The organism is Frankia casuarinae (genome assembly GCF_000013345.1).
Lineage (GTDB): Bacteria > Actinomycetota > Actinomycetes > Frankiales > Frankiaceae > Frankia > Frankia casuarinae.
In genome coordinates, this window is sequence record NC_007777.1 from 3496362 (window position 1) to 3554032 (window position 57671).

Here is a 57671-nt window from a genome sequence, read left to right on the forward strand (position 1 = left end):
CGACCCGGGAGGCACTCGTGCACGCGCGGGCGGAGTGGGAGCGGATCCGGGCGGAGATGATCTCGGCGCAGGAGGAGCTGGACTGGGAGGTCTACGGTCTCTACGGGCTGCTCGGCGACGACGCGGACGGGTTGATCGGTTCGAGTGTGACGAAGCCGCCGCTGGCGCTTGGCGAACGGGCGTTCGAGATCGTGCTGGCGCGGCAGCACGATGCCGGCGAGACCGAGACGGAATGGTTCACCCGGCACCGCTCGACGCCGATCATCCAGCTGCCCGCGCACTGGCCGCAGGACTACCGGGCCCTCGTCGAGCGGCGGCTGGCGAAGATCGACGATGATCCGTACCTTCACCTCATCGAGCGGCCGGAATGCAAGCGGCGCTGGGCGAGCCGGCCGTGGGCGGAGATGGAGGCCGAGGCGTTGCGCGCCTGGCTGCTCGACCGGCTGGAGGCCCGCGAACTGTGGCACCGACCGGAACCGACCCCGCGCACCGTCGCCCAGCTCGCCGACGAGCTGCGGACCGACGCCGAGTTCACCGCCGTCGCCAGGCTCTACGCCCGCGACACCGCTCTTGGTGACGTGGTCGCCGATCTCGTGCGCGACGAGCATGTACCGTTCCTCGCCGCCTGGCGGTACACCGACATGGGGCTGCGGGTCCGGGCGCAGTGGGAACGCACCTGGGATCTCCAGCGGGAGCAGGATGCCGAGGACGAGCGGATCCGGGCCGAGGAGGAGCGGCGTAAGGAGTCCGACGAGCCGCTGCCACCGGCCCCACCGCGTAAAATCATCGACATCAAGGTGCCGCCGAAGTACAAACAGACCGACTTCCGCGAGACGTCCTACTGGCGCAGCCGCGGGAAGCTGGACGTGCCCAAGGAGCGGTTCATCTCGTACCCGGATGCTTCCCGGGACGGGACCCTGCTGCTGGGCTGGGCCGGCTGGGATCATCTCCAGCAGGCGCAGGCGCTGGCCACCTATATCGCCGATCGGCGCGAGGTCGACGCCTGGGACGCCGAGAAAACCAAGCCGTTGCTCGCCGGGCTGCTGGAACTCCTGCCGTGGGTCGCGCAATGGCATTCGGAACTGGACCCGGAGTTCGGTATTCGGCCCGCGGACGCCTACACCGGCTTCCTCGACGAGCAGGTGCGCCAGCTCGGGCTGACCCGTGACGATCTCACCGGCTGGCTCCCCGCGGCCAGGAAGACGAGAACCACGGTGAAGAAGCCGGCGAAGAAGCCGGCGAATAAGCCCGCCACGACTCCGGCGAAGGCGGCCCGGTCATGACCCTGATCTCGGAACTCCTCGACATCCCCGAGGCCGTGTACCCGGGGGACTTCGTCCTCGACCTGTCCCGCGGCGTGACCCAGATCGATCGCACCCTGCGCGAGTATGTCGTCACCCCCGAGCTGGCCATCCGGTTCGGGGAGGCGCTGGGTCTGATCAAGAGCGCGCTCACCGACGGCAGTAGCAAGGCCGCCTACCTCGACGGCTCGTTCGGGTCCGGCAAGAGCCACTTCATGGCTGTGCTCGGCGCGCTGGCGCGGAACCACCCCGGGGCCCGGGCGATCGGCGAGCTCGCCCCTGTCATCACCGCATTCGACGGTGACGTCATCGGCAAGCAGTTCCTCGTCGTGCCGTATCACCTCGTCGGCAAGACGTCGCTGGAGGAGGCGGTCCTCGGCGGCTACCTGGCGCACGTCCGCGCGCTGCACCCGGACGCGCCGCTGCCCGCCGTCCTCATCGACAAGCCGCTGCTCGACACCGCGGTGGCGTTGCGCGGCCAACTCGGCGACCAGGCGTTCTTCGGCCTGCTCGGCGGCGGCGACCGGAGCTCGGCTGCCGACCCGCGCTGGGGCACGTTGAACCACGGGGCCTGGGACGCCGACCGGTTCGAGCAGGCACTGACCGCCGCTCCCGCCGCGCAGGAGCGCCGCGACCTGGTCGGCACCCTGGAGAAGGCGCTGGTCGGGTTCGCCGAGCTCGCCCGGGGCGCCGCCACCGGCTACGTCAACATCGACGACGGCCTGGCCGCGATCAGCCAGCATGCCGCCGGCCTCGGCTACGACGGGCTGATCCTCTTCCTCGACGAGCTCATCCTGTGGTTCGCCACCAGGATGGCCGATCACGCCTGGGTGGCGAACGAGGCTCCCAAGGTCGCCAAGCTCGTCGAGGCGGCCAACGCCGACCGACCGGTGCCGATCATCAGTTTCGTCGCCCGCCAGCGGGACCTGCGCGAGCTCGTCGGCACCAACCTGCCCGGCACCGAACATCTTGCCTTCGCCGACAGTCTCAAGTGGTGGGAGGGTCGGTTCGGCTCGATCAAGCTCTCCGACAACAACCTGCCGCTCATCATGTCGAAGCGGGTCCTGCGGCCGCGCAGCGATGCCACCCGGGCACAGATCGACACCTCGTTCGCCGCGATGGACCGGGTCCGAGCGGACATCCGGGCCGCGCTGATGACCGCCCACGCCGACCGGGCCGCGTTCCGGCTGACCTATCCGTTCAGCCCGGCATTCGTCGAGACGCTCGTCGCGCTGTCCGGGTTCCTCCAGCGGGAGCGGACCGCGCTGCGGGTCATGCAGCAGCTACTCGTTGACCAGCGGGACACCCTGCAGCTCGGCCAGCTCGTCCCCGTCTCCGACCTGTTCGACGCGCTCATCACGGATGCGTCGCCGATCAGCGGCGAGCTCGGCGGGCTGTGGCGCAACGCGCAGAAGGTCTACGGCGAGATCCGTCGGCTCATCCTGGAAAGCCACGGGCTGACCGAGGAAACCGTCACCGGGGTGGCCCCGAAACACGCCGTGCACATGGACGACCGGATCGCCAAGACCCTGGTGCTCGCCGCCCTGCTCCCCGAGGTCCCGTCGATGCGGGATCTCACCGCCCGCCGGATCGTGGCCCTCAACCACGGGTACATCCGGTCGATGGTGCCGGGTCAGGAGACGGGCGCGGTCACCCAGGTCGTCCGCAAATGGGCGGCCCGGCTCGGCGCGGTGCAGGTCAGCGGGGACGACGCAAGCCCGCTCCTGTCGGTGCGGCTCGAAGGCGTCGACATCGAGGGCATTCTGGAGAACGCCAAGGGGGCCGACTCGCCCGGCGACCGCCGGCTGACCGTGCGAACGCTGCTGTTCGACGCGCTCGGCGCCACGAAACCGGAGGGTATCGACCGCGCGACGATCGTCACCGCCACCTGGCGCGGCACCAAACGCAACGTCGAGCTCATCTACGGCTATCTTCGCGACCCCGGTGACGTGGGCGACAGCATGTTCACGCCCACCCACAACGGCTGGCGGCTCGCCCTCGACGTCCCCTTCGATCCGGACGACCACTCCCCGGCCGAGGCCCTCGACCGGGTCTCGCGGCTGCGGGACGCGCTCCCAGCGCGCACCCTCTGCTGGGTCCCGCGGCACTTCACCGCACACACCCAATGGAGCCTGGGCCGCTACCTGCGGCTGGAATACGCCGTCGGGCCGAGCTTCGACCAACTCGCCGGGCACCTGTCCGACAATGACCGGGCTATCGCCCACCAGCAGTTGACCGCGCAGCTCGACCAGCTGCGCAGCCAACTGACGAACGCGCTGCTGCAAGCCTATGGCCTCGTCACCCCGGACGAGACGGTCGTCGATCCCGCGCACGGCGGGATCGACATGTTCGTCAGCCTCGAACCGGGATTCACGCCCCGGGTCCCCGCCGGTGCCGCCCTGCGCCCCGCCTTCGAAAACCTGCTCGACCAGGCACTGAGCTGGGAGTTCCCGGCCCACCCCCACTTCGACGGCGAGGTGCGCCCGGGTGACCTGGCAAAAGTGCACGCCCAGGTGCGCCGGGCCATCGAACATCCCGAGCACCGGATCATGGTCGAATCCAGCGAGCGGCCCGTCATGCGGAAGGTGGCCAACCCGCTGGGGCTCGGCGAGCAGAGCGACCAGTACTTCGTCCTCGGCCACCACTGGGAACGGCACCTCGGCCGAAAGATCATCGAGGCCGAGGCGGCGGGCCGGCCGGTCACGGTCGGAGACCTGCGTGCCTGGCTGGACGAGCCGAAGCGGATGGGTCTGCCCCAGGAGATCGCGGACCTTGTTGTGCTGGTCTTCGCCGAGCAGACCAACCGCGGCATCCTCCACGGCCGGCCGCTCGACGTGAGCATCCCGCGCCCGCTGCCCGCGGACGCGCGCGTTGTCGCCGAGCCGCTACCCGATCGGGACACCTGGGAGGAGGCCCGCGGCCGGGCGCACGCCCTCTTCCTGATCACTGACATCACCGAACTGTGTACCGCGCGCAACGTCGCCTTGCTGGCCACTCGGGTACGATCAGCCGTCGCGGACCGGCTTCCGAAGGTTCGCGCGCTGCACGCGGCCCTCATCCGCCGAGGACCGACCGTGCTCCGGGACGGCACCGACCCGGCGACGGAACGAGTCCGGATCGCCCAGGGCGCGCTGCGTCTCTGTGCGGACCTGGCGACCATCACCGACAATCTGGCCCTGGTCGAGCGGCTCGCCGCCTTCGACCTCCCCGCGGTCCCGCTGCACACCGGTCGGAGCCTGACCACCGCCGCCGATCTCGACGCGGCCATCCGGGAGGTGGACTGGAACATCTTCACCACCGTGGCCGACTGGGGACCCGAGCATCCGCGGGGCGCGGAGGCAGCCGCGTTGGTGACCGAGCTCGCCGCGGTCTGGGCGGCCAACGAGTACGTCCAGCACCTCCAGCCGGCGCTCACCAAGGCGGACAGGAAGGCTCGCGGGTTGCTGCTGGAATGGAGCCGACGGGTCTCCCGCCCAGCGAGCAGAACCGGCACCATCAACCCGCCGGGCGTGGCCACACCGGGCGTGGCGACACCGGGCGGCGTGGCAACCAGCGGCGCCCGCGAGGTCGATCAGGACTCGGTTGCCGAGTTCACGTCCACGCTCGCGGCGCTCACCGCCCAGGGCTGGCGGATCAAAGTCACCTGGCAGGCCGTGCGGTGACCGTGGTAGCCGCGCCGGTCCTGGTCCGGGCGAAGGTGGCCGAGGTGCTCCGCCGAGACGAGAAGGCGCGCGTCGTCGCCCTGGCCGCGGCGCCGGTGTGGCCGCACGACGAACGCCTGGAACTGCCCGGTGGCCGCGGCGTGGTGGTCCGGCCATGCGTGTCCACCCTCGCGATCCGCGACGAGCTGCAACAGGTCGACGATCTCCCTGCCGGGGAGGTACTCGTCCTGCTCACCGAGTACGAAACCGGCGAGCTGGGGACGAGCATCACTGCCCGGCTCGCCGGTCAGAAGATCCTGCCGCTTGATCGCTGGCAGCAGCTCACCAGCCTGTTTCGGGCACACGGCATCGATCCGGCCCTCGTCGACGAGCAGTGGGCGGTGAACGCGCTGCTCGCCACCCCCCCGCCGGACGGGTATCCCGCCGCGCGCAACGGCTACCTGGACCGGGCCACGGCATTGGCCACACTCGCCGAGACCCAGGCCGGGCTCACCCCGCTCGACCTCGACCTCGCGGGCCTGCTGCGATGGAGCCTCGACGCCGAACACCTCGCGCGGTGGCGCGCGTTGGACCCGGCGGTGCGTACCGGCATGAGCGGATGGCTTGCCGGCCGCGGCGGTCGAGGCGACGTGGTGGCCGCCGTTCTCCGGTGCTTCGCCGGGCCCTACGGTCCCGACGCCGTCGCCGTCGGACTGGTGCTCGCGGCTCTCAGCCATCCCGAGGTCCGGGACACGGCGCAGGTGCCGCGCACCATGCTGGAGACGCGGGTGGTCGACGGCGCTCTCGCCCCGTCCGTCGCCGCGGAATGGGGACGCGCGGCTGAAGGGCTGGTTCAGCGGCTGCTCGGCCAGGAGGGGCGGGCCGTGGCTGGCGGAATCCTGCGACGCGCCGAGGAGATCCTGGCCGGGCAGGGCGCCGCCGAGCTGTCTTATCCCAGCGCCGTCCTCGAATCCGGTCTCACCCAGCGCCTGCGGCACATTGGCTCGCAGGTCGCCGCGGTGCTGCGCAAGCGGCGGCTACGCGCCGAGGATCTGGGGCCGGTCGAACATGAGGTGGCGCGGCTGAACGCGCACGCGCTGGCCGCCGACCATGCCGAGCGGGTGAGTCGCGCCGAGATGGCCGTTCGGCTGCTGCGCTGGCTGGCCCAGGAGGCCGCGTCCGCCCGACCACCGGCGCCGAGCCTTGCCGAGGCGTCCCGTCGGCAGCAGGACCAGGACGCATGGGTCGACCTGGCCCGGGCGCGGGTGTGGGAGGGCGACGTCGATCAGGTGGTCGCCGCAGCCTACCGGACACTGTGCACGACGGTCGACGCCCGTCGCCGCGAACACGAACGGCGGTTCGCGAATCTGCTCGCCGACCACACCCGCACCGGGTCGACGCTGGGCGAGCTGCTGCCGGTGGAGGACGTGCTCGACCAGATCGTGGTGCCGCTGGCCGGCCGATGCCGGCTGCTGCTGCTCGTACTGGACGGGATGTCCACCGGGGTGGCGCGGGAGCTGCTCGCCGACCTGTCGACCCGGGGCTGGGTAGAACACACCCTCACCCCGGCCCGACCGGTGCTGGCCACCCTGCCGTCGGTCACCCGGACCTCGCGGACGAGCCTGCTGTGCGGGCGGCTCGTGGACGGCACGCAAAGCCAGGAGAAGGCATCCTTCGCCGAGCGGGGCTGGCCGCTGTTCCACAAGGGCGACCTCGCCGCGGCCGGTGCCGGCGAGGTGCTTGAGCCGCGCGTCGCGGACGCGATCAGGGGCGACGCCCCCGTGGTCGGCATCGTTGTGAACACCGTCGACGACACCCTGGACAAGGGTGGGCGCACCCCCTGGACCGCCAGCTCGGTCGATCGGCTGCTCGACCTGCTGGCCACCGCGGACGGATCGGGCCGGGCCGTCCTGCTGGTCAGCGACCACGGCCACGTCCATGAACGCGGCTCCCGGCTGGTTTCCGACGACAGCGGCGGCGCGCGGTGGCGATCATCGGCGCGCCCGCCCGACGAGGACGAGGTCACGCTCATCGGCCCGCGGGTGCTGCTGGGCGGCGGCCGGATCGTCGCCGCCTGGAACGAACGGCTACGTTATACGGCCCTGCGCAACGGCTACCACGGCGGCGCCAGTGCCCAGGAGATCGTGATCCCGTTGGCGCTGCTGCGTCGGGTCGACCTCGACCTGCCCGGTTGGACTCCCTTGCACCATGCCGCGCCTCCCTGGTGGGTGGAGCCGATGGCCACGGGCACCACGCCGGCCACAGGCACCACGCCGGCCACGGGCACCACGCCGGCCACGGGCACCACGCCGGCCACGGGCACCACGCCGGCCGGACATGCCGGCTCGGCCGCACAGCCGGACCTCGGTCTGTTCGACGAGTCCGAGGTGACGCCGCAACCGTGGGTGGATCGCGTGCTCGATACCGAGGTGATGCGGGCTCGGCTCGCCCGGATGCGTCGCGGGGCCATGCCCGCGGACCGGCTCGGGGTGCTCCTGCGGGCGCTCGACGCCCGTGGCGGCGCCGCCACGCGGGCCACGGTCGCCCGCGCGCTCGACGTGCCGGACGCGCGGATCGCCAGCCACCTCGCCGCGGCGCAGCGGGTGCTGAACATCGACGGCTACGAGGTGCTGCGGATCGATGGTGACACCGTGCGGCTGAACGCCGCGTTGCTGGCGACGCAGGCCGGTCTGACGTGACCATCTCCGAACAACGCCGACGGGAGGTGATCGACGCGCTTCGGCGCGGAACCGTGCCGCGGCAGGGCCTGGATGTGCTCGCGGTCGGTCTTGACCGCTTCACCACGGCGATCGAGGAGGATCTCGACCGGCTCGCCGGCGGACAGGCGACGTTCCGGGCGATCCGCGGCGATTACGGCGCGGGAAAGACGTTCTTCACCCGCTGGCTCGCCGAGCGGGCCAAGGCCCGGGGGTTCGCCACCGCCGAGATCGCGATCTCCGAGAACGAGACCCCGCTGCACCGGCTCGAAACGGTCTACCGCCGGCTCGCCGAACGGCTCGCGACCGCCGAATTCGCGCCGAGCGCGCTGCGTCCCATCGTCGATTCCTGGTTCTTCGCGCTGGAGGAGGACGTTCTCGCCGGCGGCGAGGTCGTCGAGAATGAGCTGGCGCGCCGGGTCGACGAGTTGCTGGAACAGCGGCTGGCCGCCGTCGGGCGGGTCGCGCCGTCCTTCTCAGCCGCCCTACGGGCGTACCGGCGGGCGACCGCGGCCGGCGAAACCGCGGCCGCGGAGGGACTGATCGCTTGGCTGGGCGGGCAACCGCACGTGGCGGCGGCGGTGAAACGGGCCGGCGGTGTCCGGGGCGACCTCGATCACGACGGAGCGCTCGGCTTCCTGCAGGGGCTGCTCGCGGTGCTCACCGACAGCGGCCATGCCGGTCTCGTGGTCGTCCTCGACGAGGTCGAGACGCTGCAGCGGGTCCGGGGCGACATGCGTGACAAGGCGCTCAACGCGCTGCGCCAGCTCATCGACGACGTGGACGCTGGGCGATTCCCCGGGCTGATGCTCGTCATCACCGGCACTCCCGCGTTCTTCGACGGACCGCAGGGAGCGCAACGGCTCGCCCCGCTCGCGCAGCGGCTCCACGTCGACTTCCTCCCGGATCAAGCTTTCGATAACCCTCGGGCGGTGCAGCTGCGACTGCCCGGGTTCAACCGGGATTCCCTGCTGGAGCTCGGCGGCCGGATCCGGGAGCTGTACAGCTCCGGCCATGGTGATCCGGAGCGGTTCGCCACGGCAGTGGACGAAGGCTACCTGGCCGAGTTCGCGCAGGCCGTGGTCGGGCAGTTCGGCGGGCGAGTAGGCGTCGCGCCCCGCATCTTCGTGAAGAAACTCGTCGATGTGCTCGACCGCGTCGACCAGCATCCCGCCTTCGATCCCCGGCGTGCGTACGTCCCGCGGCTGTCCGCCACCGAGCTCACCGACACCGAACGTGCGGCGATGCCCAGCCCGCCACAACCGCCCCCGGCGGCATCGGTCGACGACATCGACCTACCGCTGTGATCTCCCGGACGTCCGGGGCCTCGGGGGCTTCCGGGGCCCCGGGGGCTTCCGGGGCTTCCGGGGCCTCGGGCTTCGCCGCCCTCGACCCGGCCGTCCAGTATCACGTCGTCAACAGTCTGCGGTGGCCTGCCCTGCGCCCGTTGCAGGAGGCGGCGATACGTCCGGTCCTCGACGGGCATGACGTGCTGCTGCTGGCACCGACCGCCGGTGGGAAAACCGAGGCGGTGGCGCTGCCCCTGCTGTCCCGGATGGCCGGGGAGAAATGGCGCGGGCTGTCGGTGCTGTATGTGTGTCCGCTGCGGGCGTTGCTGAACAACCTCGAACCGCGGCTGGCCGCGATGTGCGAATGGCTCGGCCGGCGGGCCGCCGTCTGGCATGGAGATGTCGCCGACTCGGTGCGCGGGCGGCTGGCCGTGGATCCGCCGGATCTTCTGCTGACCACCCCGGAGTCGATCGAGGCGATGCTCGTCTCCGCGCGCGTCGATCATCGATGGCTCTTCGCCGGCCTGCGGACGGTTGTCGTCGACGAGGTCCACGCCTTCGCCGGTGACGACCGCGGTTGGCATCTGCTGGGGGTGTTGGCCCGGTTACGCGGGCTCGCCAACCGGGCGGTACAGCGGATTGGTTTGTCCGCAACTGTCGGGAACCCGGACGTACTGCTCGACTGGCTCGCGGACGGATCCGCCCGGCCGCGCGCGGTCGTCCGGCCGAGTGACGTGACGGCCACCACGGACGTGACGGCCACCACGGACGCGACAGCCACCACGGACGCGACAGCCACCACGGACGCGACAGCCACCACGGAGGTCGGGATCGACTACGTGGGCTCCCTGCGCAACGCCGCCCTCGTGGTCGCCCGCCTTCATCAGGGGATGAAGAGGCTGGTCTTCTGCGATTCCCGCAGCCAGGTCGAGGAGTTGACGGTTGCGCTGCGTGACCTCGGGGTACGGACGTATGTATCCCACTCGTCCCTGTCACGGGATGACCGGCGGCAGGCCGAGGCCGCCTTCGCGACATCCACCAACTGCGTCATCGTCGCCACTTCCACCTTGGAGCTGGGGATCGACGTCGGTGACCTGGACCGCGTCATCCAGATCGGTGCCCCCGCCACGGTGATCTCCTTCCTGCAACGCCTCGGGCGGACCGGGCGGCGCCCCGGGACCCGACGCAACACGCTGTTCCTGGCAACGTCGCAGAACTCTCTGTGGCTCGCGGCGGCTATCACGCTGCTGTGGCAACGCGGATACGTCGAGCCGGTCGTCCCGCCCGTGCTTCCCCGTCACATCGTCGCCCAGCAGATCCTCGGACTGGCCCTGCAGGAAGGCCGCCTCGTCGACCGCGACGTCTGGCAGTGGCTCGGCGGGCTTGCCCGGACTCCGGGCGCGGTCGACGTACTGGCGCATCTGGCCCGCTCCGGGTTTGTCGTGCACACCGACGGGCTGGTATCGATCGGCCCGCGGGCGGAGAAGGAATACGGGCGACGCTACTTCCTCGACCTCACGTCAACCTTCGCCGGCGAATCGATGGTGCAGGTCTGGTGGGGACGTAGCCTGCTCGGCCAGCTGCCACCGATCGCGCTCGCGGCTCGACCGGAGCACGGACCGCGGGTGGTTCTTCTCGGCGGTCGTGCCTGGAAGGTGAATCATGTCGACTGGCGGAGAAGACGAGTCCAGGTCGAACCGAGCCGCTACCCAGGCCGGTCCCGGTGGAACGGCGGGGCCCGGGTCATGTCCTATCCGCTCGCCCAGGCTCACCTCGACGTCCTCGCCGGGCAAACGGCCGGCATCGAGATATCCCGGCGGGCCGCCGACGCGTTGGACAAGCTCCGCGCGCAGCATTCCTTTGTCAGTGTCAGTGTCAGTGACGAGCCGGGCGAACGCACCTACCTCACCCGCGACCCCGAGAAGCGGCCGATCTGGTGGACATTTGCCGGGTTCGCGGCCAATTCGGCCCTCGCCTCGGGGCTCGGCGAGCTGGTTGACGCTGACGCGCCGGTCGGCGATCTCAGGCTGCGGCTTCGCCCGCACGTCAACTCCGCCGCGCTACGGACAATGCTCGATGTTCGACGTGACGACCTCGTTGACGCTCTTCCGGCCATCGATGTCGAGGCTGCCGATGGGCTCAAGTTCTCCGCGGCGATTCCCCTCGAACTCGCGATCGAGACGCTAGCCGCACGCCTCACCGATCCATCCGCCGTCCACGCGACGCTGAAGGCAATCATCCGGGAGGAGACTGCGCCTCCGCCTGGGGGATGGTAGCCGTGAACGGATTGATCGCGGCGGCGATGACGTCGGCCGACATCCAAGCCGGACGCCGACGCCGGGCTGGAGCGCATCGAGGAAGTGACCCGCCGCTTGCCCCACCGCTGCTTTCGCCTTCGACCAGTTCGGGCCGTTGCCGTAAGGTCAACGTTCGGGCGTGGCCAAGATCTTGAACAACATGGTGTTGGCGGTGGTGAGCGTCTGGGCGTCGACCCGGCGCAGGCATTCACCCAGGGCGGCCTTGGCCACGAACGTGACCAGGCCCATCACGGCCCACTGCCCCTCCCCCAGGTCGACGCAGAACCCCTCGTCGGTGGCGTGCTCCACGACCAGGGCGACCAGCACGGTCGGCTCGTCGGCGATCTCGTTGTAGACCGTGGAGCTGAGGATCAGCACCGCCTGCGGCGCCGGCCCGATGCCCGCGGTCCAGATCTCACCGCGCCGCGGTGGCCTCACCCGGCGGCGTCGGCGAGATTGGGCAGCCCCGACACCGCGAGAGCCCGCTGGTTGGCCTCCCCGAAGGCGAGGGCCGCGCCGGCCACCGCCGGGTCGGCCCGCACCCAGGCCCCGTGCGCGGCGCAGCGCCGACGCATGTCCTCGGCGTCAAGCACGCCCTCGACCCAGGCGTTCATCGAGGTGTGCTCGGCCTCGGCGTACCGCTTGACCGCCTCGTAGGCCTCGTCCGAGAGCCGGAGCGTGATCGTGCGCGACATGCGCAACATGCTAGCAAGATCTGACAGCGGTATCCGCCGCAGCGTGGAACGCATGGTCGCACCATCCGGCCACCAAAATCGACAGATTATATGCCTATTTATGTGATTCCGTTGCTCTAGCCGGCGGGTCATCTGCCTGGGCGGGACGCGGGCCGTGGAATGTCCGTGGCCCCGACGACGCTGGACTGCGCAGGCATTGTCCTGCCTACCGTGAAGGAGGGTTCACCATGAGCGCCACGCCGTCCTCCCCTGGGTCGTCCACCCCACCGGCCGCGGTCCCACCGGCCGCCACCCTTTCTACCGCGGGCCCGTCTTCCGCCACACCCTCCTCCGCGGGCCCGCGCCCACAGCCCCGGATCGACATTCGCCGGGCGGACGACAGAGCGGCGACGCGCGTCGGCTGGCTCGACTCCCACCACTCCTTCTCGTTCGGCCATCACTACGATCCGTCAAATACCCACCACGGTCTGCTGCTGGTGAACAACGACGACACGGTCGCTGCCGGGACCGGGTTCGAGACCCATCCGCACCGGGACATGGAGATCGTCACCTGGGTCCTGCGCGGATCGCTCGTGCACCAGGACTCCACCGGCCACTCCGGCGTCATCTACCCGGGACTCGCGCAGCGGATGAGCGCCGGTCGCGGGATCCTGCACTCGGAGAAGAACGACTCCTGGCGTCTCGACGGCGGCGGGGAGCCGCATGACGAGCCGGTGCATTTCGTCCAGATGTGGGTCGCGCCGGACCGTCGGGGCATCGACCCCGGCTACGAGCAGCTGGAGATCGACGACGAGCTGCTACGCGGCGGCCTGGTACCGGTAGCGTCCGGGATGGCCAGGCACCGCGGGCAGAGCGCGATCACGATCAGAAACCGGTTCGCGGCCCTGTGCGCCGCCCGGCTCAGCCCTGGTCGGGACGTCACGCTTCCCGAGGCTCCCTACCTGCACCTGTTCGTGACGCAGGGCGAGGTGACGCTGGAGGGGACGGGTGTGCTGCGCGCCGGGGACGCGGTCCGGTTCACCGCAACCGGCGGTCAGCGGGTCAGCGCCTCGGCTCCCGCTGAGATCCTGGTCTGGGAAATGCATAAAGCGATCGAGGATTTTTTGGGATAGCAAACTTATTGCTGGTGAGGGCGTGTCTCCGCTGGTGGGAGGGCATTTTCGCATCCTTTCAAGACGTGCGATCAGCGGCGGTGACCGGCGGCGGTCTGTGTCTGAGACGTGCCCGAAGGATCATGCGCTGTCGGCCGACAGGGCAGCCGCGATACGGGCCCGGCAAATCTCCTCGTCCCCGTCGATGCACTGGGCGTAGATCGTCAGCAGCATCTGAACCGTGTGGCCCGCCCACTGAGCGACCCGCGTCGGCGGGACACCCGCCGCCAGCCAGCCGGACAGGCAGGCGTGACGCAGCGAGTAGGTAGTCTGAGCAACCATCAATGACCTCCGGAGGGGACTGTCGCCTTCAGGCGACAGGGGAATCCGGCACGGACCGCAACGGTTATACCGGCCACGCTGGTATAATCAACGGCATGTCCCGGACGGTGCAGGTCGGCGCGGGTGGCGCCTATGACCTCGGTTACCACGTCGTGTGGTGCCCGAAGTACCGCCGTGCTGTCCTCGTCGGTCCGGTCCGAGACCGGCTTGACGGGCTGATCCGCGAGAAGTGCGCCGAGCATGACTGGCTGATCGTCGCGCTGGAGATCGAGCCCGACCACGTGCACCTGTTCGTGAAAGCTCATCCGAAGCACGCCCCGTCGTACATCGCCAACCAGCTCAAAGGCTTCACGTCCCACGTGCTACGCGGCGAGTTCGCGCACCTGCGCTCCCGGCTGCCCACGCTCTGGTCCCGGTCGTACTTCGTTGCCACCGTCGGCGCGGTGTCCGCCGAGACGGTCCGCCGGTACATCGATACGCAGAACGAGCGGCCGTGGCGCACGGGGGTGCCACGTTGAGACGGTCGTACAAGTTCCTGCTCCGCCCGACCGCGCACCAGCAGATCGCGTTGACGGCGATGCTCGACGACCACCGGGCGCTGTACAACGCCGCGCTTCAGGAGCGGCGCGATGCCTACCGGCATCCGAGCAAGACGACGGTCCGCTACGGGGGCCAGTCGGCCCAGCTCAAGGACATTCGGGGGTTTGACGCGGATCAGGCCCGCTGGTCGTTCTCCTCTCAGCAGGCCACCCTGCGTCGCCTCAATCTCGCATTCGCCGCGTTCTTCCGCCGGGTCAAGGCGGGCGAGACGCCCGGCTACCCGCGGTTCAAGGGCGCCGGCTGGTTCGACACGGTGACGTGGCCCGCCAACGGTGACGGGTGCCTCTGGGACTCGCAGCCCGAGAACCCGAAGACGATGTTCGTCCGCCTTCAGGGCGTCGGCCACGTCAAGGTCCACCAGCACCGGCCAGTGGCTGGCCGGGTCAAGACGCTGTCCGTCAGGCGGGAGGGTGCCCGCTGGTACCTCGTGCTGTCCTGCGACGACGTGCCCGCCGAGCCGCTGGAACCAACGGGCGCCGTCGTCGGCGTGGACTTGGGTGTCGCCTCGCTGGCCAGCACGTCGAACGGCGAGCACTACGGCAACCCGCGTTTCCTCGAACGGGCCGCCGGGCGCCTCGCCAACGCGCAGCGCGACCTTGCCCGTAAGAAGCGCGGCTCGAAGCGGCGCCGCAAGGCGGCTACTCGGGTCGCGAACCAGTCCCGGGCCGTGGCCCGGCAGCGCGTCGACCTCGCGAACAAGACCGCGCGCGAACTGGTCGCCGACCACGACCTGATCGCTGTCGAGAAGCTGAACGTCAAGGGCATGGTCCGCCGGGCCAAGCCGAAGCCCGACCCGGACCAGCCGGGGGCGTTCCTGCCGAACGGGCAGGCCGCCAAGTCCGGGCTGAACAGGTCGATTCTCGACGCCGGGTGGGGGGTGTTCCTCAACGCACTGCGTGCCAAGGCTGAAAGCGCCGGGCGGGTCGTCGTCGAGGTCAACCCCCGCCACACCTCCCAGCGATGCGCCGAATGTGGCCATGTCGCCCCGGAGAACCGGCCCAGTCAGGCCACGTTCCGCTGTGTGGAGTGCGGCCACGCCGCGCACGCAGACGTGAACGCGGCGATCAACATACTCGGGGCGGGGCTCGCCCTTCAGGTGGCGCAAGCTTCCTGAGAAGCTGACGCCTTTAGGCGTCAGAGGAGTCACGTCGTCTGGGTCGGTCACCGTCATGTCGCCGTCGACGACCTCAGCGCCCTCGATCAGCTCATGGTCCTCCTGGAGATCCGCGGTCGCGTACTCGTCTTCGACCCACACCAGGTAGCGAATGGTGGTCTCCGCGATGACCGGCCGGCGGCGGGTCCCGTCGTCATCGTCACCGAGGCCGTCGAGGAGCTGCTCAAGCTCCCAGTCGCCGTCGCGGAGGATTACCCGCTCGGCGGCGGTGGAGGCGCTCACCGGGCACCCGCCGGCTCATCGTCACGGAACCCCGCCCCAACGGCCGGGCCGGTAGAATCGGCCGTCAAGGGGCGCCCATCGGGCGCCCCTTCTGCGTGTGTCTGAGGGGTGCCCGAGGCGGCGCGGGCGAGACGACCGGGGCACGTTACTGCACTGGTCAGACCATAGATGCTGGCGCGCATAACAGATCCTGGTCTGGGAGATGCACAGCTCGCTGGGGAAGTGACTCCTCCGCCGGCTAAAGCCGGCGGCTTCTCAAGCCGCCTGAGCGTCAGCTTGAAGGGCAAGCCCTGCCCTGAGAATGTTGATCGCCGCGTTCTCGTCGGCGTGCGCCGAGTGCCCGCACCTCACGCAGCGGAACTCGGCCTGCGAGGGACGGTTCTCCTTCGCGACGTGCCCGCACTCGGCGCACCGCTGGGAGGTGTGGCGGGCGTTCACCTCAACAACCGTCCGCCCGGCGCTTTCAGCTTTGGCACGCAGCACACCAATCCAGCCATCAGGACATCACCCACCGTCGCCCATCAGGCCACACGCAGACCCCAGCCAGCACCACCGGCACCGATCAACAACGGGACTTCCGAATACTTACGTCCCGGGAGCGGAGGTGGTGCGACAGCTCACCGTGCAGCGGGTGGAAAATCTTCTCAAGGAGACCACAGTCGAGCCCGAGGACAACTTCCTGGACCTGGAGGGCCTCTCCCATCACGAACACACCGCACCGCCGCTCGGGACGCTCCCGCCGCGCTCCGTTTCCGCTCACGGCTGGTAAGTGCCCGACCTATTTTCGGTGAACATCGCTCCCCGCGACGGGCAGCATGCCCAGTATGTTGCGACCCACCCGCAGCTCCGATCGAGTCAGCCACGAGCGCGAGGCTGTGCACAGCGTTCTGGACGAGGCACTCGTCTGCCACGTCGGCCTGGTCGTACACGGGCAGCCGCATGTCCTGCCCACGATGCACGTCCGCGCCGACGATCTTGTGTACGTGCACGCCTCCAGCGCGGCAAGGCTGGCCATTCTGGCGAGATCCGCGCCGATCCGGATGTGTATGACCGTATCGCTTCTCGACGGCGTTGTCCTGGCTCGTTCCGCTTTCCATCATTCACTGAACTATCGTTCGGTGGTGATCCACGCCGATGCCCGTCTGGTCCGGGACGACGAGGAGAAGACGCGGGCGCTGGCCATGCTGGTGGATCGCGTCGGGGCCGGGCGTTCGGACCAGTGCCGCCACGATCACGACCCCGCCAGCCGGAGATTGGCGAACGTCTTCACCAAGGAGGAACTCATCCACCTCGCTGCCATGAGCCCCCGCCGGACGGGATCGTCGCCCACGATTCCCTCCCACCACAGTCGAGCGACTCACCGTGGGGAGGGTCCCACCAACCCTGCGGAACATGCGTTCGAGGCCGGCCGTGGTTCGATCATTTCGATCCTTATCTGGCATCGTTCCTGGTCAGTTGCCGCGTCCCGACCGGGCGGACGGTGATTTCAGGGCCTTCGACCAAGACCGATCGGTTCTTCTGCTGCCGTGTCAGGTCCACCCTTTTTCTGATCATGATCTTGGCCTGGGTGAATACGGTTCGCGATCTGTCGCTTGAGATCCAGCACTGTGGAACGGTGCTGGTCACGGCCTCGCGAGTTGGTTCGAGTCCCGGCTGGACGACCATGTTGCGATCACGCGAACGGCGTCCGATCAGCCGAGGTGTTGAGCGGTGGCTACTTCGGAGGACAGCCACGGTAGCCGCGGGCAGCTGCTGGGGCCACGGCAAGAGTGTGCAGGGCACCCTGTTCGCCGACGGCCCGGGCAGCGACGAAGGGAACGGTCACGTCCAGTTGCCGTCCAGCATGCCGATGGCACCGGCCGGGAGTCGCCGTTCACGTCAGGCGGCAGGACCATGCTCTTCGCCCTGAACCACTTCATGTCGGTGGTCTCCTTGGCGGACCTCCCCGATTCGGCGGTGATCATGGTTGACGCGTCCCGCGCACGGCTGTTCGGCAACCTCGACGAGTTGGCGGCTACCTCAACGAGTTGGCGGCTACCTCGCGGCTGGTGGTGCACCGCCCGGCCGGCAGCAGGCACCCCCGGGTGCCGGAGGCCGTGTACCCCATCGACTATGGCTACCTGGAGGGCGCCGTGGCCGCGGACGGTGACGGTGACGGTGACGGCGTGGGCGTCTTCCGCGGCAGTGCTGTCGGTGCTGGCGTGGTGGGATTCTTCGTGACGGCGGATCCGGGCACGTGTGACGTGGAGGTCAAGGTTTTGATCGACTGCACCGGCGGCGAGATCGACCGGGTGCGGGGCTGCTCGACGACGTCCTGGGTATCGGGGGCCTGCTCGTGCGGCTGACGTCGACCATGAGGTTTCCTGCCTGTCTGGCTCGCTCCGTCCGTCACGCGGGGTTGATGCCGTACCACTGCGACTGGGCGAAGATCTCCTCCGTTGACGGCACCGGCGCGTCCGGGCCGGGCATGTCAAGGCCGGGCGCGGGGTCGCCGATGGCGACGACCAGGTCCGCGAACGAGGCGGGCGCGTTGATCAGCAGGGTGCGGGCAGGCTGGTCGGCGTTGACGAAGCGGTGCGGGACCCCCCGCGGCAGGAAGAGCAGCGAGCCGGGCCCGGCCTCCCACGCGTCGTCGCCGCAGTGCACCTCCAGGTGCCCGTCGATCAGGAAGAACACCTCGTCGGAGTCGCGGTGCACGTGTGGCGGGGGCGCGTAGCCGGGCGGAACGCGGTGGTCGACGATGTCGAGGTTGCCGGTGGTGACCGAGCCCATCACCTTGGTCAGGCTGAGGGTGCCGAGCCAGTGATAGGGGTTGCCCTCATCCGGGCCAAGGACGTAGCCGCGCGTCGCGGGCTGCGTCGCCGGCTGCGTCGCCGGGCTGGCGGTGTGCGGGGTGAAGCTCATCGTTCCTCCTCGGTCGTTCAGATCCGGTCGTTGAACAGGGTGATGGCCGCGGCGAGCCGCTCGGGCTCTTCCTCGGGCAGGAAATGCCCGGCGCCGTCGAGGATGGACGTGCTAAGGCGCGAGGCCACCGGCGACAGCATCCGGCCGACCTGCTGGCCCAGGCCCCGTTCGCCGCCCACGGCGAGGACGGGGACGGGGGTCGGGTGTACGAGCAGCGGCTCGGTTTGCGCGATGCTGGCGAACGCGGCGCGGTAGACGCCCATGGAGCCGAGTACCCCGGCCGGCCCGGAGAAGGTGCGCAGGTATTCGGCCACCGTGGCCTCGTCGAACGCACGGGGCGCTCCCGCCGGGCCGTCGTAGAACCAGCGCAGGAAGGCTTCCTCACGCCCCACGATCAGTGCCTGCGGCACTCCCGGGGCCAGCGGCAAGATCCACCACCACATGGACCCTGTGGTCATGGTGCCCGGGGCGTAGGCCAGGACGTCCCGCAACGGGCCGCCGAGCATGGTGGGCGCCTCGGCGTAGACCAGGCCTCGGGTCTCTTCTGGGTGGCTGGCGGCCCACAGCAGGGCCGGGGGCGCCCCCATGTCGTGCCCGACGTGCAGGATGGGCCGGCCGGCGCCGAACCCGCTGCGGGCGGTCAGGGCGCGGACCTGCTCGGCCAGCGCGCGTGCGCTGTAGGGATCGGTGCCGCCCGGCTTGTCGCTGTCGCCGTAGCCGAGCATGTCGATGACGAGGACGCGCATTCCGGCGTCGGCCAGGGCGGGGGCGACCCCGCGCCAGGCGTAGCCGGTGGCGAGGAAGCCATGCCACAGCAGCACCGGGGTCCCGTCGTCTGGGCCGCCGGTCCAGTAGTGCAGGCGGTGGCCGCCGACCCGGGCGTATTCCGATCGCAAGCCGCGGATCGGCGGCGCCGGGTCGGCCGGGGCCCCCAGGCTCGGCGTGCTTGTCGGTTCCTGAACCACTGGTCCTCCTCTCGCGTTACTGAGTTCCTGTACGCCTCCGAGCGTACTACAAGGTCTTGTGAAATCAAGATGCTGTAATATCAACGTGTGATTACTACAAGGTGCTTGGGCTATAGTGACGCCATGGCAGGTCAGGCAGGTCAGGCAGGTCAGGCAGGTCAGGCAGGTCAGGCAGGTCAGGCAGGTCAGGCAGGTCAGGCAGGTCAGGCAGGTCAGGAGGACCGTTGGGAGCACTGGCTCGTGCACTTGCTGTGGGCCGTCTCGATCCGCACGTCGCTGCTGGGAGAAGCCGCGCTCGGGGACAGTCCGCTCTCGCTGGCCAGCCTGGGAATGCTGGAGAATCTCAACGCGCGCCCGGGCCTCACCATCGCCGAGCTCAGCCGGCGCGCACCACAGACCCAGCAGGCGCTGAGCCAGATCGCCGCGCGGCTGGAAAAGCTCGGCTGCATCGAGCGCAAGCTGGTTCCCGGCAGCCGCGGCATCGGCCTGTACCTCACTGACGCGGGCGCCCGCGCCCGCGTCAGTGCCCACGAGACGGTTGAGGCATTCGAGGCGCATATTGCCGACGCCCTGGGCACCGACCGGTATCAGCGTCTGATCGAGTCGCTCGCGGCGGCGCAGCCGATCATCCGGGCGCTGAAGCCTGAGCCCGCCGCAGCCGTCGAGGCAACCTAGCCATCCCACGGCTCCAACTGTTAAGCGGCGATCTTGTCCGGACCGTTCCCGGCGGCGGTACGGCGGATCATCTACCCGACGAACCCGCACACAGAGAACCTGACAGCACCCGCGCCGCTATGACGACCTGGCGCGCGTGGCGGTGGTCGCCGCGGCCACCGCCACCCCGCCCGGGCCCGCCGTCACCTGGACTCATGCGGCGATCTCCGCCCAGGTCGCGGGCACCGTCTTCGCCCCGATATCCGCCTCTCAGGTCGGCAGGATCCTGGCCGGCCTGGATCTCAAGCCGCACAAGGTGACCGGATGGCTCACCCGCCACCGTGCCGACGGGGGCGGATCGCCAGTGCCGAGGTGGTGAACAATTGGCAGCATGGGCGACCAGCGAGATCCCGGCAGGCGGGAGCGACCTCGGCCAGACCGGGCGACCACCGGGGAGGCCGATCCACCGAACCCGGTCGAGCCACCGCCTCCGGCCGGACGGGCACATCCCGTCGCACCACCGCCTCCGGCGGATCCGCCGCGTCCCCTCGATCTCAACGCCGACCTCGGCGAGGGTTTCGGGGTCTGGCGCCTCACCGAGGACGAGGCCCTACTCGACCTGGTCACCAGCGCCAACATCGCCTGCGGGTTCCATGCCGGCGACCCCGCGACGATGCGGCGGACGTGCGAGCAGGCGGTCCGCTGCGGAGTCCGCATCGGCGCCCAGGTCAGCTACCGCGACCTCGCCGGCTTCGGTCGTCGCCGCATCGACATGGACCCCGACGATCTACGTGACGACGTCCTCTATCAGCTCGGCGCGCTGGACGCCTTCGCCCGGACGGCCGGCGACCGGGTTCGCTACGTCAAGCCGCACGGCGCCCTCTACAACGCCATCGTCACCGACGAGGAGCAGGCGCAGGCCGTCGTCGAGGCCATCCGCTGCTACGACGCGACGCTGCCGGTCCTGGGCCTGCCCGGATCGGCGTGGTTGCGGCGCGCGAGCGAGGCCGGCCTGACCGCGGTCGGCGAGGCGTTCGCCGACCGCGACTACACGGCCGCGGGCACTCTGGTCTCCCGGCGCACGGCCGGCGCCGTCCTGCACGATCCCGACGTCATCGTCGCGCGCGGCGTGCGGATGGCGATCAAGGGCGTGGTCGTCAGCCAGCAGGGCACACCGGTGGACGTCGGCGCCCGCTCTCTCTGCGTGCACGGGGACACGCCGGGCGCGGTCGAGATGGTCAGACGGCTGCGCCAAGCCCTGTTCGACGCGGGTGTCCCCCTGATCCCGTTCAGCTGAGAGGATCGCGATGCGCATCCTGCCCTGCGGTGACGAGGCACTGCTCGTCGAGGTGGCCGGCCTGACCGAGGCCGAGGCCCTCTACGCGCGGCTGCGGCGGATCGCCCCGGTCGGGATCATCCAACTGGTTCCCGCGGCGCGGACGGTGCTGGTCGCGTTCGATCCCGCGGCGACCGACGCCAGACGCCTGAGCGCCGCCCTGCTGCGCGCCGCCGGGGCTCAGCCCGGCACGTCCGGCCCCACGCCCTCCTCCGGCCCCACGCCCTCCTCCGGTCCCGCGCCGCAGGCCGGTCCCGATCCCTCGTCCGGCCCCGCGCCGCAGGCCGGTCCCCCGCTCGACCGGGACGTCGTGACGATACCGGTGCGCTACGACGGTCCCGATCTGGCCGAGGTCGCCCGGCTCAGCGGACTGACTCCGGCGCAGGTCGTGGACCGGCACGTACGTGGCCGGCACCGGGTCGCGTTCTGTGGCTTCGCTCCCGGCTTCGCCTACATCGCGGGCCTCGACCCGGCGCTGCGCGTGCCACGCCGGGACAGCCCGCGCACCCGGGTCCCCGCGGGCGCGGTCGCCATCGCCGACGAGTTCAGCGGTGTCTACCCGCGGACCTCGCCCGGCGGATGGCGGCTGATTGGCCATACCGACCTGCGGGTCTTCGATCCCGACCGGGAGCCGCCCGCCGTGCTGGCCCCGGGCACGCGGGTGCGGTTCATCGCCGACGCCGACGCCATTGCTGACGCCGCCCGGTCGATGTCGTGATCGAAATGTCATGATCGGGATTTCATGATCGAAATCGTCGCGCCAGGTCCGTTCGCCACGGTCCAGGATCTCGGCCGGCCCGGGCTCGCGCACCTGGGCATCACCCGGTCCGGCGCGGCCGACCGTCGCAGTCTGCTGCTGGCGAACCGGCTCGTCGGCAACGTCGCGACCGCGGCGGCGGTCGAGCTCACCTACGGCGGCCTCACCGCACGGTTCACGGATCCGGCGCTGATCGCGCTGACCGGCGCGCCGTGCCCGCTGGAACTCGCCGGTCGCCAGATCAGCATGTACTCCCCGGTGGACGTGCCCGCCGGCGCGCTGTTGCGGATCGGGGCACCCGACCGGGGCCTGCGCACCTACCTCGGAATTCGCGGGGGGATCGGTGTCCCCCCGGTGCTCGGCTCACGATCGAGTGACACCCTCTCCGGGATCGGTCCGCAACCGCTGAGCACCGGTCGGCGGCTGCCGCGGGCGGCCGACAGCGCGGACCCGCCAACCGTCGACCTCGCCCCGCTCGCCCAGTACCCGGACGAACCGACCCTGCGGGTCCTCGCCGGCCCCCGCGACGACTGGTTCACCGCGGACGCGCTGCCCACGCTGTTCTCCGCGTCCTATGAGGTGACGGCCCAGAGCGACCGGGTCGGCGTACGGCTCGTCGGGCCGGCGCCGCGCCGCCGGATCACCGCGGAGCTGCCCTCGGAGGCCGTCGTCACCGGGGGGATCCAGATCCCCCCGGACGGGCGGCCGGTCCTCTTCCTCGTCGACCATCCGGTCACCGGGGGTTATCCCATGCTGGGCGTCGTCGCGTCCGAGGATCTGCACCTGGCCGCGCAATGCCGGCCCGGCCAGCGCATCCGGTTCCGGCCCTACCACAGCTGGACCACACGATGACAGGCGAGGAGCGCCACACGCGGAATTAGTTATCTTTGCTCGTATTGCTCCCGGGGGGGAGACCCGAGGAGGCCTTATGGGTTCGGTTCGGCTGGGTTCGCTTCGGTTCACGACCGTCATCGCCGCCGCGTCCGTGGCCGCCCTCGCAGCGGCGCTCACCACGGCCTGCCAGGCGTTTCCCGCCGGCAGGGCAGCGTCGGCGACGCCGTCTACGGGAGCCCGGGCCGACCAGGAGATCACGATCGCCGCGACTCCCGTCCCGCCGCACCCGTCCGGGGCGGCGCGCACGGAGCTCACCGCAGGGTCGTTCGCCCAGCCGACCACGCACCCGACCGCGGAGCCGGTCGCGGAGCCGGCGAGGACATCGTCGACGGCGTCGTCCGGCCTGTCCACGGCCACGGCCACGACCACGACCCCGCTACCGTCGCGGACCGACGAACCGTCCGCGGGCCTGCCGGACGCTACCCGCCTGCCGGTTCCGGTGCAGGCACCCCTCGTCGCACCGGACACGAGCGTCGCACCGGACACGAGCGTCGCACCGGGCACGAGCGTCGCACCGGGCACGAGCGTCGCGCTGGGCACGAGCACGTCCGCGCCGGCTCCGAGGCGGACGCCGCCCGTCGCCCCGCCCCGGACCGGCACCGAGGCCGCCGAGGTGGTCCGGTTGACCAACATCGAGCGGGCCCGAGCGGGCTGCGGCGCGCTGACGGTCGACGCCCGGCTGGCAGCCGCGGCGCAGGCGCACAGCACCGACATGGCGGCGAACGGCTACTTCGGCTACACCGGTAGGGACGGTCGCGGCCTCGACAAGCGGCTGGCCGCCCGCGGATACACCGCCGATCTCGTCGGGGAGAACATCGCCGCCGGATCGCTCACCGCGGCTCGGACCGTGCAGATGTGGATGGACAGCGCCGATCGGCGGGCGACCATCCTCACCTGTGCCTTCACCGCCATCGGCGTGGGCTACGCCACCGGCGGCGCGTACGGCACCTACTGGACGCAGGACTTCGCCGGCGCCGACCCACGAAACCACTCCGGGCCGAGGCACCCGGCCGGCCCTGAGACGCACGGCCGGCCCTGAGACGCACGGCCGGCCCTGAGACGCACGGCCGGCCCTGAGACGCACGGCCGGCCCTGAGACGCACGGCCGGCCCTGAGACGCACGGCCGGCCCTGAGACGCACGGCCCACCCTGAGACGCACGCTTCCCCTGTTCCTCCCCGATGGATCCTTCCGTCAGCGGTGGCTGCGGCGCCGATGACGGCCGAACGCGCCCGTGCGTTCCTCGGCCCCCTCGGCCGGGGCCCCCTCGGCCGGGGCCCCCTCGGCCGGGGCCGGGGCACTGAGGCGGTCGCTGGGATAGACCTCCGACTCCGCCAGGGGGCCCGGACGCATGGCCGCCTGCTCCCGCAGTTCCCGCTGACGGCGCGCCGCGGCCACGTCGCGCACCCCCCGCACGCTCAGCCGACCCCACGCGGTCGAACCGAGAAAGAGGATCACGGCGCCGAGGCCGTAGAAGAAACTGATCCAGACGAGCGCCTGCCGGGCGGACCCACCGACCGGCCGGCCGAGCGCGCCGAGGTCCCAGGGTCCCGCCAGCGTCGGGCCGACGACGAACCAGGCGCCGGCGACGATCGCGAGCCACGCACCCAGCGCGGCGGTGCCGCGGGTGGAGCTCATCAGCAGCAGGAACCCACCGACGAATGTGGCGGCACCCGGCAGCACCTCCAACCAGAAGCGGGCCGACGTCCAGGTCCAGGCGCTGTTCGGGGTGAAGGCGAAGTCGAAGTACGGCCCGACGAACGGAATCAGCGCCCCCCACACGCCCAGGAGCATCAGCAGCAGACCACTGACCACACCCCGGCTGCGGGGAATATGCCAGGCGCCCAACCAGGGGGAGTCGATGTCGGCGACGTGGGTCATCGGGAGCTCCTTCCGTGGCCAACGCCAGGAACGTGCCCCGCCCGGTGCCGATGAACCCTCACCGACGGCGAACCCCGATCCACGAAACACCAGGTCACCATCACCGCCGGTCGCGGCCCGGGACGCGGCCGCGCCGCGGTCAGCGAGCGCACGATCCGCGGCGTGCCCGGTCGGGCCCAGTCCCGGGGGTCCACGTCCCAGCCGATCGCGGTCATGCCGAGGTTCGCGGCCGCGGCGAGCACGGCCGGCGACCAGTCACCACCCGGCGCGCGGAAGAGCCGGGGCGGTTTCCCACCCGCGTCGACGATGACCGACTGGGCGCGGACCATCTCGGCCCGGATCTGCGCCGGTGTGCGATGACTGAACGGCTGGGGATGGGTCATCGCGTGGTTACAGACGGAGTGCCCTTCGGCGATGATGCGGCCCACCAGGTCCCGGTGCGCGTGTGCCTGGGCCCCGACCAGGCAGAACGTTGCCTGGACCCGGTTGCGGCGCAAGACGTCGAGCATCCGCGGCGTCCACACCGGATGCGGACCGTCGTCGATCGTCAGGGCGACCGCGGCCGACAAGCACCCGCGCGAAGGAACGAGACGGTCGGGCTTCGGATCAAGCACGTCAGGCCCTACCACGTCAGGCCACGTCGGAGTCGTGCTGTGGATCGGGCGCACTCTTTCGACACGCATGATGTCGAGGCCACGATGCCGACAATCCGGACGAATCGTCGTCTGTTAACATAAATATGCCACACAGTCCACCGATATCCGACGATCATTAGGCAACAATCGACGCCCGCCGTGCAGGAGGACCGCTCATGGCATGGCCAGCCGCTCCGGCGGGAACCATCCCGGGCACGTCCGTCGCCGGGGCATCCACCACGGAGGCCACCCCGAACCCGGCGCCCCCGGTCTCGCCCGCCCACGTCCCGGCCGCCGCGTCCCCGGTCGGCCAGCGGGTGCGGGTACCCAAGACCGCGGAACTCGTCGCCAGCCAGCTGCGGCGGCGGATCATCCGCGGCGAGCTCAGCGAGGGTGACGCCCTACCGCCCGAACCCACGCTGATGGCGCAGTTCGGAGTCTCGCGCCCCACCCTGCGCGAGGCGTTCCGGGTGCTGGAGGCGGAAGCGCTGATCTTCGTGCGGCGCGGGGCCCACGGCGGCGCGCGGGTCCACACCCCGAGCCCCGAGGTTGCCGCGCGCTACGCCGGTCTCGTCCTCGAACACCGCGGCGCCACCCTGGGCGACGTCCACCAGGCCTGTGCCGTCATCGAGCCGCCGTGCGCGGCGCTGCTCGCCGAACGGCGTGATCCCGCCGACGTCGCCCGGCTGCGCCAGCTCCTCCACGAGGGTGACGAGGCCGCCGACCATCCCGTCGCGCTCGCCTCGGCCCAGGCCGCCTTTCACCTGGCCGTGGTGGAGCTGACCGGAAACAAGTCACTGACCGTGATCACCGGGATGCTCCTGCATCTCGTGGAGCTCACAAACAGCCACGGCGGTCACCCCGGTGCCGACAACCGTCCGGAGGAGACCAGCCTTGCCGCGGTCGCCGCCGATGACCGATCGTCCGCCCGTGCGACCCGCCGGATCCACGCCACGCTCATCGACCTCATCGAGGCCGGCGACACGCAGGGCGCCGCCGATCTCTGGCACCGGCACCTCGCCGCCCCCGACCACGCGATCCCCGGCGGTCCGGCCGACCGGTGCGTGCTGGACCTGCTCGGCTGAATCGAACTGTAGAGGGTTGGGCACGCTCTGGAGACCGTCAACCTTCTACATTTTCGACGGATCGACGGATCGGTGGGCGGCGGGCCACACCGTCCACTGGGTCACCGGCCTCGCCGGGCGCCATCCGGTGAAGCCACCGATCGGGGCCGCCCGACTCACTGACAACCGGACCAGATCACCGCCCAGGCGGGCATGCCAGGAGACGAGGAGCGCCTCGGATTCGAGGGTGACGGCGTTGGCGACGAGCCGGCCACGTCCGCCCAGCGCCGCCCAGCAGGCGTCGAGCAGCCCGGGGGTCGTGAGGCCGCCCCCGATGAAGACCGCATCCGGCGCCGGCAGCCCGGCCAGGGCCTCGGGCGCCCGGCCGGGCACGATCCGCAGCGCCGGCACGCCGAGAGCCGTGGCATTGCGCCGGATCCGGTCGGCGCGCTCCGCCCGCGGCTCGATCGCGATCGCGCGACAGGTGCCATGGGTGCGCATCCACTCGATCGCGATGCTGCCCGAGCCCGATCCGACGTCCCACAGCAGTTCGCCCGGGACCGGTCCGAGCCGGGCCAGGGTCACCGCCCGGATCTCCCGCCTGGTGATCTGACCGTCGTGCTCGAACGCGTCATCAGGCAAGCCCGGCGTCCGCGAGCGGTGCGGGGCGGACGGCGTGGGCACCGGCTCGACGGCGACGACGTTGAGGTCCGCCGGCTCGCGCAACGGCACCTGCGGCACGACCGACCCTTGCGACACAGCTGACCCCGGCGGCACGGCCGAGGCGGCCCCGCCCGGGTGCTCCACGGCGGCCGGTGCCCGAACCCAGGCCCGGGCACCGGCCTCGACCCAGGCGGAGGCGGGGGCGCTCTGGTACGCCTCGTCCGGCCCCCCGAGCCGGTCGAGAACCGTCAGCAGGCTCTCGCCGTACCCGCGCCCGACGAGCAAGGTGGCGAACTCGACGGGCGTGGCCCGGTCGGAGCTGAGGACGAGCAGCCGTCGACGCGGCGCCAGTGCGGCCTGCACCTGCGCGAGGGGACGTCCGACCGCGCTCACCACGTCGACGTCGTCCACGGCCCACCCGAGCCGCGCGCAGGCCAGGGAGAGCGACGAAGGATGGGGCAGGACCCGCACCCGGTGCGCTCCCAGCAGCCGGACCAGAGTGGTGCCGATCCCGAAGAACATCGGATCACCACTCGCGAGAACACAGAGCTCACCCTGCCCCGCCTGAGCGCCGGTGCCGGCGTGCCCGGCCAGCAGGCGGGGCAGGGCCGGCAGCAGCGGGGACGGCCACGACACCCGCCGGCCTCCAACGGGCTGGCCGTCGATCCTTTCGGGCACGAGGGCAAGCTGGCGATCGGCGCCGAACAGCACGGCGGCCCCGCGCACCACCTCACGTGCCGTCGGCGCCAGCCCCGCCCAGCCGTCGGCCCCGATACCTACCACGGTGACGCGCACAGCGGAGGGGATGGAGTCGGCGAAGCTGGAGTCGGCGGAACTCACCGGCCCGGGGGACCCGGATCCGGTGACGTCACCGGATCCGGGCGCGGTCGCCGACGTGGCGGCAGTGTCGGTCGCCGACGTGGCGGCAGTGTCGGACACAACAGGCGAGCGTAGCGCGTCGGCCAGGAGGATCAAGAATAGCTGTGCGCCTCGTCCGGACAGGCCTGGTCGGCGACCTCCGCCACCTGCCCCGCGACCGCGTCCCACCACCGAGCCGCGGCAGCGGTCCGCGGGTATATCAGCCGCCGCCGGGCACGGCGGCCGCCGGCGGCCATGGGATGGAAAATCACCGCCGTATCGGGTAGCAATTCCTGGTGAAATGCGATCCCCGACACGTTGCACGCCGGCTCCGCGATCGGTGTGGCCTTCGAAGTCCTGATCACCTACGAACCCAGGAACAGGAAGAGCAGACATCTGTACGCCAAGGTACCAGGAGCGCTCCGGGACCTGCGCATAGGATGGCCGGGTAAATTCTCACATGGCCCGATCGCGCCAGGACGTTTGAAGCCCAAACGCAGCGTCGGGCACCATGGCGTTCATGCTTGTTCACACGTGACCGACGACACGCACCCCGGCCGGCATGGTCGTACCCTGAGGAGATGGGGGCGTCACACTCTCTACGGAGAGCGGACGGCTCCGCGCTCCGACTCCTCGCCGGTTGCCTGAGCCATGCCCTTCCGCGTCCAGAGGAGATATTCCAAGTCGTTCTCGGCCCCGGCTTTCCGGGACTTTGTCCCACTCCGTACCGAGCGCTGACGGCTGGCCCTGGCTTTGGTCCGTGGCGGCCTTCTTCGTTGTCCGTCGACCCGTGGCCGAAACGAACGAAGGCGAACGCCCGGCGACGGACGCGGCTGTCGCCGACGCGTCGTTTCCTCATTGCATAGGACGCTGGGAGTTTGCATGCGCGATACGCGCGAAATCCAGGCACGATCGCCGCGCGGCACCGGTGGTGGGGCGAGCGAGGCGTGGCGTCTGCGGCTGACCGGCCGATCGGAGACGGCCCAGCGCGAGCTCCTGCTGGACCTGATAGCCGGCCGGGTCGCCGTGCTGACCGAGCGCAGCGGCGACGCGGCCATCCTCGGCCGGGAGTCCTCCTGGCGTGGTCTCGGGGTGTACCGCGGCATCGCCGATCGGCTGCGAGACGAACTGTCCGCTGCGACGGGTCTGCGCCTGCCCGCGACGCTGTTGTTCGACCGGCCCTCCCCCGAGGCCCTCGCCGACCATCTGCGCCGTGAGTTGCTGGGTATCGACGAGCCCGCCGCCGTCCCCGCCGCCGTCCCCGCGGCCGTCCCGCCGGCCACCGCCGTTCCTGCCACCGGCGAGGTCGGCTCGGAGCCGTTCCGGGGCCATGATCCCGTAGTCATCATCGGCATGGCCTGCCGGCTGCCCGGCGGCGTCGACTCACCGCAAGCCCTGTGGGACCTGGTGCGAGAGGGCCGGGATGCCGTCGGCGGCCTGCCCGACGACCGGGGCTGGGACCTCGACGCGCTCTACGACCCTGATCCCGATCAGCCTGGCACCGCCTACACCCGCCATGGCGGGTTCCTGCCCGGCATCGCGCTGTTCGACCCGGGATTCTTCGGTATCGGTCCGCGCGAGGCACATGCCGTGGACCCGCAGCAGCGGCTGATGCTGGAGATCTCCTGGGAGGTGCTGGAGCACGCGGGCATCGACCCACGGTCGCTGCGGGGCAGCCGGACCGGCGTCTTCACCGGGGTGTCGCTGCAGGACTACGGCCCCGCCTGGCATGCGGCGCCCGCCGAAGCCCAGGGACAACTACTCACCGGCAACGCCTCCGGCGTGATCGCCGGCCGCGTCTCCTACACGCTTGGCCTGGAAGGGCCCGCGTTGACCATCGACACCCAGTGTTCCTCGTCCCTGGTGGCGGTGCATCTGGCCGGCCATGCGCTGCGGGCCGGCGAATGCGACCTCGCCTTGGCCGGTGGGGTGACCGTGATGTCGACCCCAGGGATCCTGGTGGAGTTCAGCCGCAAGCGGGGCCTGGCGTCGGACGGGCGGTGCAAGGCGTTCTCCGCCGACGCCGACGGCACCGGCTGGGCCGACGGCGCGGGCGTGCTGCTGCTGGAACGGCTCTCCGACGCCCACCGTAACGGCCATCACGTCCTCGCGGTCCTGCGTGGCACCGCGATCAACCAGGACGGCGCCAGCAACGGGATGACCGCGCCGAACGGCCTGTCCCAGCAGCGCCTGATCCGCCAGGCGCTGGCCAACGCCGGGCTGCGCGCCGCCGACGTCGACGCGGTGGAGGCGCACGGCACCGGCACGACGCTCGGTGACCCGATCGAGGCCCAGGCCGTCATTGCCACCTACGGCCAGGACCGTGCGGCACGGCGGCCCGTCTACCTCGGGTCCCTGAAGTCGAACATCGGCCACACCCAGGCCGCCGCCGGCGTCGCCGGGATCATCAAGATGGTGCAGGCGATGCGGCACGGCGTCCTGCCGCGGACCCTGCACGTGCGCGAGGCGTCCCCGCACGTGGACTGGTCGGCGGGCGACGTCGCCCTGCTCACTGGAAACGTCCCCTGGCAGCGCCGGGACGGCCGGCCGCGACGGGCGGCGGTGTCGGCGTTCGGGGTAAGCGGCACCAACGCTCACGCCGTGATCGAGGAAGCACCACCCGGGCCGGGAACGGACGCCATGGGTGCGGACCGCGCCGGAGAGAACCCGGCGAGCGCCCCGGTGCCTGTCGTCCTGTCCGGCCGCTGCGACGCGGCGCTACGTTCGGCGGCCGCCCGGCTCGGCGCGCACCTGGAGCGCCATCCCGAGATCTCTCCCCTGGACGCGGGATACACCATGGCGGGTCGCACCCACTTCGAGCACCGTGCCGTCGCCGTCGTCCGCGGATCGGCGGCGTGCGGCAGCGGCACACACCTGACCGGGACCGGGACCCTGACCGGGACCCTGGCTGCTCTGGCCGAGGCCCGTCCCAGCGCCGGGCTGGTCCTGGGCACGGTCCGACCAGCGCTCCGCCGAAGCGGAACCGCCCGGGGGGCAACCGCCTTCCTGTTCACCGGCCAGGGCAGCCAACGCCCCGGGATGGGCCGCGAACTCCATGCGACCTACCCGGTCTTCGCCAACGCCCTCGACGACGTCTGTGCCCACTTTGCGCCGCATCTCGAACACCCACTGCGCGACGTCATGTTCGCCCCCGCCGGTTCCCCGGGCGCGGCGGCGCTCGACCGCACCGAGTACACCCAGCCCGCGCTGTTCGCCTTCGAGACCGCGCTGTTCCGGCTCCTCGAATCCTGGGGTCTCGCCCCGGGGATCCTCGCCGGGCACTCCATCGGCGAGCTCACCGCCGCCCACGTCGCCGGAGTGTGGACCCTCGACGACGCCTGCGCTCTCGTCGCGGCCCGCGGCCGGCTCATGCAGGCCTGCCGCGCCGGCGGAGCCATGACCGCCATCCGCGCCGGCGAGGCGGAGGTCGCCGAGTCCCTCGCCGGACTCGCCGGGCGGGTCGAGATCGCCACCGTCAACGGCCCGAGCGCCACCGTCATCGCCGGCGACGCCGACCTCGTCGAACGCGTCGCCGTCGGCTGGGCCGAGCGCGGCCGCGCCATCAGGCGGCTGACGGTCAGCCACGCCTTTCACTCCCCGCACATGGACGACATGCTCGACCGGTTCCGAGCCGTCGCCGAGAAGATCACCTACTCCCCGCCGGCCATCCCCGTCGTCTCCACCCGGACCGGCGACCTCGACCTCCAGGCCGGGCTCACCACCCCCGACCACTGGGTACGCCACGTCCGCGAACCCGTCCGTTTCCTCGACGCCGCCCGTCGCCTGCACCGCGAAGGCGCCGTCGCCTACCTCGAACTCGGTCCCGACGCCGTCCTGACCGCGCTCCTGCCGGCCTGCCTAGCCGCCGACGCCCAGCGCACCGAGAAGACCCAGCGCACCCAAAGCACCCAAAGCACCCGGGACGCCCAGAACACCCGCGACGCCCGGGACACGGTGGCCGCGGCGGCGTCCCGCGCCGGCCGCCCCGAACCCGACACCCTCCTCACCGCCCTGGCTGAGCTGCACGTCCACGGCGTCGACGTCGACTGGCGCGCCCTGTACCGGGGACGCGGCGCCCGGCACCGGGAGCTGCCCACCTACCCGTTCCAGCGCAGGCGCTACTGGCTCGACGGGACCACCGCTGTCCCCGCGCCCCGTAGCCCGACCGTCGGGACGGCCCGCGCGGCGGACCCGGACGGCTGGTCTTACCGCACCGAGTGGCGGCCCCTGGACTCCGAGGACGTCACCACCGCCGTGACGGCCCAGGCCATCGCCGTGACGGCCCAGGCCACCGCGACGCCACCGCTGTCCGGCGTGTGGCCGGTGCTGACCCCGGCCGCCGCCGTCGACGAGGACATGCTCTCCCGCATCTGCTGGATCATCGAACGCCTCGGCGGCACGGCCGTCACCCTCACCCTCACCGGCGACGACGCCGACCGCGCCCGGGTCGCGGCGCTGCTGTCGAACGCCATACCGCTGCCCGACGCCATACCGCCGTCGGGCGCCATACCGCCGTCGGGCGGCGGCCCCGCCGGGAAGAAGACGGTGCAGGCGGTACGCGGCGTCCTGTCCCTGCTCGCCCTCGACGACACGCCGCACCGCATCCATCCGGCGCTGACCACCGGGCTCGCCCTCACCGTCCCGCTCGTCCAGGCGCTACACGACCTCGACGTGTCCGCACCGCTGTGGTGCGTCACCCGCGGCGCGGTCACCACCGGTCCCGACGACCCCGTCACCACCCCGGACCAGGCCATGATGTGGGGACTCGGCCGCGCCCTCGCCCTGGAGGACCCCGACGCCTGGGGCGGTCTGATCGACATCCCGACCAACCTCGACGATCAGACGCTGGCGTGGTTCGGCTCCGCCCTCACCGCCCCCGGTAGCGAGGACCAGCTCGCCGCCCGTGCCACCGGGCTGTTGGTACCCCGCCTCGTCAGAGCCGACACCGTCGGTGCAGCAGACAACACCGTCGGTGCACCGACCGACACCGTCCCGCCAGCGTGGCGGCCTCACGGCACGGTCCTGATCACCGGTGGCACCGGCGCCCTCGGCGCGCATGCCGCCCGCCGGCTCGCCCGCGACGGTGCGCGCCGGATCGTCCTCGTCAGCCGCCGTGGCCCCGCGGCTGCGGGGGCGGAGGACCTACGCGCCGAACTCGCCGCCCTCGGCGCCGAGGCGACCATCGAGGCCTGCGACGTGGGAGAGCACGAACAGCTCGCCGCCCTGCTGCGGAGACTGGCCAAGGCGGGCCGGCCGGTGTCCGCCGTCGTGCACGCGGCCGGTGTCATGGGGCAGGTGACCGCCCTACACAAACTCGATCTCGGGGAGTTCGCGGAGGTCGTGGCCGGGAAGGTCGCCGGCGCCGCCGGCCTCGACCGGCTACTCGACGGCACCGGCGGGATCACCGGCACCAGCGACACCAGCGACACCGACGGGATCACCGGCACCAGCGACACCAGCGGCACCAGGCTGGAGGCCTTCGTCCTGTTCTCGTCGGTGTCGGCGACCTGGGGCAGTGGCGGCCAGGCCGCCTACAGCGCGGGCAACGCCTACCTCGACGCCCTCGCCGCGCGGCGGCACGCGCTTGGTCTCGCCGCCACCTCTGTCGCGTTCGGCCCGTGGGCCGATGCCGGAATGGGCGCCGAGGCCACGTTCCGTGACTACCTGGGCCGCCGTGGCCTGACCCCGCTGCCCCCCGACGCGGCGGTCACCGCGCTCACCCGGGCGGTCGCGGGCGGGCAGGCCGCGCTCACCGTCGCCGACGTCGACTGGGAGCGCTTCCTCCCACCCTTCACCGCCGCCCGCCCCGGGCGTTTCTTCGACGATCTATGGAGCCGGTCCACGACGGCCGGACCCGAGGGGGACGCCGACCCGACCGGCACCGACGCGCCCCCCGCCCGGGTGGACTACGGGACGCTGCCCGGGCCTGCCCGCGCCCGCGCGCTGTTCGACCTCGTGCGGGCGGAGGCCGCGGCCATCCTCGGGTACCCGTCGCCCGACGACGTGGACCCGCAGCGCCGCTTCCTCGAACTCGGCTTCGACTCACTGGCCTCGGTTCAGCTCAGCCGCCGACTGGCCGCCGCCACCGGCCTCACCCTGGCCACGCCCGTCGTCTTCGAGCATCCGACGGTCTGCGAGCTCACCCGCCATCTCGATACCCTTGCCACCCTTGCCACCCTCGCCACCCAGCGGCACCCGGACATCGTGCCCGGCGGACCCCCCGCGCGGGCCGGGACGCAGGTCGCGCCGATCGGCGTGCGCGAGCTGTACCGGCAGGCGTGCACGGACGGCAAGTTCGCCGAGGGCGTCGGTGTCCTGCGGGCCGCCGCCCGGCTCAGGCCCGTCTTCCGCACCGTCGAGGCCTTCGGCGCGCCCGCCGCGCCGGTGAGACTCGCCTCGGGTCCGGCCAGGCCCACCATCGTCTGCCTGCCCTCGATGGTTGCCCCGTCGGGACCGCACAACTTCGCCCGCCTCGCCCTGCACCTGCATGGCCGGCGGGACGTGTACGCGCTGCCGCATCCCGGATTCGGCGACGGGGAGCTGCTTCCGGCCACCGCGGATCTCGTCGTCGACCTGCATGCCGAGACCATCGCCCGGGCGTTCGACGAGATCCCCCTCGTGCTAGCGGGTTACTCCTCGGGTGGCTGGCTGGCACATGCGATCGCGGCCCGGCTGGAGACCCGCGGGATCCACCCCAGGGCGGTGGTGCTGCTCGACACGTGGCTGCCCGGGGACCGCATCCCCGAGGGTGACATCCAGGAGGAGCTTCGCGGCGTCGCCCTCAACGACCAGGCCTTCGCGCTGATGACGGAGGCACAGGTCACCGCGCAGGGCGCCTACCTGGACCTGTTCGAGGGCTGGCGGCCGACCGCCGTCAACGCGCCGGTCGTCCTCGTCCGGGCGATGGAGCGCATGCCCCAGCAGGCGGTCGCCGAGAACCCCGACGGGGAGGGCCAGGCCTGGGTGACCGACTGGGTGATGGAGCACGAAAGGCTCGACGCCGCCGGCAATCACCAGACGATGATGAACGAACACGCCGCCTCCACCGCCGCGGTCCTCCACCAGTGGCTCACAGAACTGGAGCGGCCCACGGAACTGGAGCGGCCCACAGAACTGGAGCGGCGCTGATGCATCGACGCGCACCGCACCTCGGCGGCGGTCTGGGCGGAGCTGAGCGTTGACGGGTTCGGCCATGGGAGCATGACGGAGTGACCCTGCTCCCACTGCCTGCCGGCGAGCACGACGGCCCCGCCGTCCGGGTCGGGGAGGTCGAGTTCACCCGCGCAGAGCTCTTCGCGGCCGCGTCCGTCGTCGCCGGTCGGGTGGCCGGCGCGCCGGCGGTGGCCGTGCACGCCGAGGCGACGATGGCCACCGTCGTCTCGGTCGTCGGCTGCCTGCTCGCCGGGGTGCCGGCGGTACCCGTGCCGCCTGACTCCGGGCCGCGGGAACGCGGTCACATCCTGCGCGACTCGGGCGCCGCCCTGCTGCTCGGCAGGCCCGCCTGGGACAACCTCGCGATCCCCACCGTGCCGGTCGATCTCACCGCACGGTCGGGGTCTGCCGGCTCCGGCTCCGGGTCCGGGTCCGGGGAAACCGGACCGGCGCTCATCCTCTACACCTCCGGGACGACCGGAGCCCCCAAGGGCGTGGTGCTGTCCGCCCCGGCCATCGCCGCCGATCTGGACGCCCTCGCCGACGCCTGGGCCTGGACGCCCGAGGACACGCTCGTGCACGGGCTGCCGCTGTTCCACGTCCACGGCCTGGTCCTGGGTGTGCTCGGGGCGCTGCGGGTCGGCAGCCGGTTGATCCACACCGTCCGCCCGACCCCGACGGCGTACGCGGCGGCCGGGGGGACCCTGTACTTCGGCGTGCCGACCGTGTGGTCCCGGGTCTGCGACGATCCGACCACCGCCCGCGCCCTGGTCTCGGCCCGGCTGCTCGTCTCGGGCAGTGCCCCCCTGCCGAGGCCGGTGATCGACCGGCTCACCGGGCTCACCGGCCTCGCCCCGATCGAACGGTACGGGATGACCGAGACGTTGATCACCATCAGCGCCCGGGCGGACGGGGAGCGCCGGGCGGGCTGGGTCGGTACCACCCTGCCGGGGGTGCGGGCCCGGCTCGTGGACGACGAGACGGGGACCGAGCTGCCCGCGGACGGGGAGAGCATCGGCGAGTTGCAGGTCCGCGGTGCCACCCTGTTCGACGGGTACCTGGGGCGCCCGGAGGTCACCGCCGCGTCGTTCACCGCGGACGGCTGGTTCCGCACCGGTGACGCCGCGGTCGTCGCCCCGGACGGCCACCACCGAATCGTCGGGCGCCGATCCACCGACCTCATCAAGAGCGGCGGTTACCGGGTGGGCGCGGGCGAGGTCGAGGCCGTACTGCTGGCCCACCCGGCCGTGCGCGAGGCCGCCGTCGTCGGGCTGCCGGACGACGACCTCGGGCAGCGCATCGCCGCCTTCGTCGTCGCCCCCGACCTGGCCGGTGCGGCGGGCGGGGCACCAGGCGGGATACCGGGCAGGGCGTCGGACGGGACACCGAGCGAGACGGCAAACGAGACGGCGAGCGAGGCGCTCATCGACTTCGTGGCGCGGGAGCTGTCCATCCACAAGCGGCCCCGGGAGATCCACCTGGTGGCCGAGCTCCCCCGCAACTCGATGGGCAAGATCCGCAAGTCCGCCCTGGCTCCCCCGGAAACGCCCTGAGTGCAGGTCACGGCGTCGAGGAGAGCGGGCTCGAAGCGCTCACCTCACCGGGGCGGGAGGCCCTGCGGTCCCGGCTCGCCCGCGCTCTGGCGGGCTGACCGGCCCGGCGGGGCTGGCGGGGCTGGCGGGACCGGCCGGCAGGCCCGTGGCGAGGCCGCGGTAGAACGCGCTGGTCGCCATCAGCTCCTCGTGCGAGCCCTGCGCGACCACGCGGCCCTCGTTCAGCACGAGGATGAAATCCGCGGCCCGCACCGTGGAGATCCGGTGGGCGATGACCAGCAGTGCCCGCTCGGCGGCGATCCGGCTCATCGCGCGAGTGAGCGCCTGCTCGTTGACGCTGTCCAGCTGGGCCGTGGGCTCGTCCAGGAGCAGCACCGCGGGCTGAGCGAGCAGCGCGCGGGCGATCGCGACCCGCTGCCGTTCCCCGCCGGAGAGCAGCACACCATGATCACCGACCGGAGTCCGGAGCCGCTCGGGCAGCCGGTCGGTGAAGTCCCGCAGCCCCGCCGTGGCCAGGACCGCGGCGATCTGCTCCTCGGTCGCATCCGGCGCCGCATAGGTGATGTTGTCCCGCAGGCTGCCGTGCAGCACCGGGGTGTTCTGCTCGACCAGCCCGACCCACCCCCGGGCGGTCGCGCGGGGCATCGCGCGGACGTCGTGGCCGGCGAACAGAATCATTCCGGCGTCCGGCTCGTAGAAGCGCTCGACAAGCTCCAGGATGGTGGACTTGCCGGCACCGGACGGCCCGACCAGCGCGACGTGCCCGCGAGACGGCACCGTGAACGACACCCCGCGCAGCACTGGCGTCTGCGCGTAGCCGAACCAGACGTCACGGAACTCGATCGACGGCGCCCGCGGGTTCGGCGTCTCCCCTCGTGACGAGAACGAGGACGACACTCGCGACGAGGACAAGGGCGACAATGGTGCCGGCGGGCGCGTCCCGCCGGGGGCCACGACCGCGACGGTGCGCAGCGGACCGCGCACGGACTCGTCGTCGCCTTCCCGGGGCAGCGCGAACACCGCGTTGACCCGCGACAGCGCCCCCATCCCCCGCTGGATGGTCGCCGCCGCCTCGATGAGCTGCGACAACGGCATCACCAGGTAGGTGGCATACAGCAGGAAGGCGACCAGGCTGCCGAGCGAGGCCGAACCGCGCGCCACCAGGACCCCGCCGACCAGGAGCACGACCAGCACACTTCCCTGCACCGCGAGCTGCATCGCGGGGGCGATGATCGAGTCCAGCTTCGCCATCCGGAGGCCGGCCTGGTAGGCGGCCGCGGCGTGGTCGCCGATGCGCGCGGCCTCCCGCCCCTCGGCGCGGTTCGCCCGCACGGTACGGATCGCGGCGAGGGCGCGCTCCAGGTCGGCGGTCATGCCGCCGACGCTGGCCTGCCCACGTTCGGACACCGTCCTGATCCGGGACAGCGCGCCGAGTACCACGACCCCGGCCACCGCCACCACCCCGAGCACGAGCAGGAACAGCCAGGGGTTCAACCAGATCATCAGGGCGACGGCGCCGACGACGCCGATCACGCTGGTGACCAGGGCGGTGAAGCTGTACGCCACCGCCTCCCGCACCACGGTCGTGTCGGTGTTCGCACGGGAGATCAGATCCCCGATCCGCCGCGTGTCGAACACCCGCATGCGCAGCCGCAGCAGGTGGCCGATCAGGCTGGTGCGCAGGCCGAGCAGGACGCCCTGGCCGACGCGCTCGAGCAGGTAGTGCCCGGCGGTGTCGATCACCGCCTGGCCGACGAACAGACCCAGCAGCGCCCCGATGAGCCAGCCGGGAACACCCCCCGCCTGCGCGGCGTCGATCACCCGCATCACGAGCAGCGGTTGGAGCACCCCGACGGCGGTGCCAACCACGGTCAGCGCCGTGGCGATCGCCACCGCCCCGCGACGGCCGCGCAGCAGCGCCCAGAGTTCCGTGACGCCCCGCGACGCAGGCCCCCGGGCAGCTCCCCGGCCCTCCCCCTCAACGACGTACGCCCTCGTCACGAGGCACGCCCCTTCCCCGAAGCCCGCCACTCCCACGGAGCCCGCCCACGCGACGGAGCCAGCCCACGCGACGCGGCCCGGTTACCGTTCCCGGACCGACGCTGAGCAGCGGCCGCAGGTAGCCTGCCGGCATCGACTCCCCGACGATCACTCCGTCCGCCTCGACCCACGCGTGCGCGGCGAACGGCGCGATGGTGCGCACCCCCACACGCCACGTCGGGAACGTTCCGGTCAACCGGCACAGCAGGGCGGTCGCTATCGAGCGGGGAACACAGCCCCGCGCGCCGCGGCAGGTGAGGCTCACGGCTGTCACCGCCTGCCGGGCGGCGAGCGCGGTGCCATAGTCGGCCGGGCGGGCGCCCGCGCCCACCCCCGTGAGCACCCGGCAGATGCGGGCCGGCGACTGGGTCGCGAGCACCCGCGCGATCCCCACGGCGACCAGCGCGCCGAGCCGACGAGCGAGGGACGGTTTCGCCTCCGGCCGCTCGACCACCATCGGCGCGGTCACCGGGCCTGCGTCCGGGGATCGCAGACCGCCTCGGTCTCGGGTGACCATCGGGACTCGGGCTCGGCCTCGATGAGGCCCACGTCCGCGAGTTGGGCGAGCAGACCCTCCACGTCGCGGCGCGCCGTCTCCGGGTCAACCTCGCTGGTCTCACACAGCCCGCGGACGGCGGCTGCCGTGTCACCGCCGTCGAGCAGGATCCGCAGCACCAGGTCACCCGAGGGGTTGAGGGTCCAGTATCGGCCGTTGTCGATATGGAGGAGCACCGCTCCGTACTGGGTCGGCGCCCGCACCACGTCAGGCCGCAGCGTCACCATGATCACTCACTCCTCCGGTAGCTCAGTCAGGGCCCCGCCGGCTCGCGAGCACCCGCAGCCACGCGTCCGCCGCGAACGTCGGTCGCAGCGCCTGGTGGCGATGACCAGGTACGGACGAAGATCGGCACGCCTGGCGCAGCGCGTCCGACTCGATCAGGCCGAGATCGGCCAACGGGCTGTCATCGCACAGCTTCACCAGGACGTCCTGGCTGGTGCGCAGGCCCTGATCCTCCTCGGCGGCGGTATCCGCCTTGGTCTCGCGGCGCAGGCATTCCTGCGGCACCAGCCGGCGCATGGCCTCCTGCAGTAGCGGTTTGTACTCCCACGGACCGGTGCGCTCTTCGGGCCGCACCGCCAGCACCGCCCGGACCACCCGCTCGTCGAGGAAGGGTGCGGCGAGCGGCGGGCCGACCGGATCGGCGAGCTGGTCGAACAACCGGAACACCGCCGCGCCAGCGCGGATGGCGAAGAGATCGGCGTGGCCGTCCCGGGTCTCGGCCAGCGGCCGGGCGCGCCGGACGGCCTCCGCGAACGCTCCGGCCAGCAAGTCGAGGGCCGTCGGCGTGAGCCAACCCGGGACCACAGGCGGAAAGGCCCAGTCGAGCGAGGCCAGGACGCCCGGGTGGGATCGGCCGGAACCGGCCGGACGGCGCGCGTGGCCGACCGTGGCACGGCGGGCCTGGTCGAGCGCATCGGCCATGTCGGCGAGGCAGTCCCGGTAGCCGCGCGGGCGCATCATTCGCAGGCACGCCATCCACGGCCAGCCCTCCTGCGCTCGGTGTCCGCGCAGGTCGTGCAGCGCCCGCCGGGGCCGGCGGCGCAACAACCGGGGGAGGTAGGCGGGACAGCCGTAGGCGACCTCGTCACCACCGAACCCGGTGAGGTGCACCCGCGGCCCGTACAGCGCGACCCGGTCAAGACCCGCGCGCAGCTTCGCCCGGTCGCCGATGCCGACGAACGGCCGGTCGAGCGGTTCGTCGGCGTCGGCGATGCCGTCGTAAACGAGGGGAAGCCCGGCGGCGGGCAGGATCTCGCGCGTGACGCCAGGGAGCGTGGCCGCGGCCCGCGCGGCGTCGTCGTCACCGGGATCGGGGGCGATCCCGGTGAGCGCGACCACGTCGGCGGGGCCGCGCGCGGCCAGGCAGCACACCGAGGTGGAGCTCAGTCCGCCCGACAGATCACAGCTCACTGTCCCGCCGCCGGCGACCCGCGCCGCCACGGCCTCGGCGAGAGCCGCCCGCAGGGTCGGCGCCCCCTCCGTGCGGGACCGCACCGGTGCCGGTCGACGCCACCACCGCAGGACGGTGGCCTTCTCGTCAGGGCCGACGAGAAGGTAGTGATCCGGGGGCAGCGCGTCGATCGACTCCCAGAGCACCAGGTCATCGAGCGGATGGGGCGGTGACGGGTCGAGCAGCGACAAAGCCAGCGCCGTCCGGTTCAGCGGGGCGCCCGTGAGCCGGGCAAGCACGTCGGCGCGGTCGGCGGCGACCAGGTGGCTGCCCAACCGGGCGGTGAAGACCCGCCGGGTTCCCGTCGGGCTGCCCTGGACGCGACGGTGGCTGTCGATTTCGGCGATCACGTGGTAGTCGCCGGCCACGGCGCGCGCGAGGTCGAGAGCGTGCACGTCACGGGCCGAGAGAAGCAGCCGCAGGAGCTGTCGCGCGTTGGTCGCGGCACACCCGATCAGGGCCAGCCGCGAGCGCCCGGCGACGGCACTGACCATGGCATCGTCCGGCCAGTTGCCGACGATCCACGGCCGCCCGGAGGCATACCGCAGCATGCGACGAGCCCCCGGCGGACGCACGACGGGATCACGGTCGGCCAGCACCAGAAACCAGCAGGACGGAATCGGGACCACCGCCACCCCGGCCGCCGTCACGCAAAACGCCGCCAGGAGTAGTCACGCCCCCAGCCCCAGCGGCCGTTCGTCACTGCGGCGAAGCTGCCGGCATCTTCCAGTCGCGGGGGGAGGTAGATAGCCTTCATCGTCTTCTCCTCAGCGGTTTCCGCGCGCCCTCGCCCCGGTGGCGTGCGCCCCGGTGGTGATACACGGCGGCGCCGCGCGCGTGGCCCGGGCGCCGGCCGGCTGGTCCAGCCCGTATGGTTGAAATTCCCCCGCCGGGTTCACTGGCGGTTCAGCTGACTTCCGGCGCACGACTCGGCCGGCACGGCCGTGGCATCAGGTGACCCACGAGTCCGGATTCAGTACATGCTGATGGGCACGCCGCAGTTCGACACCGGGCTCGATCCCGAGTTCGGTCACCAGCCGCCGGTAGACCGTCTGGTACTCGGCCAGTGCCTCGGCCCGCCGGCCGGTGTGTTCCAACGCAAGGATCAGCTGGGCCCAGAGACGTTCCCGGGTCGGATGTTCGACCGTGAGCGCCCGCAGGGTCGGCAGCACCCGGTCGTACTCGCCGAGGGCCAGGCGGGCGTCGATCAGGTCCTCGCACACCGCCCAGCGAGCCTCCTCCAGCCGGAGGACCTCCGCGCCCGCGATCTCCGCCGGGAGCTCGTCGAAGGCGTCCCCCCGCCACAGCGCGAGGGCGCCTTCGAAAAACCCGGCGGCGCGTTCCGGCGAGCCGGCGCGCACGGCGGCGCGGCCCTGCTCGGCGGCCGATTCGAACCGCTTAGCGTCGATCTCACCGGACGCGACGACCAGGCGGTACTCCCCCGGCCGGCTCTCGATGCGCCCGGGGCCGTTCCCCCCGGCTCCGGACGTGTCCAGGGGCGGCCGGAGGGTGTGCCGCAGCTCCGAGAGATAAGTCTTGATGTTGCCCCCGGCGGAGCGCGGCGGGGCATCCTGCCAGAGCGCGAGCCGCATCCCGTCCACACTCACCCACTGGCCGGCGTGCAGCAGCAGGGTCAGCAGCAGTATGCGCTTCTTGCGCTGGTCGATGCGGACCTGCTCGCCCGAGGATCGCCGCACCTCCAGCGGCCCCAGGACCGCGAACAGGAGACCGGCCCCGGTCACGGAGGATGCGTTCGGACTCGCCTCAGGTAGGTAGTCGTCGAGCATCGTGGCTCTCATCGATCGGGCCCCCGTTTCGGTTTTCCCGTGCGGGCCGGCTGGTCCCGTGCGGGCCGGCTGGTCCCGCCCGGGCCGATGCCGTCTCCCGACCCGGTGCTCCCGGCCGGGTGCTGGCCCGGTGGCTGAATACCCCCACCTCACCCCGGGTAGTCATCCGGTGCGTGCGGATATCGAGCAGCGCCCTCGGGCGGGTCGGGAACACCGGCCGGCGGCAGCGGAGCCCGGTCGGCGGGCCTCGATCAGAGTCAGATCCCGAGCTTCGCCCGCGTCTGCGGTCCGACGATCCCGTCAACCACCAGACCGTGCTTCAGCTGGAAGTCCTTGACCATGTGGTTGGTCTGGTACCCGAACTTCCCATCCACGCTGATCGGGTAGCCAAGGCTGGCGAGCCTCTTCTGGATCTGGTGGACGTCGAGGCGGAACCCGAGGCCGACGGCCAGCGACGGGTAGCGGGCCGCGGGTGCCACCACGGCCGCACGCACCGGGGCAGCCAGCGAGGAGTAGGAGATGTTCGTGAACCGCACGCCGCGCGAGACGGCCGCCGCCGCCGCCTGTCCCCGGGCCAGGTAGCGGTAGTGCAGGCCGTTGGTGTAGGCGCTCCAGGCGGTGATGCCCTGGCCTTCACAGACCTTCTTCGCCGCCCAGGCGTTGACGGCCGGGTCGTAGAGGTTGCGGTTACCCACCCAGCCGGCGTGGGCCCGCATGTTGATCTGCCACAGGCCGCGCGAGTCCTCGCCGTAGGTGGCGTGGGCGTAGGGGTTGCCGCCGGACTCCGCAAGAGCCACCGCGACCCAGGTGGCCAGCGGAACGCCGCGGCAGCCGGGCAGTCCCGCGTTCGCGGCCGCGCTGGCGATCGTCACATCGGGGACCGTGGTGGCGGCCCTGGCCGGGCTCGCGGTGGCGAACATGCCGGCGCCGGCGCCGATCACACCGACGGCGGCGACAACGGCGCCCCGGGTCCGGGTGGAACGTTTCCGATGCTTTCCCTTGGCCATTTCTTTGACATCTCATTTCGGTGTCGTCGAACACAGACGGGTGATCGAGGGGAGGGATGCCGCTCGAAGGAGGGCGAGCGGAGACGACCGCGCTGGAGAAGGGCAGCACCCAGTGCCGGTCTGCCGGTGCGCCGAGAGGCCGTCCGGGGACGACCGGGGACGACCGATCGACGCGCCCTGGGGATCCCGGGGTCGATGGGCTGAACAGCACGGCAGGCGGCCGTGGTCATTCCGTTCCAGGCCTGGCGGGCCCGGTGGACGGCAGGGGTCAGCCGACCACAGACGACGAGGCCGGGTGGCTTTCAGCCGAGCTGGTGGTATGGCGCGTCAGCGCGATCGGCCGGTACGGGCACCGACCGGATGGCACGTTCTCGCGAAGACGTCAGGGCGAGAACGGCGCCCCGTATGGCGGGGACGCACCGCGGGTCGCGCCGAACGGCGTCACGGTCCAGAAGACCGGAGCCGAGCGTTCCTGAAACACAGGCAACGTCGAGTCCTTCCCGTACGCCTGCGAGGTTAGCTGTCGGGTTCGGGCCGGGAAGCCCGGCCGTTTCCGCGGCGTGCGCGTAACGGCTTAACCCCAAGGGTGGCCCGCAACGAGCCACCCGGAGGAACGTGGTTCCCCCGCTTCTGCCCAAGATCTCTCGGAGGGAGCTGCGGACCGTGGACAGAACTCGGCGTCGGCCCGGAGCTGTTGATACCCCGCAACCGTAGCGAACTACAGACCGTAGTGACAAGTACGAGTTGTGCCGAATCTGGGCGCATGTTGGTCACGATGCGTGCATAACGCTGCGATGCCGCAACTCTCGGACATCAATAGCAGCTACCGGTAGCGACGCAGATCACCCGTCACGACCGGATCTTGGCGATATGGCCGGTCTGTCGAGACGGGGACCGGTGGCCACGAGGTCCGGTAGTCACCGGGACCGCCCGGCCGTCCGGCAACCCAACCCCGGCAACCACGGCAACCACGGCAACCACGGCAACCACGGCAAGCGGGAAGCCTGGCCCGGGGGTCGGGTGGCGTGCGGACGGGTACGCAAACGCGAACGGCGCAGGCTTCGAGCCTGCGGCTCGAAGCCTGCGCCGTTGGAAAACGGACGATGCGGTACGGGACGGACGACTGACCCGCGGATTCGCGTGATTCGCGCCGGCACCCGCCGAGGAAACACCTGCTGAGCGGTTGGGCCTCCCGCGAAGGCACACCCCGATCGGACCGGCACGCGGGCGCGCCCGGCACCGGGCGAGATCAGTCGACCGACCGGTCCCGCTGCCGTTGCCGTGGGGCCAGCCGCGGGACACGGAGGTTCTCGAGGAACAGCAGGATGTGCGCGCCGACCGCACGCCGGCCGGGGCCGGCGAGCACGCCATGCCCCCCGGGCAGCGACGCCAGCCGGGCCCGGCGCGCGGTCCGCGTCATCATGCGCGCCAGCGCAAGCGGGCTGACCTCGTCGCGCTCGGCATGGAGCAACAGGATCGGCAGGTCGGGAAGCGACCGTGGGATCGGTTGTCCCGGATCCTCGCCCGCGATCTTCCGGTACACCAGCGGCAGGTCGAGCAACACGAGGGCATCCGGCCGGACCGCTGGCGAACCGGCGCCGACCAACGCCCGCAGGGCCCCGCTGTCCGAACCCAGCAGGACGAACGGACCATCGGGGGCACGCGCCTCACCAAGGGCGAGGACGGTGTCTCTCCCATGGTCGAGAAACGTCACCTGATAGCCGTCGAGCGCGAGCCGGAAAGCTAGGCCCTCGAAATGTTCGGCGGATTCTCCACGACCGGGAAGAAGGACCACACTGGCTCTTCTCGAGTGGGTGGGATCACCACTGGGCCAGTAACGGGTTCCCGGCCCCCCCACATATCCACGGGGGCGCGGATGAAAGTATGACGACGAAACCATGGACGACACAGCATGCTCCGATCGGAAACCGTCCAGAGATGTACCCGGTACTGACCGGACATCGATACCGAGGCGGCTGGCGTCCACGCAGGCGATGACGATCTACGGACAGACCTATCGAGTGACCGTGAATCAGGAGAACGCCAGGGAGAACACCGAGAGCGAGGGAAATCCGAGGAGGCTAGTAAAGCACGTGAAGCGGCCGGGTCGGACAACCGGACGAGGCCGCTCGCAGGAAGTCAATGTGGCCACGGACGACCAGGGGGGTCATCCGACCCACCGAGGAGAACATGACCATATTTTGCCTATCCGACGGCTACCTGTCAACATGGTCAATATTGTTACTCAGGTGTTTCACCCCATGTCCGCCCGAGGATACGTAACCGTAGCCACCGGTCGTGACCGAGGCCGCGCATCATGTGCCGCGCATCATGTGCCGCGCATCATGTGCCACGCGCCGCCGCACAGCCGGACGCCGGGGCGGAGTCGGGTGACCGCCGGCTGCGCCCCGGCGCCGTCGGGCCGGACGCGGCTCAGGCGGCGGCGCCCACCATCGTGTTGCAGCTCTCCGCGCAGGACCGGCATGCGCCGGCGAGCTTGGCGAGCTGCTGATCCTGCGGCATCCTCTCGCACATCTCAGCGCACATCACGCAGATCCGCGCGCACATCGCGCACATTTCCCCGTGCATCGGCGACATCCGGCACATCATGTCGGCGCAGGTCCTGGTGACGGCCGCGCAGTCCATCATCAGCCGCATGTTCGCCGACTCCATCATGGCGCCCGGCATGTCCATGCAGTAGGAGATCGTCTCCTCGCACAGAGCCGAGCAGGACATACACTCCTCGATGGCCTTCCGCATGTTCTTATTGATCATTTCAGCGTGCTGCATGAGAACCCTCCAGGCATTGGAGACGCGGCACCCCGTACCAGCGAACGGCCCGGACCACCTGACGGCAGCCGGCAGCGGGGCCCCTACGACGATAGCTTTCGGGGGCCGATCCGCATCTCGGTCAATCGCCGTCCCAGAATGGATCCGACGAAATCCCGCGAGCCATACTAAGGGTATTTCTTTTGATATTTCGTGAACATTCCGGAAAACGGGAGAGTCAGCCGGGCGGCGACACCGCGGGCCGCTCGGGAACGATTCTCGGCACCTCTTCCATCACCATGGTGGGGCGGACCAGCTTCCCGGGCAGCCGCGGGTGGGGCAGCACCGCGCGACCGCCAAGGAACACTCCGCTCACAGCGCCCGGCCGCTCGAAGATCGACAGGTCCCCGGGGTCCGCGTCGAGCAGGATCGCGTCGAAGGCGGAGCCGACGGCGATGCGGCCGGCTCCCTCACCCAGTCCGAAGAGCCGGGCTCCGGTCGCGGTCGCGGCGAGCAGCGCCTCGGGTGGGGTGAGCCCGGCATGGCGCAGCCGGCTGATCTCGGCCAGGTTCGCGCCGTGCCGGGTGCGGTGCCGGGCGTCGCTGCCGAGCGCGATCGGCACCCCCGCCGCACGGGCGACCGCGATCGTGCCGGCCAGCGCGGCCTCGGTGGCCTCGGCTCGGTCCGCCGCCCAGCCCGGCAGCACTCCGGTGGCCGCCAGCGCCGCCAGGTCCTGGTAGGGCGACAGGGTGGGGACGAGCGTCACCCCGGCGGCCGCCATGGCGGCCGCCACGGGCTCGGTGAGCCCGATGCCGTGTTCGATGGAACGCGCTCCGGCTGCGACCGCGGCCTCGATCGACCGCTCGCCCAAGGCGTGCATCATCACCGGACGTCCGTACCGCCGGGCCTCCGCGACGGCGGCCGCAAGCTCCACCGGGCTGAACTGCGGCTCGGGCTGCCCCGGCCGGGCGGACATCACCCCGCCGCTCGCGTAGATCATGATCCAGTCCGCACCCGCCCGCAGAATGCCCCGCACCGAGGCCGGCAGGCTGCCCGCCTCGGTAACGGTATGCGGGGGCCGGCCGGGATAGTCCGGCATGAGAAGATCTTCGGCCGACTCCAGCCCGGGACCGATGATCGCCCCGTCACCGTGCCGCCCGGACCGGCTCAGCCCGACGACGGACACGGCAAGCCGAGGTCCGGGCACGGTGCCCGCGCTGACCGCGTCCCGGATGCCGGCGTCGGCGCCGCCGGCGTCCCGCAGGTGTGTGACACCGGCCGCCAACGACGCCCGCAACGCGGCGGCGGTCTGCAGGACCCGGGTGGACAGCGACGCCGTCGCCAGCTCGAACGGATCATAGGTGGACTGCGTGACGTGGGCGTGGCAGTCGACGACCCCTGGCATCAGCCACAGGTCGTGGGCGTCAACGTCGACGGCGTCCCGGTCAAGACCGAGTCGCGTGCCGACCGCATGGATGATCCCGCCGCCGACGGCGACGTCGGTCGGCTCACCGAAGCGCCCGGTCCTGTCGAGGACGTGCACCCCCCGCAGGACGAAGGCCTCGGCCGCCTCTGATCGTCCGGGCACCGTCGACCGCCCGGACTCGGGACGCCCGGACTCGGACTGTTCCGTCGCGGTGGATCGCCCGTGCGCCGGAGGCTGCTCCGGAGTCAGGGATTGTTCCGATGATGCCGGGGGATCGGTCATGACCAGCGCCGTTCCTGCCGTTGACGACGACCTCCAACGCCTCGTTCCGGCCGGATCGAGCACCGACCGACAAACGCGCGGAGGCGGATGTCAGATCGAAGGTCGAGGCCGGGGTGCGGGAGGTCCGGATGTTCCGGAGGTCATCCGGATGTCAACGGGGACAGGCCGCCGTGTTGACGCGGCAGGTGTCGATGTGACGGCGATGAGTGAGTTCGACCGCGCGGCCACCCGGCCGAGGCCACAGCGTTACCGTGATCCCGCACCGGTCGTCCGACACGACGTCTCCTTCACTCGGCCCCGGATTCACTCGGCCCCGGATGACCGCGCTCAATATCATCTATCATACTCCCCCGTAATCACCGGTCCCGGATGACGCAAAGGGTCGAGGGACGAGCCGGCCAGGTCCGCTCACTGGCAAGCAACTCGTAGGAACGGACGCGATCCGCGTGCTAGCAGGCGATCGCGATGATCATCTTCTCGTCCACGCTCGATCGGCGGGCCCACACCTCGATGTCGGCCCGCTCGGCCGCCGGCACCGGCGGGTGCGGCCTCCGACGACGGCGCGGTCGGGACGAGAGATCGAGCCCGGGCAACGGCACACGATCGGCCTGCGGCGTTGACGGCAGGTTGACCGCCGTGGTGAGATCATTCGGTGTTCAGTCCGGCCGTTCTCGTTACGCGTGGCCACGTCGACTTCTCCCTGGTGAGTTCCGCCATCTGTACCGCGCGCTGAGCCGCGCGGCGGACGCGCTCGTCCGGCGCGCCCTCAGCGCGTTCCCGAGATCCACCGCTTCGGTCCGCTCCCTCGGCCTGGCCGGCCGTCGAGCCGGCGCGGCCGGAGGCCGGCGCGGCCAGCACCCCGCTCTCCTCACCTCGGCGCCCGCCGACTCGGAGGGCATGTCCGCATGCGGTTCGACATCCGACGGCGTCGACGAGCCCGACGCGGCACCCGGACCCCGAGCACCGGCCCTGGTGAAATGACCGTGCCGGCCAGCCAGTGCCGGCACGGATGTAGGGATGTACCGGCGCGGATCCACCGGCGCAACTCCACCCGCGCGGATCCACCCGCGCAGCTCCACCCGCGCGGATCCACCCGCGCAGCTCCACCCGCGCACGTATGTCCCCGTGCGGCCGGCACCTTCTCCCGCAACATCGTCTTGTTCCATATCTTGTTCTGTGAAACGAGGAATCCTTCCATGTCCCGTCGCCTTTTCACCTCCGAGTCGGTCACCGAAGGCCATCCGGACAAACTCGCCGACCAGATCAGCGACGCCCTGCTCGACGCGTTCCTGGCTGGCGACCCCACCTCCCGGGTCGCGGTGGAAACACTGCTGACCACCGGGCACGTGCACGTGGCCGGCGAGGTCACCAGCTCCGCGCACGTCGACGTGACCGCCGTCGTGCGGCGCACCCTCACCGACATCGGTTACGACGCCGCCACCGGCTTCGACGGCGCGACCGTCGGCGTGCTGGTCTCGATCGGTGCCCAGTCCCCGGACATCGCCCAGGGCGTCGACAAGGCCTATGAGGCACGGGTCGAGGGCGGCGAGGACACGCTGGCCCAGCAGGGCGCCGGCGACCAGGGGATCATGTTCGGCTACGCCACCGACGAGACCCCCGACCTGCTCCCGCTGCCGATCACACTGGCCCACCGCCTCGCCCAGCGGTTGTCGAAGGTGCGTCACGACGGCCTGCTGCCCTACCTGCGGCCGGACGGCAAGACCCAGGTGACCATCGAATACGACGGGGACCGCCCGGTCCGGTTGGACACGGTGGTCGTGTCCGCGCATCACGCCGCCGACGTCGACCTGGCCACCCGCCTGGTTCCGGACATCCGCGACCAGGTCATCGCCCCCGAGCTCAAGCGGTTGGCCGAGGAAAACCTGGGCCTGGAGGTAGACGGCTACCGGCTGCTCGTGAACCCGACCGGCCGGTTCGAGATCGGCGGCCCGATCGGCGACGCGGGCCTGACCGGCCGCAAGATCATCATTGACACCTACGGCGGCTACGCCCGCCATGGCGGCGGTGCTTTCTCCGGCAAGGACCCGTCCAAAGTCGACCGTTCGGCCGCCTACGCGCTGCGCTGGGTCGCCAAGAACGTCGTCGCGGCCGGCCTCGCCCGGCGGGCGGAGCTGCAGGTCGCCTACGCCATCGGCAAGGCCGAGCCGGTGGGCCTGTTCGTCGAGACCTTCGGCACCGAGACCGTGCCGGTGCCGGAAATCGCGCGGGCCGTCTCGGAGGTCTTCGACCTGCGCCCGGCCGCCATCATCCGGGACCTTGACCTGCTACGGCCGATCTATGGGCAGACTGCCTCCTACGGCCACTTCGGTCGGACGCTGCCCGACTTCACCTGGGAGCGCACGGACCGCGCCGACGCGCTGCGCGCCGCCGTCGGCCGCTGACACCGGCAGCCGCTGACACCGGCAGCCGCTGACACCGCGCCCCCGGTCTTGCCTGACGACGACCCCGGTCCGCGCGGCTACGGGAGGCGCCACCCCCGAGAGGCGGTCAGAGTGGACCGCATGACCACTTCGGACCGGTCCGGGCGACGCGCACCGTCCGGAACACGGCCGCCTCCCGGAACACGCCCCGTCCCCCGGGCGCACCCCGCGACTGAATCAGGGTCCGGGGTGTCCCGGCCCGGGGAACGGCCCCGGGACGCGCTTGGCCGCCCCCTTCCCCACGGCGAGACCGGCGTGCCGCCGCTCGCCTCCTCGGCCCCGCTACCGCCGGCCGCGGCGCTCGCCGAGGCCCAGCGACTCCTCGACGCGGGACTTCCCTTCCAGGCACACGAGGTACTCGAAGCCGTCTGGAAGAGTCCGGAGACCGACCCCGGCGAGCGCGGGCTGTGGCGTGGGCTGGCACAGCTCGCCGTCGGCGTCACCCATCTGGCCCGCGGCAACGTCAAGGGCGGCGTGGCCGTGCTGCGGCGCGGCGCGGCGAACCTCATCCCCTACGCGGACCGGCCTCCGCACGGCGTAGCCGTTCCCGGTCTGCTCGCCTGGGTGGACCTGCGGATCGCCGACATCGGCCGGGCCCATCCCGGGCTGCCGTGCATCACCGCCCGGACCGCCCCGGCCGACGGCGGGCCCCGCCTCGTCGGTTAACCCCACCGCGCCACCCGCGGCGCGCCCCTGCCCGTTCTGCCCCGCCGCGGCGGGGCAGAACGGTGGCATTCATCCTAGAACGACGGTACGATCATCCTTCAGCTGGAGCGAGCAGTCCGGAGGATTTCACAGGTGGGAATCGGGTGGACCAGGGCGACTTCTTCATCAGCTACTGCCAGCGCGACCGGGACTGGGCCGAATGGATCGCCTGGCAGCTGCAGGAGGTCGGTTATCGCGTGTTTCTCCAGGCCTGGCATATCGGCCCCGGCCGCAACTGGGTCAGGGACATGGGTCAGGGGATGGAGAACTGCCGGCACACGATCGCGGTGCTCTCGCCCGAGTATCTGAATTCCCCGTACTGCCGGGCAGAATGGCAGGCGGCGTTCGAATACGATCCCGAGGGCAACCTCCGTAAGCTCATCCCGGTGCGGATAGCGGAATGCACCCCTACCGGGATGCTCCGGCAGGTGGTCCACTTCGACCTCATCGGCATCGACGACGAGGACGCCGCCCGGGAGGAGCTGCTGCGCAACGTCCGCTCGGCCTGGGAAAAAGAAGGTGGTCTCGCGCCCAAGAAGCGGCCGGGCTTCCCCCCGGCCCAGGGCACCCGGACCGAGCCACCGGAGCCCGACCCCGCCGGTACACCTGGCACCCCCGCCGCCGTCACCCCGGACACCGGCCTCACCCTGCCGTTGCCGCCCACGCAACGCCCGATCACCTCACGGCCCACGTTCCCGCCGGAGGTGGCGGGATGGCGCCGGGCGGCCCGCGCCCTCCGTACCGCACTCACGCGGGGGTGGGTCGTGCTTCCGACGCTCGCCGCGGCCATCGTCATCGGAATCGCTTTCCAGGTGGCGGACGGCGGCCCCGGCGGAGTGCTGGTCGGCTCACTCGTCGCCGCGCTCGCCGCGGCCGCCCCGGCCTTCATGCTGTTCCCTCCGACGGACCGTACCGCGACGCTGGTGGTCGGTGGGGCCTGCGTGGTGGGCGCGCTCGGGGGGGCGGAAATCGCCCACGGCCGAGCGTGGGCGGCCATGGCCGAGGTGCTGGGCGCAGCGGCGTTTTCGGCCGTCTTCACCATCGCCATGCGCCCACCCCGCCCAGCGCCACCGGCCGATCCGGCGGACCCGGACCCGGCTGCAGTCACGGAGCCGGGCGTTCGGAACAAATCGGTCGTTACCCCGTAGCCCTCGGGGATCAGGCACAAGAATCGGCCGCCCTCGACCAACGGCGTCCTGCGCGGCATGGTTGGTATGCGACGATCAGCGCGGTGGGAGCGGGATGCGCGACCGGCCAGGTTCTCACCACCGGGATCCGGGGCACCGGGATCCCGGTGCGGCGGCCCAGTGGCGGACACGTGCCCCGGAGCTTGCCCCGCGCAAGGCCCGACGTCAGCGTCCCACGGATCGAGGAGTCGCCGCGATGTCCAATACCCGGTCGCGGCTGGGACGGCGTCCCATCGCCATCACCGCCCTGGTGATCCTGGCCGCCATCGTCGGCGTCTTCATCGGCCGGGCCTTCGGCGGAGACGGCCGTAGCCCGATGCTCGTGAGCACGCCCCCGAGCACGCCCTCAGCGCAGACGGCGGCACCGGAACAGGCTCGGCGCGATGCGGCGACGGAGGCGAAGGCGAACCTGCACGCGACCACGTGCACGACCGTACGGATCATCGCCGGCCAGCCCCGCACCCCCTACTCGCAGTACGCGAGCACACTCGCGAAGCTCATCAGTGATCCGGCGCTGAACGGCGGCAACGGGTGGCGCGCCTTTCCTGATTCGGACACGAGCGGGACGTCCCAGAACCTCAAGAATCTCGGGGTTCCGGAGAACCGGCGCTGCACTCTCGCGCTGGCCCAACTCAACGTGGTGGTGGACGCCCAGAACGGCCGGGGCGACTTCACCGGCGGGGCCGTCGAGGGTCTGAGCCTCGTCGGCCAGATCTATTACGACGTTCTCCAGCTCATCGTCCCGGCCGACTCCAGCATTCACAGCGCGGACGATCTGTGCGGCAAGACGGTCGAAAGCGGACTGCTCGACTCGGGCACCCACCAGATCGCCACCGTGCTGTTCCGTCAGATCACCCGGGTGAAGGGAGCGGGCTGCGTCGTCCGTCCGGTGACCGGGAACCGGATAACCGAGGCGCTCCAGAAACTTCACTCCACCGGCGCGGATCACGCCGACGCGGTCCTGTGGGCGGCGGGCGCTCCCACGATGGCGGTCCAGGAATATAACGACAGCTACCAGAAGATCAAATTCGTGCCACTCGACGACTGGCAGTCGGCGATCCAGCGGGACTGGTACTCCCAGTACCTCGATGTCGGAGCCAACGTCTTCACAAGGGCCGCTATCGAGCCGGGTGACTACAACCTCATCCCGTCCCAGCCGACAGCGACCCTCGCGGTGCCGAACGGCATCGTCGCCAGTAGGTACGCCGATCCCGCGCTGGTCGAGTTCGCCGCCTGGATGATGGACGAGCACTCCGCCGAGTTCAAGGCCACCCTGTGGGCCACTCATCAGGCGCAGGCGCAGGCGCGCCGCCTCGGTTTCGCGACTCCCGGCTCCTTCATCGCGACCAACATCTGCCGGTACGTCCCGCTACATCCGGCGGCGGAGAGATACTATACACATGCGCTCGGTTATCCGACGGGATGCCCGGCCCCGACCCCCTGACCTCCGGTTCACTTGTTGACCCATCAAGAGGGTGGCCCGTAGCGTCGATCCGGGCAGGCGCCAGGCAACGGGCAGGGCGGTACCGGGCAGGGCGACGGTCGATCCGCCGTCATTGTGATGGTTGTGACGAGGGAGAACCCATGGAGAACGCAGTCATCGTCGATGGGGTACGCACGGCGTCGGGACGGGGCAAGCCGGGTGGGGCGCTGTCCGAGACCCATCCGGTGGAGCTGCTGGCCACCGTGCTGAAGGCACTGATCGCCCGTAACGACCTTGATCCGGCGCTGGTCGACGACGTCATCGCCGGGTGTGTTGACCAGGCCGGCGAGCAGGCCGTCAACATCGGGCGCACCGCGGTGCTGTCGGCCGGGTTCCCCGAGTCGGTGCCGGCCACCACGATCGACCGCCAGTGCGGCTCGAGCCAGCAGGCCGCCCATTTCGCCGCGCAGGGGGTGCTCGCCGGCGCCTACGACATCGTCATCGCCGCCGGCGTGGAGTCGATGAGCCGGGTGCCGATGGGCTCCACCACTTTCGGCAAGGACCCCAACGGCCCGAGCCTGCACGCCCGCTACCCGGAGGGCCTGGCCCACCAGGGCATCGGCGCGGAGCTCGTCAGCGCCCGATGGAAGATCAACCGGGAGGACCTGGACATCTTCTCCGCGCGGTCGCACCAGCTCGCGGCGGCCTCCGTCGCGGCGGGGGACTTCGCCGGGGAGATCGTCCCGGTCGAGATCACCCTTCCGGACGGCACGACAGCCCAGCACACCGTGGACGAGACGGTCCGAGCGACCACGACCGTCGAGACGCTGGCGAAGCTCAAGCCGTCCTTCTACACCGAGGCGTACGCCGCCCGCTTCCCGGAGATCACCTGGAACATCACCCCGGGTAACTCCTCCCCGCTGACCGACGGCGCCTCGGCCGTCCTGATCATGAGCGAGACCAGGGCGAACAAGCTCGGCCTGCGGCCACGGGCCCGGTTCCACACGTTCGCGCTCGCCGGGGACGACCCGTTGCTCATGCTGACCGCGCCGATCCCGGCAACCCGCAAGGCGCTCAAGCGCGCCGGTCTGAGCATCGACGACATCGACGCCTTCGAGGTCAACGAGGCGTTCGCGCCCGTGCCGCTCATGTGGGCCCGCGACACCGGTGCCGACCCGGCGAAGCTCAACCCGCGCGGGGGCGCCATCGCGCTGGGCCACCCGCTGGGCGGATCGGGCACCCGCCTGCTCACCACGATGCTCAACTACCTGGAGGCCACCGGCGGCCGTTACGGCCTGCAGACGATGTGCGAGGGCGGCGGCATGGCCAACGCCACCATCATCGAACGGCTCTGACCTCCACCGGACGACCTCCACCGGCCGATCCGCCGGTATCGGCCTAGCCGGTATCGGTCCACTGGTCCGCGCCCGGTGCACCGTGGGAGCCGGCCCTCACGCCGTGAACGCGGCCACGGTGAGCTGCCGCACGGCGGGATCCCGGCATGCCTGCGTGTCCGGGCCGCTCAGCCGCAGCGCCTCGGTGTTCCCCGGCGGGTACACGCGCAGCGCGGCGACCGGCGCGGTCCCCGAGGGAGGCGTGCAGCTTTCCGCCACGCCGAGATGCAGGATGCGCAGGACCGCCGTCGCGGCACCCCCGGGCACGAGCCGCACCGGCGCGCCCGCCGGCCCCGTGTGCTCCGCCGCCGCGCCCACCTGCCGGCCGGCCGCGTCCACGAACGACACGCCGGGGAATCCGCGTACCACGCAGGGGCTGTGACCGATGTTGGTCAGGACCAGCCGTTCGTAGTCGCTGCCCGCGGTTCCCTGGCGGTCGACGCTGCTCAGAGCGAGCTGAGCGGTCCGGCACCGGGCCGCCACGGACGTCGCCGGAGCCGCCACCGCGGTGGCGGTACCCCCGCCGCCCGGGCCCGCGCCGCATCCGGCGACGAAGATCGACGTCGCGGCCAGGGCGAGTACCGCCGGAAGAGCCCTCCCACGAGACCTGTGCATGACGACCTCCTCGTCGCGCGGCGAGCCGGCTTGCCGGCAAGCCACCCGGTGATGTCACCTACTCCCTTCCCACTGCTACCCTCCGTGACACCGTCGGAGATCCGTCATACCGGGCTCCAGCGCTCTTGTTCTCATCGGCGCGTCCGGTTCCTCACCATCGCGTCCGGCCCACGCCCGCCGATCGACCTTTCTCCAGTACCGGGCCTGCCGGGCCACGGCACCGGACTGGCTGACTGGCTGGCCGGCCGGCCCACACAGTGATCTTCTACCGAGGCCCACTCGGGGTCTGGACCGTGCGCCAACCAGAGGTCATCGTGAAACGGACGGGCTATGAAGCGCGTTGTTGCCGCGTGACGGGGTAGGCCCGCGGGCCGGGTCGTCCCGCACCGACCGGAAGGGATCATGAAAGTCTCCGAAGACGCCGGATGTAGTTCCGGCCGACCCACGCGCGAAGAAGCGCCCGCGGGGGTCGACCGATGATCGAGGCGCTTCTGTTGGTACTCAGCCTGGTGCTCGTGGCCGCCTGCGGCGTTTTCGTCGCGGCCGAGTTCGCTTTCGTCACGGTGGACCGGCCCTCGGTGGAGCGGGCCGCCGAACGCGGTGATCGGGGCGCCCGCGGGGTGCTCACCGCGCTGCGCGGTCTGTCCACCCAGCTGTCCGGCGCCCAGCTCGGGATCACCGTCACCAACCTGATGATCGGTTTTCTGGCGGAGCCCGCCATCGCACGGCTGCTCGAGGGGCCGATCACCTCGCTCGGCGCCTCGGACGGGCTCGCCCGGGCGGCGTCGGTGGCGATCGCTCTGGTCCTCGCGACGGGCCTGACGATGGTGTACGGCGAGCTGCTCCCGAAGAACCTGGCGATCGCCCATCCCCTCGGCACCGCGTTGGCGGTGCAGGCTCCCCAGCGTGCCTTCACGAAGGCCACCGGCCTGCTGATCCGCTCGCTGAACATCACGGCGAACGCGGTGCTGCACCGCCTCGGCATCTCGCCACGCGAGGAGCTGGCCTCGGCCCGTTCGGCTCAGGAGCTGTTCTCCCTCGTCGGGCGGTCCGCCGAGCACGGCACCCTCTCCCACGAGACGGCGACGCTGGTGCAGCGCTCCCTGCTGTTCGGTGACCGGACCGCCGAGGACGTCATGACACCCCGGATGCGCATGCGCACCATCCACGCCGACGAACCGGTCAGCGAGGTCATCACCCTCACCCGGCGCACCGGGCACTCCCGCTTCCCGGTACTCGGCACGGACAGCGACGACGTCGTGGGCCTCATCCACGTGAAGAACGCGGTCGCCGTCCCCGAAGACGCCCGGGACCATACCCCGGTACGCGACGTGATGGTCCCGCCGGTGACCGTGCCCTCGACGATCCTGCTCGACCCCCTGCTGGAGACACTGCGTGCCGGCGGCATGCAGATAGCGATCGTGGTTGACGAGTTCGGCGGCACCGACGGGCTGGTCACCGCCGAGGACCTCATCGAGGAGATCGTCGGCGACGTCGTCGACGAACACGACCGGGTCAGCCCGCGCGCCCTGCGCCGGCGGGACGGCAGCTGGCTGCTCTCCGGCCTGCTGCGCCCGGAGGAGGCCCGCAACGTCACGGGGATCGACATCCCCGCGGACGACACCTACCAGACCCTGGGCGGTCTGATGGCCCGGGCGCTGGGACGCATCCCCCGGGCGGGCGACACGGCGGCCGTGGAGGGCGTGCGGTACACCGTCGAGCGGATGGACGGCCGGCGGGTCGACCGGATCCGTCTGGGCCCGATCGCACCGACGGACGCCACGCCGGAGACGGATGCGGATCCACCGGTCGCGGACCCCGCGGATCGCCGCCCCGGCGCAGACCCGGCAGACCCCGCAGACCCCGCAGACCCCGCAGACCCCGCAGACCCCGCAGACC

General features: G+C 71.4%; 46 protein-coding genes, 1 pseudogene and 1 riboswitch (2 of these 48 cut by a window edge). Of the genes and pseudogenes, 26 read left to right on the forward strand and 21 right to left on the reverse strand.

Features of this window, described 5'->3' with window-relative positions:
• The 5 genes in view from pglX to FRANCCI3_RS14865 are tightly spaced (each overlapping or abutting the next) and all read left to right on the forward strand, a layout consistent with a single transcriptional unit that may run on beyond the window.
• Positions 1-1283, forward strand: the 3' portion of a protein-coding gene (gene pglX, locus FRANCCI3_RS14845) for a BREX-2 system adenine-specific DNA-methyltransferase PglX (RefSeq protein WP_011437339.1). The gene continues 2437 nt to the left of window position 1, outside the view; 1283 of the gene's 3720 nt are visible here — the last part of the coding sequence; the start codon falls outside the window, past its left edge; it ends in the stop codon at positions 1281-1283.
• Positions 1280-4963: a hypothetical protein gene (locus tag FRANCCI3_RS27065; protein WP_011437340.1), complete on the forward strand. Its 3684-nt coding sequence runs from the start codon at positions 1280-1282 to the stop codon at positions 4961-4963. The genes pglX and FRANCCI3_RS27065 overlap by 4 nt, the downstream gene beginning before the upstream one ends.
• Positions 4960-7641 carry a BREX-2 system phosphatase PglZ gene (gene pglZ, locus FRANCCI3_RS14855; RefSeq protein ID WP_011437341.1) on the forward strand — a complete coding sequence of 894 codons (2682 nt, stop codon included), beginning with the start codon at positions 4960-4962 and terminating at the stop codon, positions 7639-7641. Before FRANCCI3_RS27065 ends, pglZ begins: the two co-directional genes overlap by 4 nt.
• The gene (gene brxD / locus FRANCCI3_RS14860; RefSeq protein ID WP_011437342.1) at positions 7638-8966 is read left to right on the forward strand and encodes a BREX system ATP-binding protein BrxD; all 1329 of its coding nucleotides are present in this window, start codon (positions 7638-7640) and stop codon (positions 8964-8966) included. Before pglZ ends, brxD begins: the two co-directional genes overlap by 4 nt.
• The gene (locus FRANCCI3_RS14865) at positions 8963-11224 is read left to right on the forward strand and encodes a DEAD/DEAH box helicase (RefSeq protein WP_011437343.1); all 2262 of its coding nucleotides are present in this window, start codon (positions 8963-8965) and stop codon (positions 11222-11224) included. Before brxD ends, FRANCCI3_RS14865 begins: the two co-directional genes overlap by 4 nt.
• A 147-nt stretch (positions 11225-11371) precedes the next feature.
• Here FRANCCI3_RS14865 and FRANCCI3_RS14870 read toward each other — a convergent pair whose 3' ends face one another.
• Positions 11372-11683, reverse strand: a complete 312-nt coding sequence (locus FRANCCI3_RS14870) for a MazF family transcriptional regulator (RefSeq protein ID WP_011437344.1) — start codon at positions 11681-11683, stop codon at positions 11372-11374.
• On the reverse strand, positions 11680-11940 hold the full coding sequence (locus tag FRANCCI3_RS14875) for a toxin-antitoxin system HicB family antitoxin (protein ID WP_035911300.1): 261 nt from the start codon (positions 11938-11940) through the stop codon (positions 11680-11682). The genes FRANCCI3_RS14870 and FRANCCI3_RS14875 overlap by 4 nt, the downstream gene beginning before the upstream one ends.
• A gap of 227 nt (positions 11941-12167) precedes the next feature.
• Between FRANCCI3_RS14875 and FRANCCI3_RS14880 the strand changes: the two genes are divergently transcribed.
• On the forward strand, positions 12168-13052 hold the full coding sequence (locus FRANCCI3_RS14880; RefSeq protein ID WP_011437346.1) for a pirin family protein: 885 nt from the start codon (positions 12168-12170) through the stop codon (positions 13050-13052).
• Between the two features lie 120 nt (positions 13053-13172).
• Here the strand turns inward: FRANCCI3_RS14880 and FRANCCI3_RS14885 are convergent, their stop codons facing one another.
• Entirely contained in the window at positions 13173-13373 is a 201-nt protein-coding gene (locus FRANCCI3_RS14885) for an integrase (RefSeq protein WP_011437347.1), read from the reverse strand.
• Positions 13374-13468: 95 nt separating this feature from the next.
• On the opposite strand from FRANCCI3_RS14885, the gene tnpA reads away from it, so the two are divergent.
• Both tnpA and FRANCCI3_RS14895 read left to right on the forward strand, forming a co-directional pair.
• Complete coding sequence (gene tnpA, locus FRANCCI3_RS14890) at positions 13469-13891, forward strand: IS200/IS605 family transposase (RefSeq protein ID WP_011437650.1); 423 nt, start codon at positions 13469-13471, stop codon at positions 13889-13891.
• Entirely contained in the window at positions 13888-15087 is a 1200-nt protein-coding gene (locus FRANCCI3_RS14895; RefSeq protein WP_011437349.1) for an RNA-guided endonuclease InsQ/TnpB family protein, read from the forward strand. Before tnpA ends, FRANCCI3_RS14895 begins: the two co-directional genes overlap by 4 nt.
• 537 nt (positions 15088-15624) lie before the next feature.
• Here FRANCCI3_RS14895 and FRANCCI3_RS14905 read toward each other — a convergent pair.
• Positions 15625-15855, reverse strand: a pseudogene (locus tag FRANCCI3_RS14905) (zinc ribbon domain-containing protein); the annotation flags it as partial.
• Between the two features lie 121 nt (positions 15856-15976).
• Between FRANCCI3_RS14905 and FRANCCI3_RS27070 the strand changes: the two are divergent.
• From FRANCCI3_RS27070 to FRANCCI3_RS14915, 3 genes are all read left to right on the forward strand, one after another.
• Complete coding sequence (locus FRANCCI3_RS27070) at positions 15977-16138, forward strand: hypothetical protein (protein WP_165758351.1); 162 nt, start codon at positions 15977-15979, stop codon at positions 16136-16138.
• A 46-nt stretch (positions 16139-16184) separates the two neighbouring features.
• Complete coding sequence (locus tag FRANCCI3_RS14910; RefSeq protein ID WP_011437351.1) at positions 16185-16853, forward strand: pyridoxamine 5'-phosphate oxidase family protein; 669 nt, start codon at positions 16185-16187, stop codon at positions 16851-16853.
• Between the two features lie 600 nt (positions 16854-17453).
• A complete protein-coding gene (locus FRANCCI3_RS14915; RefSeq protein WP_236701495.1) occupies positions 17454-17714 on the forward strand; it encodes a hypothetical protein in 261 nt (86 codons plus the stop codon).
• 43 nt (positions 17715-17757) lie between these two features.
• Here the strand turns inward: FRANCCI3_RS14915 and FRANCCI3_RS14920 are convergent, their stop codons facing one another.
• Together FRANCCI3_RS14920 and FRANCCI3_RS27075 are read right to left on the reverse strand one after the other, a co-directional pair.
• Positions 17758-18273, reverse strand: coding sequence for a cupin domain-containing protein (locus tag FRANCCI3_RS14920; protein ID WP_011437354.1), 516 nt, complete (start codon positions 18271-18273; stop codon positions 17758-17760).
• A 17-nt stretch (positions 18274-18290) separates the two neighbouring features.
• Positions 18291-19169, reverse strand: a complete 879-nt coding sequence (locus FRANCCI3_RS27075) for an alpha/beta fold hydrolase (protein WP_167534316.1) — start codon at positions 19167-19169, stop codon at positions 18291-18293.
• Between the two features lie 192 nt (positions 19170-19361).
• Here FRANCCI3_RS27075 and FRANCCI3_RS27345 point away from each other — a divergent pair, with 192 nt between their 5' ends.
• The 6 genes from FRANCCI3_RS27345 (at position 19362) to FRANCCI3_RS14955 (ending at position 23918) form a co-directional block, all read left to right on the forward strand.
• Complete coding sequence (locus tag FRANCCI3_RS27345) at positions 19362-19913, forward strand: MarR family winged helix-turn-helix transcriptional regulator (protein WP_011437356.1); 552 nt, start codon at positions 19362-19364, stop codon at positions 19911-19913.
• 136 nt (positions 19914-20049) lie between these two features.
• Complete coding sequence (locus FRANCCI3_RS14935; protein ID WP_011437357.1) at positions 20050-20271, forward strand: hypothetical protein; 222 nt, start codon at positions 20050-20052, stop codon at positions 20269-20271.
• A 12-nt stretch (positions 20272-20283) separates the two neighbouring features.
• Positions 20284-21189 carry a LamB/YcsF family protein gene (locus FRANCCI3_RS14940; RefSeq protein WP_011437358.1) on the forward strand — a complete coding sequence of 302 codons (906 nt, stop codon included), beginning with the start codon at positions 20284-20286 and terminating at the stop codon, positions 21187-21189.
• Positions 21190-21199: 10 nt separating this feature from the next.
• A complete protein-coding gene (locus FRANCCI3_RS14945) occupies positions 21200-21946 on the forward strand; it encodes a 5-oxoprolinase subunit B family protein (RefSeq protein WP_011437359.1) in 747 nt (248 codons plus the stop codon).
• Between the two features lie 24 nt (positions 21947-21970).
• Positions 21971-22837, forward strand: a complete 867-nt coding sequence (locus FRANCCI3_RS14950) for a biotin-dependent carboxyltransferase family protein (RefSeq protein WP_011437360.1) — start codon at positions 21971-21973, stop codon at positions 22835-22837.
• Positions 22838-22913: 76 nt separating this feature from the next.
• Positions 22914-23918, forward strand: coding sequence for a CAP domain-containing protein (locus FRANCCI3_RS14955; protein WP_011437361.1), 1005 nt, complete (start codon positions 22914-22916; stop codon positions 23916-23918).
• A gap of 154 nt (positions 23919-24072) precedes the next feature.
• Here FRANCCI3_RS14955 and FRANCCI3_RS14960 read toward each other — a convergent pair whose 3' ends face one another.
• Together FRANCCI3_RS14960 and FRANCCI3_RS24755 are read right to left on the reverse strand one after the other, a co-directional pair.
• Positions 24073-24759 (reverse strand): hypothetical protein, encoded by a 687-nt coding sequence (locus tag FRANCCI3_RS14960; RefSeq protein WP_011437362.1) that lies wholly within the window; start codon positions 24757-24759, stop codon positions 24073-24075.
• Entirely contained in the window at positions 24756-25388 is a 633-nt protein-coding gene (locus tag FRANCCI3_RS24755; RefSeq protein ID WP_236701492.1) for a polysaccharide deacetylase family protein, read from the reverse strand. Before FRANCCI3_RS24755 ends, FRANCCI3_RS14960 begins: the two co-directional genes overlap by 4 nt.
• Positions 25389-25570: 182 nt before the next feature.
• On the opposite strand from FRANCCI3_RS24755, the gene FRANCCI3_RS14970 reads away from it, so the two are divergent.
• On the forward strand, positions 25571-26479 hold the full coding sequence (locus FRANCCI3_RS14970) for a FadR/GntR family transcriptional regulator (protein ID WP_011437364.1): 909 nt from the start codon (positions 25571-25573) through the stop codon (positions 26477-26479).
• Positions 26480-26524: 45 nt separating this feature from the next.
• Here FRANCCI3_RS14970 and FRANCCI3_RS14975 read toward each other — a convergent pair whose 3' ends face one another.
• The gene (locus FRANCCI3_RS14975) at positions 26525-27961 is read right to left on the reverse strand and encodes a bifunctional cobalt-precorrin-7 (C(5))-methyltransferase/cobalt-precorrin-6B (C(15))-methyltransferase (RefSeq protein ID WP_011437365.1); all 1437 of its coding nucleotides are present in this window, start codon (positions 27959-27961) and stop codon (positions 26525-26527) included.
• A gap of 131 nt (positions 27962-28092) precedes the next feature.
• Positions 28093-28344, reverse strand: coding sequence for a hypothetical protein (locus tag FRANCCI3_RS28210; RefSeq protein ID WP_035941505.1), 252 nt, complete (start codon positions 28342-28344; stop codon positions 28093-28095).
• Between the two features lie 517 nt (positions 28345-28861).
• Here FRANCCI3_RS28210 and FRANCCI3_RS14985 point away from each other — a divergent pair.
• Together FRANCCI3_RS14985 and FRANCCI3_RS14990 are read left to right on the forward strand one after the other, a co-directional pair.
• Entirely contained in the window at positions 28862-35107 is a 6246-nt protein-coding gene (locus FRANCCI3_RS14985; protein WP_011437366.1) for a type I polyketide synthase, read from the forward strand.
• 80 nt (positions 35108-35187) lie between these two features.
• Complete coding sequence (locus FRANCCI3_RS14990) at positions 35188-36684, forward strand: acyl-CoA synthetase (RefSeq protein ID WP_011437367.1); 1497 nt, start codon at positions 35188-35190, stop codon at positions 36682-36684.
• Between the two features lie 39 nt (positions 36685-36723).
• Here FRANCCI3_RS14990 and FRANCCI3_RS14995 read toward each other — a convergent pair whose 3' ends face one another.
• The 10 genes from FRANCCI3_RS14995 to FRANCCI3_RS15040 form a co-directional block, all read right to left on the reverse strand.
• On the reverse strand, positions 36724-38685 hold the full coding sequence (locus FRANCCI3_RS14995) for an ABC transporter ATP-binding protein (protein WP_011437368.1): 1962 nt from the start codon (positions 38683-38685) through the stop codon (positions 36724-36726).
• Positions 38663-39193 (reverse strand): lasso peptide biosynthesis B2 protein, encoded by a 531-nt coding sequence (locus FRANCCI3_RS15000; protein ID WP_308726809.1) that lies wholly within the window; start codon positions 39191-39193, stop codon positions 38663-38665. Before FRANCCI3_RS15000 ends, FRANCCI3_RS14995 begins: the two co-directional genes overlap by 23 nt.
• The gene (locus FRANCCI3_RS15005; RefSeq protein ID WP_011437370.1) at positions 39190-39507 is read right to left on the reverse strand and encodes a lasso peptide biosynthesis PqqD family chaperone; all 318 of its coding nucleotides are present in this window, start codon (positions 39505-39507) and stop codon (positions 39190-39192) included. The genes FRANCCI3_RS15000 and FRANCCI3_RS15005 overlap by 4 nt, the downstream gene beginning before the upstream one ends.
• A 22-nt stretch (positions 39508-39529) precedes the next feature.
• Positions 39530-41386, reverse strand: a complete 1857-nt coding sequence (locus FRANCCI3_RS15010; protein ID WP_236701491.1) for an asparagine synthase-related protein — start codon at positions 41384-41386, stop codon at positions 39530-39532.
• Positions 41383-41493, reverse strand: a complete 111-nt coding sequence (locus FRANCCI3_RS28215) for a lasso RiPP family leader peptide-containing protein (RefSeq protein WP_023840805.1) — start codon at positions 41491-41493, stop codon at positions 41383-41385. The genes FRANCCI3_RS15010 and FRANCCI3_RS28215 overlap by 4 nt, the downstream gene beginning before the upstream one ends.
• Positions 41494-41686: 193 nt before the next feature.
• Positions 41687-42523 carry an AfsR/SARP family transcriptional regulator gene (locus tag FRANCCI3_RS15015; RefSeq protein ID WP_023840804.1) on the reverse strand — a complete coding sequence of 279 codons (837 nt, stop codon included), beginning with the start codon at positions 42521-42523 and terminating at the stop codon, positions 41687-41689.
• A gap of 257 nt (positions 42524-42780) precedes the next feature.
• On the reverse strand, positions 42781-43530 hold the full coding sequence (locus tag FRANCCI3_RS15020; RefSeq protein WP_011437373.1) for a peptidoglycan-binding protein: 750 nt from the start codon (positions 43528-43530) through the stop codon (positions 42781-42783).
• Positions 43531-44021: 491 nt separating this feature from the next.
• Positions 44022-44220: riboswitch (cyclic di-AMP (ydaO/yuaA leader) on the reverse strand.
• A gap of 559 nt (positions 44221-44779) precedes the next feature.
• Positions 44780-45325 (reverse strand): alpha/beta hydrolase, encoded by a 546-nt coding sequence (locus FRANCCI3_RS15030; protein ID WP_023840802.1) that lies wholly within the window; start codon positions 45323-45325, stop codon positions 44780-44782.
• Between the two features lie 638 nt (positions 45326-45963).
• Complete coding sequence (locus FRANCCI3_RS15035; protein ID WP_011437376.1) at positions 45964-46320, reverse strand: four-helix bundle copper-binding protein; 357 nt, start codon at positions 46318-46320, stop codon at positions 45964-45966.
• A gap of 217 nt (positions 46321-46537) precedes the next feature.
• Positions 46538-47887, reverse strand: a complete 1350-nt coding sequence (locus FRANCCI3_RS15040) for an amidohydrolase family protein (RefSeq protein WP_236701490.1) — start codon at positions 47885-47887, stop codon at positions 46538-46540.
• A 1316-nt stretch (positions 47888-49203) separates the two neighbouring features.
• Between FRANCCI3_RS15040 and metK the strand changes: the two genes are divergently transcribed.
• From metK to FRANCCI3_RS15070, 5 genes are all read left to right on the forward strand, one after another.
• The gene (metK, locus tag FRANCCI3_RS15050; protein WP_011437378.1) at positions 49204-50409 is read left to right on the forward strand and encodes a methionine adenosyltransferase; all 1206 of its coding nucleotides are present in this window, start codon (positions 49204-49206) and stop codon (positions 50407-50409) included.
• 228 nt (positions 50410-50637) lie between these two features.
• Entirely contained in the window at positions 50638-51114 is a 477-nt protein-coding gene (locus FRANCCI3_RS15055; protein ID WP_011437379.1) for a DUF309 domain-containing protein, read from the forward strand.
• Positions 51115-51257: 143 nt separating this feature from the next.
• The gene (locus FRANCCI3_RS23565) at positions 51258-52301 is read left to right on the forward strand and encodes a toll/interleukin-1 receptor domain-containing protein (RefSeq protein WP_023840801.1); all 1044 of its coding nucleotides are present in this window, start codon (positions 51258-51260) and stop codon (positions 52299-52301) included.
• A 235-nt stretch (positions 52302-52536) separates the two neighbouring features.
• The gene (locus FRANCCI3_RS15065) at positions 52537-53784 is read left to right on the forward strand and encodes a TAXI family TRAP transporter solute-binding subunit (protein ID WP_035732034.1); all 1248 of its coding nucleotides are present in this window, start codon (positions 52537-52539) and stop codon (positions 53782-53784) included.
• 140 nt (positions 53785-53924) lie between these two features.
• Complete coding sequence (locus FRANCCI3_RS15070; RefSeq protein WP_011437382.1) at positions 53925-55118, forward strand: thiolase family protein; 1194 nt, start codon at positions 53925-53927, stop codon at positions 55116-55118.
• Positions 55119-55214: 96 nt separating this feature from the next.
• Here the strand turns inward: FRANCCI3_RS15070 and FRANCCI3_RS15075 are convergent, their stop codons facing one another.
• The gene (locus FRANCCI3_RS15075; RefSeq protein ID WP_011437383.1) at positions 55215-55772 is read right to left on the reverse strand and encodes a DUF4232 domain-containing protein; all 558 of its coding nucleotides are present in this window, start codon (positions 55770-55772) and stop codon (positions 55215-55217) included.
• Positions 55773-56248: 476 nt separating this feature from the next.
• Here FRANCCI3_RS15075 and FRANCCI3_RS15080 point away from each other — a divergent pair, with 476 nt between their 5' ends.
• Positions 56249-57671: the 5' portion of a hemolysin family protein gene (locus FRANCCI3_RS15080; RefSeq protein ID WP_011437384.1), read on the forward strand. Its footprint extends 89 nt past the window's final position; 1423 of the gene's 1512 nt are visible here — the first part of the coding sequence; its start codon is at positions 56249-56251; its stop codon lies off the right edge, out of view.

Coding starts and splice junctions, on each gene's coding strand:
- FRANCCI3_RS15075 (WP_011437383.1), bottom strand. CDS start 55,772: ATGCACAGGTCTCGTGGGAGGGCTCTTCCGGCGGTACTCGCCCTGGCC.
- metK (WP_011437378.1), top strand. CDS start 49,204: ATGTCCCGTCGCCTTTTCACCTCCGAGTCGGTCACCGAAGGCCATCCG.
- FRANCCI3_RS28215 (WP_023840805.1), bottom strand. CDS start 41,493: ATGAAGGCTATCTACCTCCCCCCGCGACTGGAAGATGCCGGCAGCTTC.
- FRANCCI3_RS14945 (WP_011437359.1), top strand. CDS start 21,200: ATGCGCATCCTGCCCTGCGGTGACGAGGCACTGCTCGTCGAGGTGGCC.
- FRANCCI3_RS27065 (WP_011437340.1), top strand. CDS start 1,280: ATGACCCTGATCTCGGAACTCCTCGACATCCCCGAGGCCGTGTACCCG.
- FRANCCI3_RS14885 (WP_011437347.1), bottom strand. CDS start 13,373: ATGGTTGCTCAGACTACCTACTCGCTGCGTCACGCCTGCCTGTCCGGC.
- FRANCCI3_RS14960 (WP_011437362.1), bottom strand. CDS start 24,759: ATGACCCACGTCGCCGACATCGACTCCCCCTGGTTGGGCGCCTGGCAT.
- FRANCCI3_RS15005 (WP_011437370.1), bottom strand. CDS start 39,507: ATGGTGACGCTGCGGCCTGACGTGGTGCGGGCGCCGACCCAGTACGGA.
- tnpA (WP_011437650.1), top strand. CDS start 13,469: ATGTCCCGGACGGTGCAGGTCGGCGCGGGTGGCGCCTATGACCTCGGT.
- FRANCCI3_RS14875 (WP_035911300.1), bottom strand. CDS start 11,940: ATGTCGCGCACGATCACGCTCCGGCTCTCGGACGAGGCCTACGAGGCG.
- FRANCCI3_RS14955 (WP_011437361.1), top strand. CDS start 22,914: ATGGGTTCGGTTCGGCTGGGTTCGCTTCGGTTCACGACCGTCATCGCC.
- FRANCCI3_RS14985 (WP_011437366.1), top strand. CDS start 28,862: ATGCGCGATACGCGCGAAATCCAGGCACGATCGCCGCGCGGCACCGGT.
- FRANCCI3_RS14950 (WP_011437360.1), top strand. CDS start 21,971: ATGATCGAAATCGTCGCGCCAGGTCCGTTCGCCACGGTCCAGGATCTC.
- FRANCCI3_RS27345 (WP_011437356.1), top strand. CDS start 19,362: ATGGCAGGTCAGGCAGGTCAGGCAGGTCAGGCAGGTCAGGCAGGTCAG.
- FRANCCI3_RS14920 (WP_011437354.1), bottom strand. CDS start 18,273: ATGAGCTTCACCCCGCACACCGCCAGCCCGGCGACGCAGCCGGCGACG.
- FRANCCI3_RS14940 (WP_011437358.1), top strand. CDS start 20,284: ATGGGCGACCAGCGAGATCCCGGCAGGCGGGAGCGACCTCGGCCAGAC.
- FRANCCI3_RS15065 (WP_035732034.1), top strand. CDS start 52,537: ATGTCCAATACCCGGTCGCGGCTGGGACGGCGTCCCATCGCCATCACC.
- FRANCCI3_RS15015 (WP_023840804.1), bottom strand. CDS start 42,523: ATGCTCGACGACTACCTACCTGAGGCGAGTCCGAACGCATCCTCCGTG.
- FRANCCI3_RS15020 (WP_011437373.1), bottom strand. CDS start 43,530: ATGGCCAAGGGAAAGCATCGGAAACGTTCCACCCGGACCCGGGGCGCC.
- FRANCCI3_RS14910 (WP_011437351.1), top strand. CDS start 16,185: ATGCCCAGTATGTTGCGACCCACCCGCAGCTCCGATCGAGTCAGCCAC.
- FRANCCI3_RS14880 (WP_011437346.1), top strand. CDS start 12,168: ATGAGCGCCACGCCGTCCTCCCCTGGGTCGTCCACCCCACCGGCCGCG.
- FRANCCI3_RS15070 (WP_011437382.1), top strand. CDS start 53,925: ATGGAGAACGCAGTCATCGTCGATGGGGTACGCACGGCGTCGGGACGG.
- FRANCCI3_RS14970 (WP_011437364.1), top strand. CDS start 25,571: ATGGCATGGCCAGCCGCTCCGGCGGGAACCATCCCGGGCACGTCCGTC.
- FRANCCI3_RS15035 (WP_011437376.1), bottom strand. CDS start 46,320: ATGCAGCACGCTGAAATGATCAATAAGAACATGCGGAAGGCCATCGAG.